This window comes from Nonomuraea indica, assembly GCF_002850745.1.
GTDB lineage: Bacteria > Actinomycetota > Actinomycetes > Streptosporangiales > Streptosporangiaceae > Nonomuraea > Nonomuraea indica.
In genome coordinates, this window is the sequence record NZ_KZ559472.1 from 1 (window position 1) to 57,671 (window position 57,671).

47 protein-coding genes, 1 tRNA gene and 2 pseudogenes (1 of these 50 running past the window's edge) are annotated in these 57,671 nt (G+C 69.9%); 35 read left to right on the forward strand and 15 right to left on the reverse strand.

Going from position 1 to position 57,671, the window contains the following annotated elements; all coding sequences use genetic code 11:
• Window positions 1-243 precede the first annotated feature (243 nt).
• The 5 genes and pseudogenes from CXR44_RS38930 (at window position 244) to CXR44_RS18715 (ending at window position 6,284) form a co-directional block, all read left to right on the forward strand.
• On the forward strand, window positions 244-2,913 hold the full coding sequence (locus CXR44_RS38930) for an NACHT domain-containing protein (RefSeq protein WP_144070003.1): 2,670 nt from the start codon (window positions 244-246) through the stop codon (window positions 2,911-2,913).
• 24 nt (window positions 2,914-2,937) lie between these two features.
• A pseudogene (locus CXR44_RS18700) lies at window positions 2,938-3,552 on the forward strand (replication initiator); the annotation flags it as partial.
• 25 nt (window positions 3,553-3,577) lie between these two features.
• Window positions 3,578-3,733, forward strand: a complete 156-nt coding sequence (locus tag CXR44_RS18705) for a helix-turn-helix transcriptional regulator (RefSeq protein ID WP_245899262.1) — start codon at window positions 3,578-3,580, stop codon at window positions 3,731-3,733.
• Window positions 3,730-5,025: a tyrosine-type recombinase/integrase gene (locus tag CXR44_RS18710; RefSeq protein WP_144070004.1), complete on the forward strand. Its 1,296-nt coding sequence runs from the start codon at window positions 3,730-3,732 to the stop codon at window positions 5,023-5,025. Before CXR44_RS18705 ends, CXR44_RS18710 begins: the two co-directional genes overlap by 4 nt.
• A gap of 62 nt (window positions 5,026-5,087) precedes the next feature.
• A complete protein-coding gene (locus CXR44_RS18715) occupies window positions 5,088-6,284 on the forward strand; it encodes an IS701 family transposase (protein WP_101787378.1) in 1,197 nt (398 codons plus the stop codon).
• A gap of 478 nt (window positions 6,285-6,762) precedes the next feature.
• Here CXR44_RS18715 and CXR44_RS38935 read toward each other — a convergent pair whose 3' ends face one another.
• Both CXR44_RS38935 and CXR44_RS18720 read right to left on the reverse strand, forming a co-directional pair.
• A complete protein-coding gene (locus tag CXR44_RS38935) occupies window positions 6,763-7,227 on the reverse strand; it encodes a hypothetical protein (protein WP_144070005.1) in 465 nt (154 codons plus the stop codon).
• Between the two features lie 24 nt (window positions 7,228-7,251).
• Window positions 7,252-13,965 (reverse strand): polymorphic toxin-type HINT domain-containing protein, encoded by a 6,714-nt coding sequence (locus tag CXR44_RS18720; RefSeq protein WP_180903545.1) that lies wholly within the window; start codon window positions 13,963-13,965, stop codon window positions 7,252-7,254.
• 589 nt (window positions 13,966-14,554) lie between these two features.
• Between CXR44_RS18720 and CXR44_RS18730 the strand changes: the two genes are divergently transcribed.
• Complete coding sequence (locus tag CXR44_RS18730) at window positions 14,555-15,010, forward strand: SbtR family transcriptional regulator (protein WP_101787381.1); 456 nt, start codon at window positions 14,555-14,557, stop codon at window positions 15,008-15,010.
• Here the strand turns inward: CXR44_RS18730 and CXR44_RS18735 are convergent.
• Window positions 14,997-16,514, reverse strand: a complete 1,518-nt coding sequence (locus tag CXR44_RS18735; protein ID WP_101787382.1) for a phosphodiester glycosidase family protein — start codon at window positions 16,512-16,514, stop codon at window positions 14,997-14,999. The genes CXR44_RS18730 and CXR44_RS18735 overlap by 14 nt on opposite strands.
• 119 nt (window positions 16,515-16,633) lie before the next feature.
• On the opposite strand from CXR44_RS18735, the gene CXR44_RS18740 reads away from it, so the two are divergent.
• From CXR44_RS18740 to CXR44_RS18765, 6 genes are read left to right on the forward strand one after another with little or no spacing between them, the layout of a single operon-like run.
• Window positions 16,634-17,899: an extracellular solute-binding protein gene (locus tag CXR44_RS18740; RefSeq protein WP_101787383.1), complete on the forward strand. Its 1,266-nt coding sequence runs from the start codon at window positions 16,634-16,636 to the stop codon at window positions 17,897-17,899.
• Between the two features lie 41 nt (window positions 17,900-17,940).
• Window positions 17,941-18,744, forward strand: a complete 804-nt coding sequence (locus CXR44_RS18745; RefSeq protein ID WP_101787384.1) for a carbohydrate ABC transporter permease — start codon at window positions 17,941-17,943, stop codon at window positions 18,742-18,744.
• Complete coding sequence (locus tag CXR44_RS18750) at window positions 18,741-19,559, forward strand: carbohydrate ABC transporter permease (protein ID WP_101787385.1); 819 nt, start codon at window positions 18,741-18,743, stop codon at window positions 19,557-19,559. Before CXR44_RS18745 ends, CXR44_RS18750 begins: the two co-directional genes overlap by 4 nt.
• A gap of 43 nt (window positions 19,560-19,602) precedes the next feature.
• On the forward strand, window positions 19,603-20,769 hold the full coding sequence (locus CXR44_RS18755; RefSeq protein ID WP_101787386.1) for an ROK family transcriptional regulator: 1,167 nt from the start codon (window positions 19,603-19,605) through the stop codon (window positions 20,767-20,769).
• Window positions 20,770-20,779: 10 nt separating this feature from the next.
• Complete coding sequence (locus CXR44_RS18760; protein WP_101787387.1) at window positions 20,780-22,033, forward strand: Gfo/Idh/MocA family protein; 1,254 nt, start codon at window positions 20,780-20,782, stop codon at window positions 22,031-22,033.
• On the forward strand, window positions 22,033-22,974 hold the full coding sequence (locus CXR44_RS18765; protein WP_101787388.1) for an endonuclease/exonuclease/phosphatase family protein: 942 nt from the start codon (window positions 22,033-22,035) through the stop codon (window positions 22,972-22,974). The genes CXR44_RS18760 and CXR44_RS18765 overlap by 1 nt, the downstream gene beginning before the upstream one ends.
• 175 nt (window positions 22,975-23,149) lie before the next feature.
• Here CXR44_RS18765 and CXR44_RS18770 read toward each other — a convergent pair whose 3' ends face one another.
• The gene (locus tag CXR44_RS18770; RefSeq protein WP_219601891.1) at window positions 23,150-23,608 is read right to left on the reverse strand and encodes an Lrp/AsnC family transcriptional regulator; all 459 of its coding nucleotides are present in this window, start codon (window positions 23,606-23,608) and stop codon (window positions 23,150-23,152) included.
• 111 nt (window positions 23,609-23,719) lie between these two features.
• On the opposite strand from CXR44_RS18770, the gene CXR44_RS18775 reads away from it, so the two are divergent.
• The 8 genes from CXR44_RS18775 to CXR44_RS18810 all read left to right on the forward strand — a co-directional run bounded on the left by CXR44_RS18775 (window position 23,720) and on the right by CXR44_RS18810 (window position 31,718).
• Window positions 23,720-24,268, forward strand: a complete 549-nt coding sequence (locus CXR44_RS18775) for an RBBP9/YdeN family alpha/beta hydrolase (protein WP_101787389.1) — start codon at window positions 23,720-23,722, stop codon at window positions 24,266-24,268.
• Between the two features lie 271 nt (window positions 24,269-24,539).
• Window positions 24,540-25,469 (forward strand): CPBP family intramembrane glutamic endopeptidase, encoded by a 930-nt coding sequence (locus CXR44_RS18780; protein ID WP_180903547.1) that lies wholly within the window; start codon window positions 24,540-24,542, stop codon window positions 25,467-25,469.
• A gap of 110 nt (window positions 25,470-25,579) precedes the next feature.
• A complete protein-coding gene (locus CXR44_RS18785; protein ID WP_101787391.1) occupies window positions 25,580-26,992 on the forward strand; it encodes a dihydrolipoyl dehydrogenase family protein in 1,413 nt (470 codons plus the stop codon).
• Between the two features lie 117 nt (window positions 26,993-27,109).
• Complete coding sequence (locus CXR44_RS18790) at window positions 27,110-27,643, forward strand: hypothetical protein (protein WP_101787392.1); 534 nt, start codon at window positions 27,110-27,112, stop codon at window positions 27,641-27,643.
• 28 nt (window positions 27,644-27,671) lie between these two features.
• Entirely contained in the window at window positions 27,672-28,688 is a 1,017-nt protein-coding gene (locus CXR44_RS18795) for a hypothetical protein (RefSeq protein ID WP_180903549.1), read from the forward strand.
• A gap of 22 nt (window positions 28,689-28,710) precedes the next feature.
• The gene (locus CXR44_RS18800; RefSeq protein WP_101787393.1) at window positions 28,711-30,045 is read left to right on the forward strand and encodes a Dyp-type peroxidase; all 1,335 of its coding nucleotides are present in this window, start codon (window positions 28,711-28,713) and stop codon (window positions 30,043-30,045) included.
• 67 nt (window positions 30,046-30,112) lie between these two features.
• Window positions 30,113-31,003 (forward strand): bile acid:sodium symporter, encoded by an 891-nt coding sequence (locus CXR44_RS18805; protein WP_101787394.1) that lies wholly within the window; start codon window positions 30,113-30,115, stop codon window positions 31,001-31,003.
• 166 nt (window positions 31,004-31,169) lie between these two features.
• A complete protein-coding gene (locus tag CXR44_RS18810) occupies window positions 31,170-31,718 on the forward strand; it encodes a Pycsar system effector family protein (RefSeq protein WP_101787395.1) in 549 nt (182 codons plus the stop codon).
• Window positions 31,719-32,038: 320 nt separating this feature from the next.
• Here CXR44_RS18810 and CXR44_RS18815 read toward each other — a convergent pair whose 3' ends face one another.
• Window positions 32,039-33,187 carry an FAD-dependent monooxygenase gene (locus tag CXR44_RS18815; RefSeq protein ID WP_101787396.1) on the reverse strand — a complete coding sequence of 383 codons (1,149 nt, stop codon included), beginning with the start codon at window positions 33,185-33,187 and terminating at the stop codon, window positions 32,039-32,041.
• 65 nt (window positions 33,188-33,252) lie between these two features.
• Here CXR44_RS18815 and CXR44_RS18820 point away from each other — a divergent pair, with 65 nt between their 5' ends.
• Complete coding sequence (locus tag CXR44_RS18820) at window positions 33,253-34,011, forward strand: TetR/AcrR family transcriptional regulator (protein ID WP_101787397.1); 759 nt, start codon at window positions 33,253-33,255, stop codon at window positions 34,009-34,011.
• Between the two features lie 55 nt (window positions 34,012-34,066).
• On the opposite strand, the gene CXR44_RS18825 is transcribed toward CXR44_RS18820, so the two are convergent.
• On the reverse strand, window positions 34,067-34,975 hold the full coding sequence (locus tag CXR44_RS18825) for a LysR family transcriptional regulator (protein ID WP_101787398.1): 909 nt from the start codon (window positions 34,973-34,975) through the stop codon (window positions 34,067-34,069).
• 71 nt (window positions 34,976-35,046) lie between these two features.
• Between CXR44_RS18825 and CXR44_RS18830 the strand changes: the two genes are divergently transcribed.
• The 6 genes from CXR44_RS18830 (at window position 35,047) to CXR44_RS18855 (ending at window position 40,387) form a co-directional block, all read left to right on the forward strand.
• A complete protein-coding gene (locus tag CXR44_RS18830; RefSeq protein WP_101787399.1) occupies window positions 35,047-35,991 on the forward strand; it encodes a Rossmann-fold NAD(P)-binding domain-containing protein in 945 nt (314 codons plus the stop codon).
• The gene (locus tag CXR44_RS18835) at window positions 35,992-36,882 is read left to right on the forward strand and encodes an aldo/keto reductase (protein ID WP_101787400.1); all 891 of its coding nucleotides are present in this window, start codon (window positions 35,992-35,994) and stop codon (window positions 36,880-36,882) included.
• A 70-nt stretch (window positions 36,883-36,952) separates the two neighbouring features.
• Window positions 36,953-37,579, forward strand: coding sequence for a hypothetical protein (locus CXR44_RS18840; RefSeq protein ID WP_101787401.1), 627 nt, complete (start codon window positions 36,953-36,955; stop codon window positions 37,577-37,579).
• A gap of 70 nt (window positions 37,580-37,649) precedes the next feature.
• Entirely contained in the window at window positions 37,650-38,330 is a 681-nt protein-coding gene (locus CXR44_RS18845) for a permease prefix domain 1-containing protein (protein WP_101787402.1), read from the forward strand.
• Between the two features lie 48 nt (window positions 38,331-38,378).
• Window positions 38,379-39,230, forward strand: coding sequence for a hypothetical protein (locus CXR44_RS18850; RefSeq protein ID WP_101787403.1), 852 nt, complete (start codon window positions 38,379-38,381; stop codon window positions 39,228-39,230).
• A 110-nt stretch (window positions 39,231-39,340) separates the two neighbouring features.
• Window positions 39,341-40,387 carry a sigma-70 family RNA polymerase sigma factor gene (locus tag CXR44_RS18855; protein WP_219601893.1) on the forward strand — a complete coding sequence of 349 codons (1,047 nt, stop codon included), beginning with the start codon at window positions 39,341-39,343 and terminating at the stop codon, window positions 40,385-40,387.
• Between the two features lie 109 nt (window positions 40,388-40,496).
• Here CXR44_RS18855 and CXR44_RS18860 read toward each other — a convergent pair whose 3' ends face one another.
• Window positions 40,497-41,930, reverse strand: a complete 1,434-nt coding sequence (locus CXR44_RS18860; RefSeq protein ID WP_101787404.1) for a glycoside hydrolase family 43 protein — start codon at window positions 41,928-41,930, stop codon at window positions 40,497-40,499.
• Window positions 41,927-42,052 carry a hypothetical protein gene (locus CXR44_RS41705; protein ID WP_281260284.1) on the reverse strand — a complete coding sequence of 42 codons (126 nt, stop codon included), beginning with the start codon at window positions 42,050-42,052 and terminating at the stop codon, window positions 41,927-41,929. The genes CXR44_RS18860 and CXR44_RS41705 overlap by 4 nt, the downstream gene beginning before the upstream one ends.
• 236 nt (window positions 42,053-42,288) lie before the next feature.
• On the opposite strand from CXR44_RS41705, the gene CXR44_RS18865 reads away from it, so the two are divergent.
• The 3 genes from CXR44_RS18865 (at window position 42,289) to CXR44_RS18875 (ending at window position 44,405) form a co-directional block, all read left to right on the forward strand.
• Complete coding sequence (locus tag CXR44_RS18865) at window positions 42,289-43,299, forward strand: zinc-dependent alcohol dehydrogenase (protein ID WP_101787405.1); 1,011 nt, start codon at window positions 42,289-42,291, stop codon at window positions 43,297-43,299.
• Between the two features lie 37 nt (window positions 43,300-43,336).
• Window positions 43,337-44,182, forward strand: a complete 846-nt coding sequence (locus tag CXR44_RS18870) for an NUDIX hydrolase (protein ID WP_101787406.1) — start codon at window positions 43,337-43,339, stop codon at window positions 44,180-44,182.
• A 136-nt stretch (window positions 44,183-44,318) separates the two neighbouring features.
• A tRNA-Ser gene (locus CXR44_RS18875) sits at window positions 44,319-44,405 on the forward strand.
• Between the two features lies 1 nt (window position 44,406).
• Here the strand turns inward: CXR44_RS18875 and CXR44_RS18880 are convergent.
• Window positions 44,407-46,626: a MinD/ParA family ATP-binding protein gene (locus CXR44_RS18880; protein ID WP_425437438.1), complete on the reverse strand. Its 2,220-nt coding sequence runs from the start codon at window positions 46,624-46,626 to the stop codon at window positions 44,407-44,409.
• A 113-nt stretch (window positions 46,627-46,739) separates the two neighbouring features.
• On the opposite strand from CXR44_RS18880, the gene CXR44_RS18890 reads away from it, so the two are divergent.
• The gene (locus CXR44_RS18890; protein ID WP_101787408.1) at window positions 46,740-47,696 is read left to right on the forward strand and encodes an NAD(P)H-quinone oxidoreductase; all 957 of its coding nucleotides are present in this window, start codon (window positions 46,740-46,742) and stop codon (window positions 47,694-47,696) included.
• Between the two features lie 5 nt (window positions 47,697-47,701).
• On the forward strand, window positions 47,702-48,217 hold the full coding sequence (locus CXR44_RS18895) for a bacterial proteasome activator family protein (RefSeq protein WP_101787409.1): 516 nt from the start codon (window positions 47,702-47,704) through the stop codon (window positions 48,215-48,217).
• Between the two features lie 6 nt (window positions 48,218-48,223).
• Here CXR44_RS18895 and CXR44_RS18900 read toward each other — a convergent pair whose 3' ends face one another.
• Window positions 48,224-49,030, reverse strand: a complete 807-nt coding sequence (locus tag CXR44_RS18900; RefSeq protein WP_101787410.1) for an HAD family hydrolase — start codon at window positions 49,028-49,030, stop codon at window positions 48,224-48,226.
• 223 nt (window positions 49,031-49,253) lie between these two features.
• Here CXR44_RS18900 and CXR44_RS18905 point away from each other — a divergent pair, with 223 nt between their 5' ends.
• The gene (locus tag CXR44_RS18905; protein WP_101787411.1) at window positions 49,254-49,457 is read left to right on the forward strand and encodes a cold-shock protein; all 204 of its coding nucleotides are present in this window, start codon (window positions 49,254-49,256) and stop codon (window positions 49,455-49,457) included.
• A gap of 166 nt (window positions 49,458-49,623) precedes the next feature.
• Window positions 49,624-51,180: a hypothetical protein gene (locus CXR44_RS18910; RefSeq protein ID WP_101787412.1), complete on the forward strand. Its 1,557-nt coding sequence runs from the start codon at window positions 49,624-49,626 to the stop codon at window positions 51,178-51,180.
• On the opposite strand, the gene serS is transcribed toward CXR44_RS18910, so the two are convergent.
• The 4 genes from serS to CXR44_RS18930 form a co-directional block, all read right to left on the reverse strand.
• Complete coding sequence (gene serS, locus CXR44_RS18915) at window positions 51,144-52,406, reverse strand: serine--tRNA ligase (RefSeq protein ID WP_101787413.1); 1,263 nt, start codon at window positions 52,404-52,406, stop codon at window positions 51,144-51,146. The two genes, CXR44_RS18910 and serS, sit on opposite strands and share 37 nt — an antisense overlap.
• A 101-nt stretch (window positions 52,407-52,507) precedes the next feature.
• Window positions 52,508-53,428, reverse strand: a complete 921-nt coding sequence (pheA, locus tag CXR44_RS18920) for a prephenate dehydratase (RefSeq protein ID WP_101787414.1) — start codon at window positions 53,426-53,428, stop codon at window positions 52,508-52,510.
• Window positions 53,429-53,430: 2 nt separating this feature from the next.
• On the reverse strand, window positions 53,431-53,856 hold the full coding sequence (locus tag CXR44_RS18925) for a DUF4446 family protein (RefSeq protein ID WP_245899263.1): 426 nt from the start codon (window positions 53,854-53,856) through the stop codon (window positions 53,431-53,433).
• A 1-nt stretch (window position 53,857) separates the two neighbouring features.
• Entirely contained in the window at window positions 53,858-55,081 is a 1,224-nt protein-coding gene (locus tag CXR44_RS18930; RefSeq protein ID WP_245899264.1) for a glycosyltransferase 87 family protein, read from the reverse strand.
• A gap of 58 nt (window positions 55,082-55,139) precedes the next feature.
• On the opposite strand from CXR44_RS18930, the gene CXR44_RS40995 reads away from it, so the two are divergent.
• Window positions 55,140-57,446: a hypothetical protein gene (locus CXR44_RS40995; RefSeq protein WP_245899265.1), complete on the forward strand. Its 2,307-nt coding sequence runs from the start codon at window positions 55,140-55,142 to the stop codon at window positions 57,444-57,446.
• Between the two features lie 193 nt (window positions 57,447-57,639).
• Here the strand turns inward: CXR44_RS40995 and mptB are convergent.
• Window positions 57,640-57,671, reverse strand: a pseudogene (gene mptB / locus CXR44_RS41000) (polyprenol phosphomannose-dependent alpha 1,6 mannosyltransferase MptB); its annotated part runs 1,003 nt beyond the window's last position; the annotation flags it as partial.

Below are 57,671 nucleotides of genomic sequence, written 5' to 3' on the forward strand. Positions count from 1 at the left end.
AGCTTGTCAAGGCGATCCTCGTCCTTCAGCTCCGCGAGGCAAGATGAAAAGCACTCACTAAGTGAGCCAGAGCTGGACTGCATCGAAGATTATTACCACCCACGCTCAGCTCGGCTGCCGATCAAAATCGATCTGCGAGAGTACGCCACCTGGCTTTCAGGAATGAATCCTTTCGCCGACGATCCTGAGGAGAAAAGGCCAACAGGCACAACAAAGTCAGTCGAGTCATTTATAGCGGCACTCGTGACCGAGAGATCAGGGGGCATGCCGTTTAGTGTTGGAGATCTGAGCGCGATAGCCCAGAAAAGCGCCCTCCTCCTTTTCCTCGATGGACTCGACGAAGTTGCGGACGTAGCACTACGAAATCGCGTTATCGAAGAGATCTGCAGGACTGTGCGACGGCTCAGCGAGTCTGCAGCTTCTCTCCAAACCATCATAACGACACGGCCGTCCGCATTGGCAGAGGTCTTAGGCTTCCCGCCAAGGCTCTTTGAATCATGGTCTCTTAGCAGTCTAACCATCCCCCTCATAAGGGCATATTCGGAAAAATGGTCCAAAGCCGAGAACCTGAAACCCAAGGAGTATTCGGAACTTCGGCGGATTCTCAACAACAAGTTGGATCAGACGCATATGCGCGAGCTTGCTCGTAACCCAATGCAGCTGACGATCCTATTGAGTGTAATTAGAACCCGAGGCGCCAGTCTGCCCGACAAGCGGACCACGCTCTATGAGCTATACGTTGACCTGTTCTTCGCGCGCGAAGCGGGGAAGAACGACGTCGTAAAGGAATTCCGCGAGGAACTAATTGATATTCATCGATATCTCGCATGGGTACTACATTCAGAGGCGGAGAAGGGGCGAGCTCTTGGAAAGATTGAGTCGGGGCGCCTGCTGGAGGTCCTGCGTAAATATCTGATCAGTGAAGACCGTGCTCCCGAATTAGCAGATAAGCTATTTCATGGCGTAACGCAAAGAGTCGTCTTTCTGGTTGGAGCGGTAGAGGGTCAGTACAAATTTGAGGTCCAGCCACTGAGAGAGTTCTTTGCCGCCAAGTTCCTATACGAGAACGCACCTCACAGTACTGCCGGAAATCCCCAACCGGGGACGATCGATGAACGTTTTGACGCAATCGCCCGGAGCACATACTGGCAAAATGTGACGCGCTTCTATGCGGGCTGCTTCAAAAAGGCTGAACTTCCTGCCCTCGTGGAAAGGTTGCAGATTCTGGCCGAAGAGGGTGATCACGCCCTAACTCACTATCCGCGCGCGCTAGCGGCCACCCTACTTGCCGACTGGGTGTTTAGTCAGAATCAGCGTAGCCTTAAAAGCATAGTCCAGCTTGTGCTAGCCCATGACGGCTACCGTTCTCTTTTTGGAAGTGTTTATCAGACCTCAAGCCGGACAGAACCCCTTGTCCTGCCAGACGGCTGTGGTCGAAATGAGCTTCTCGATAGATGTTTTGAAGTGCTGTCAGAAAACACTCACTCTGATATCCGAGTTAGCATTGCTCAGCTCGCTCAAGCCAACACTACCGTAGATGTTCTCAGAAAACGGTGGCTAGCATCTGCTAGCGTTCCCAACCAAGAGTCACTGCGCAATTTCTTGCTCGATGGCTATGCGCTGGGAGTACTCTCACGTTGCGACCTTCGGGACATCACTGCTATTGCAAGTCTGCCGCAGCTGCGGGAAGCTGGATTCGCAGGTATCGCTGCCATGGCCGGCCGTTGGGACTGGATCGACCAGGATGACGGTCTGGTCGACGACTATCTCGATGCTACTGTCTTTAGAGGTGTCGACCTCCGCTCTGCGTCGACGATCAATCACAAAATTGCTTATGCCACGATCGTAGCCCAGACATTCCTTCTTGACCCGAATAGCTACTTCTATCGCAATCGGCGCACTCCTGATGACGCCCTAGCACACGCGTACGGCTTCCGATTCGCCCCCAAGCTTCTTGAGACCGATCGACCTGCCCTCAAGGAGTTTTGGACGATATTTGAGACACTGTCCAAGACACCTGCAAATGTCCTCCAGGAAGACATAAGCATCTGGCGCACGATCACCGAGAAGGCAACGCTGGGAAGAGGCGATAATTGGCTGGCGATACGCCTGGCATACGCCGCTACGTGCTGGGTCCGGCTCACAGAAGCTGCTTTCCCTAATGGAGAGGATTTCAACCTTTCAGACGCGTCTCTCGACCTTATTGAGCGCTTGCAACGCTCTAAGAGATGGAAGGGTACAGTTAGTTGGTGGCGGGCGCAATTTGCTAAAGCATCGTCTGCAGCGGAAAGGTTGCGAGTTCTCCAGATCGCATTTATGGTCTGTGGACCTACGACTCTCTCACGGTTTATTGCCTCGATTGAGAATTTTATCGAGACCCTCAGTATCGATGAGATCTACATGCTTAGCTCGACTGAGAGGTTCGATTTCCGCACGCGCCGTGCTGGTCGCGGATATCCTCAGGACCTTGATCTCACAAGCCTGCGCCCTAGAACTTGTGCGCTGCTCATAATGCTGCCGCTCGCTTATCGACATCCGGACTGGGAGAGCGCTCGGCAGTTGCTCGCGGGGTACGATGGCAACGATCGTGTAGTTCTCGAAATATGCTTGCTAGCAGAAGTGGATCGTCATCGTCGGGGAGATATCGACGGCGACGGCTGGCGGCGAATTGCTGACTTCTCCAAGCGTTTGTACGCACAAGGTCGAGACCATGAAGGTCTCGTAATGCACATGCTGAGCCGCGGGGATACCACGATGCCTATCGATCTCGCTCGTAGCATCGCTGGAAACCGGGCAGCATATCCCCTCTTCTTAGTGTCGTTGGCAGAAGGCAGCTGCCTCCGTCACCTAGCCCAGGCCACGGTCCCCCTAGCAGACGTCGCACGTGAGGCGTGGGGGGTAGAGGTCGACTGACGCTAGCGGCGGGAGCCCGCCTGGGCCACCGCTGACGCCCTGACCCAAGCCGTCCAGCACGCGGCCAGCGCGATAGCCGTCGAGGTCGAGCCACTCGCCCGTATCTTCCGCTGGGGCACCCAGCTCGACATCCGCCCCATCACCATGAACGGCGACCTCACCGAACAAGCCGTCGCCGCCTACATCGCCAAGTACGCCACCAAGGCCGCCGAATGCGTCGGCACCCTCGACCGGCGCATCCACACCCTCGACGAACTGGCCCTGCACCGGCTGCGCGAACACGCCCGTCGCCTCATCGCCGAATGCCTCCGCCTGGGCGCCCTCGACGACCTGGCCGACCTACGCCTCACCCAGTGGGCCCACATGCTCGGCTTCCGCGGCCACTTCTCCACCAAGAGCCGTCGCTACTCCACCACCCTCGGCGCCCTCCGCACCGCCCGCGAAGAACACATGCGCGCCGAGGAGATCACCACCGGCCGCCTCCCGCTCTTCGACGAGGACACCGTCCTCGTCATCGCCCACTGGGAGTACGCCGGAAAGGGCCTGTCCCTCGGAGACCAACTCCTCGCGGCTGCGATCACAGGCACACCCACACCCGCGCCCACGTACACGCACCCCATGTCAGAGGAGGCGCTGTGACCGTGCACCAGAGTGACGAGCGGATGTGGACGATCCAGCGACTGTCCGACTTCCTCGGCATCCGGCGACCACGCTCTACCAGTGGCGCTACCTCGGCAAGGGACCGAAGGGCTGCAAGATCGGACGCCATGTCCGCTACCTGCCCGAGGACGTCTACGCCTGGGTGCGTGAGCAGTCATGACCGTCTACGACAGGTGGCACAAATCCAGACCGCGCCCTGGGGACTCCCCGTGTCCCGAGCACAACCGCGTGCCCACGTCCGGCCATGGCAAGGGTGAGCGCTGGCAGGTCCGATGGCGCGACGACCATGGTGAGCAGCGGAAGAAGAACTTCGACAAGCGCGCCGCTGCCGACGCCTTCGACGCGAAAATCAAGAACGAACTCGCCGTCGGCACGTACGTCGACCCCAGCGCCGGCAAGGTCCTCTTCCGCCAGCGTGCAGACGAATGGCTCAGGACGGCACCGTTCGACGAGGCTGTCCATGACCAGGTCGCCATGAGACTCCGCAACCACATCTATCCCGTCCTGGGCGACCGCGAGATGCGCGTGCTCGCCAACCGGCCGTCGATGATCCAAGCCTGGATCCGCGGGCTCCAGGGCCAACTGGCCCCGTCCTACATCAAGGTCCTGCTCGCACACGTGTCCGCCGTGTTCTCCACAGCTGTGGACGACGGCCTGGTGGCGAGGAACCCGTGCAAGGCCTCTGTCGTGCGAGCACCCTCGATCTCGCGCGACAAGGTGAAGCCGTGGACGTACGACATGGTGGACGGGATGCGGGCCGCCCTCGGGAAGAGGTATGCCGTAACGGTAGACGTCGGGGCCGGCCTCGGCCTGAGGCAAGGCGAGATCCTCGGCCTGTCCGTGGATGACGTCGACTTCCTACGCAGGGTCGTCCACGTGCGGCGACAGGTGAAGCTCGTCCGGGGCCGGCAAGTCTTCGCTCCGCCGAAGGGCGGGAAGACGCGTGACGTGCCGCTCCCGGACTCAGTGGCTCTCCGACTCTCTGCCCACCTCGCAACCTTCCCCGCCGTGGACGTCACGCTCCCCTGGCAGGCACTCGCCGGCAAGCCCGTGACCCACCGGCTGGTCTTCACCACACCGAACGGCAACGCGATCCACTGCACCTACTTCAACCAGAACCAGTGGCGATTGGCCCTCGTCCGCGCGGGCATCGTCCCCGCCCCGCCCAAGGGCCAGATGCCCGAGTCGCATCGCAAGCACGGCATGCACGCCCTCCGCCACTTCTACGCCTCCGTACTGCTCGACGGCGGCGAGAGCATCAAGGCCCTCAGCGAGTACCTCGGCCACCACGACCCCGGCTTCACCCTCCGCACGTACACACACCTCATGCCGTCCAGCGAGGACCGCACCCGCAAGGCCGTCGATCGCATTCTCGGGGACACCCTCCCCGGAGCGGAGTACCTCGATACGTCCAGTGCCCACCGTTACTCAGGTCAGAAGGTCCTGTGGTGACAGCCTTCTCAAGAAGGGCGACTAGTACTACAGCCAGGTTTTGTGATCTGTAGGCTGAATGCATGGTTGGTGAGTTAACGCCCGATGATCTCCAGGAGTGGGTCTCGGGGCTGGATGTGCTGTTCGGGCGGGTAGCCGGCCGGTTCGGGCGGGTGGAGCCGCGGCGTCAGGCGCGGGCGTACCTCCTGGGGTTACTGGCTCCGATCGAGCGTAAGAACGGCTGGCAGCTGGCCGAGGCGGCTGGGGATGCGGCGCCGGATCGCATGCAGCGCTTGTTGAACAGCGCCCGCTGGAACCCTCGCGAGGTGCGTGCTGACCTGCGCGATTACGTGATGGACAACCTCGGCCACCGCGACGGCGTGCTGATCGTGGATGAGACCGGGTTCCTGAAGAAGGGCGACAAGTCGGCCGGGGTGCAACGCCAGTACTCCGGCACCGCGGGCCGGGTGGAGAACTGCCAACTGGGGGTATTCCTGGCCTACGCCTCCCCGTCAGGCCGTGCGCTGATCGACGCCGAACTGTATCTGCCGAAGTCCTGGACCGACGATCGAGCTCGATGCGCCCAGGCAGGCATCGGGGAAAACGTGCAGTTCGCCACCAAGCCCGTACTGGCCCGGATGATGCTCACCCGCGCTCTGGAGGCGGGCGTTCCGGCCTCGTGGGTCACGGCCGATGAAGCCTACGGCATGGACTTCAAGTTCCGGCGCTTCCTGGAAGAACACCACCTCAGCTACGTGGTCGCGGTGCCCAAGAACCAATGGATCGGCAAGGCGTGGGGCGGGCAGATCAACGCCGACACCGCGACCGCCCAGGCCCCGCCCGAGGCATGGAAACGCCGCTCCTGCGGCAACGGCTCCAAAGGGCCGCGCCTGTATGACTGGGCCCTGGCCACCGTGCACTTCGAGACCGAGCCCGGCTACCAGCGTTGGCTGCTGGTCCGCCGCAGCCTGACCCCCAACACCAAGGGCGAACTCGAGCTGGCCTACTACCTGTGTCATGCCCCGGTCGGCACCAGCTTGGAGGACCTCATCGCCGTCGCCGGCGCCCGCTGGGCCATCGAGGAATGCTTCCAGAGCGCCAAGAACGAGACCGGCCTGGACCAGTATCAGGTCCGACGCTATGACGCCTGGCACAGGCACATCACCCTGGCGATGCTCGCCCACGCCTACCTTGCCGTTACCGCCGCACACGCCCCAAAAGCCCAAGCGGCCTGGTCCGCCTCACACCAGCCGAAATCCGCCGTCTCCTGGCACGTCTGACCGCCACGATCACCCGCCCACTCAGCCACGCCCTCGACTGGTCCCAACGTCGAGGACACCATCAGACGCGCGCACGAGCCAGCCACTACTGGAGGCGTTGGCTCAAACATCACGAAATCAGGCTGTAGTACTAGGCTTTCAGTAGCTTAGTACGCGGATCGCACAATCTTGACTCCCGCATCCCACTTGGGCGAGGGGCTGAAGGAGTTCTCACTATGTGAGACCCAGTGAGCAGGTGTAACGCGCCAATGGCGTAGCTGCGCATGGTGGCCAGGATGGACGGAGCCGAGGCAGTGCGGGTTCGGCAGCGGTCTTCAGCGAGGGTCGCGTGGCGGACGTAAATCAGGTCGCCTGGACCAGACCGAGCATCACCACCAGCGGGTGCGCCGTACCCGCCGATCACGAGGGGCGGGGATCTGTGCCACATCTGCCGCAGGTCAACTCTGCCGCCCCGTCGAGTGACACTGACGCTTTCACGTCATCTCACGGAGAACCGCTGAATTACCGGATCAGCGGCCAACCAAGGGAATTCTGTCGTAAGGCGAGAATGAACCTGGAACAGGAAGTCAGTAAGCACTACTATGAACTCTTCGCGATCAACGGAGACCTCCCAGGAATGCTTTGATGAACTTATGGCAACGAGATTACCATCACCGTGCAGTCGAATTACTTCCTCACTTTCTGTAAAGCCGATTGCTGCGTCTTCTCCTGACGATAGACGCTTCACGGCATGAGAGATGGATAGCGCAAAGTCCACGAGCGTCACAAATCTCTTTTTCGATATCACTTCAACGCCATCGATAAGCAGGTGAACATTTGCGCCAAAGTATTTGTAGCGGATGTCTATCTCGCTGAGTTCTCCCGGATCGACTTGGTTGACGCTATCCCAGGTCTTACGCCAGGGCGACCCAGCGTCCGGGACCTTGAAGGTTAGATATATCACATATTCCTCATTGTACAGGTGGATCTAGTACGGGAACGCTGTCACAACTTTACCATCGTGGACGATAACGCGGATCCGCTTCAGATTGCCACCGCCGTTCGCCGACCCCGCTCTACCCACAGGTGTCCCGAAATCCCATTCATAGATTTGCCCAGGACGCGCTTCTCCTGTGATTGGATCTGGCGTATTAGGCCTGGACGCCCCTCGATTGATAGTGTCAGCTATTCGTTGACGAACGACCTTGGCCTTGCCTGTAAGGATCCCTGCCTCATCGTCAACCAGGGCACCGCCGGGTCGGTGACGATCCACGATGTGCTGCCAGTCACCTTCCTCCACTGCCTTGGTTCCACATGGCCTGCTGGAATTGTGGACTAAGACCGGCGCTGCCCCAGCTGCCACATAGTACGTATGAAGATCGGCCACCGTCAGGTTATGAACCCGCTGCCTACTTGCGGCCCACTTCGAGACCTTCTTGATCTCAACAGGGTTCCCCGTATTACTAAGAAGCCATTTCCCGGCCCGAAGATCAATAGCAGGCACCCATCGAGACAGGTCCACCACCCAGAAGGGGTGATTATCTGTGGCCGTGATGATACCCGTCTTGCTACCCCGCGAGCCATCGATATCAACAGTAAGCTGAACGAGATTCTTCTCACCTTCGGCACTGATTAGATCAACCACAGCCTTGGGTGTCGTTTCAGCAGTACGAGGCGCCGTAGCGAGCACATGGTCGCCGACTCTAACCTTTTCGATTGGCTTGTATGAGCCGTCGGCCATGAGGACTTTGGTACCCGAGACGAAGCTATTGCAGGGCTTAGTGTTGGACCTGAACGGTCTTATGTTAGCGCTGGGTACACGAATCCCGAGGGACCTGATGTTACGAATTGGAACATTGACGCCAATATTAGCCATATTGTCGTCGCCGGCAGTAAGCCCTGATATTGCTGTCAGGTAATCTATGTCTGCTTGCTTCCGGAGGGCATCTTCGCGATAGCGCTTCCTGTTGGCGTCCTGTCTGCGCTTCTCGATTTCCTTCTTGCGTGCGCGCTCGTTCTGCCGCTCGCGCTGCTTGTGGATCTTGCGTTCGCGGGCGGTTTTCTTCTTGCCGCTGGCATGGTGGGTTTTCGCGAAGTTCTGGTTGGCGTTGGGACGCTTCTTGCTACGGCTGTAGCCGTAGCTCTTGTCGCTGCTGCCGCCGCCGGCGTCGACGCGGCGGCCGTCGGGGTCGGACAGGTCGATGGGGTTGTTGGCGGCGTAGCTGTAGGCGTTGGCCCATTCGGGGGTGCGCAGGTCGAGTTCGGGGTCGGTGGAGATGAACTTGGCGATGGCCGGGTCGTAGTACCGGGCCCCTAGGTATGTGAGGTCGGTGGAGGCGTCTTCGACCTTGCCGAGGAAACCTCGGTCGGTGAAGGGCAGGTCGTCGCCGCCGCGGCGCTTGCCGAAGGGTTGGTAGCGTTCGCGACTGACGGTGCCGGTGGAGTCGTTGATGGCGAGCTGGGTGCTGCCGTGCTGGCCGGCGAGCAGCCAGGTGACGCCGCCCCCGGTCTCGCGCAGGGCGATGAGGGTGCCGTCGGAGGCGGTGTAGTAGCGCTTGGCGGTGACCTGGCCACCGGCGAGACGGAGTTCCAGGGCGCCGAGGTAGAGAGTGGTGCTGCCGTCGGGGTCGCGGCGGATCAGGCGTTGGCCGTCGGCGTCGTAGACCATGGCGGTCTGCTTGCCGTCGACGGTGGCCTGGGTGAGTTGGCCGAGCGGGTCCCAGTCGAAGGTGGCTTGCTTGCCGGCGACGGTGCGGGCGGTGAGTTGGCCGGCGTTGTCGTAGGCGTAGGTGTCGGTGCCGTTCGGGCGGGTGATGGCGGTGACGGCGTTGGGCCGCACGGCGTTGGCGCCTGGCGTGGGGTAGGTGTAGGTAGCGCTCTGACCGTTGTCGGTCAGGGTGGTGATGTTGCCGACCTTGTCGTAGGTGTACGACTGGTCGTAGGGGTCGAGACCCTTGGCGTCACCGGAGCCAGTGCAACTGCTCGCGGTGGTGGTGTAGGCGGTCTTGAGGCGGAGCAGGCCGTCGTAGGCGAAGCATTCGGACTGACCGTCGGTGGTGCCGGGGACGGCCGAGGCGGCGTCGAGGATCCGGGTGATGTTCCCGGCGACGTTGTAGCTGTAGCGGTCGTCCTGGACGGTGTCCGGGGTTGACGTGTCGGCCTTGGTTTGGGTGAAGACGCGCGACAGCCAGTCGGTGGTGGGATCACGCTCCAGGGTGCGCTTGATCTTGCCGTTGCCGCCGAGGAAGCGGGCGTGGAGCTTTCCGGTGAGGGTGAAGCTGGTGTCGTTGACGTAGGTGAACCCGCCGAGGTCCGAGGTCAGGGCCTTGGCGAAGCCGAGGTCAGTGTAGGAGTAGGTGAGCTTCTCGGCGGGCAGGCCGCCGGCCTCGGGCAGGGTGTGTTCGCGGAGGCTTCCTGCGGCGTCGTAGCCGGTGGTGAAGGTGTAGTCGCGACCGAGGGCGCCTTCGGTGGCGGGGATGGTGACCTTGGTGGTGGTGGGCCGGTAGTCGCTGTCGTAGCCGGTCACCGTCTGGGTGTAGGGCTGTCCGCCGGTGTAGCGGGTGGCGGCGGTGGGGTGGCCCTTGGCGACGGTGTCATAGGTCCATTCGGCGAGCTTGGTGCCGGTGTTCGGTTCGCCGGACCATTGGATGGTGCGGCGGCCGAGGTCGTCGTAGGTGTTGGAGACCTTCTGGCCCTTGCCGTTGATGCTCCAGGCGAGTCGGCCGGCCAGGTCGTAGCCGTAGCTGGAGCTGCCGGCGTCGGGGTCGGTGGCGGCGGTTCGCTGGTCGAGCCAGTCGTGGGTGTAGGTGCGGACGTTGCCGTTGGCGTCCGTCATGGTGGTGAGGTTGTCGTTCAGGTCGTAGGCGTAGGTGGTGTCGGCGTGGTTGGTGGCGTCCGACCACTCCTCGACCTTGACGGTGCGGCCGTAGACGTCGGTGACGGTGGCGGTCTTGCCGCCGACCGGCGGGGTGACCTCGCTGCGGTCCTGGCCGGGGTAGCTGGTGGTGGTGCGGCGCAGCTCGGTGTCCAGGTGGTAGGCGATCTGCGCGGTCGGCCGTTCCTGGTCGTCGTAGACGGTCTTGGTCCACTGCGGCAGGCTGGTCAGCGCGGGGTTGAGCAGGCCGCTGCCCGGCTCTGCGGTGTTGTGCACCGGCTCCGACTCCGCCGTGGTAAGGCCGCGCGGGTCGTAGGTGGTGACGGTGACGATCCGCCCGCCGGCGGGTGAGGCGGTCTGGGCCTCACGGGGCCGGCCTAACCCGTCCTCGTAGCTGTGGGTGGCGGTCCACTTGGCTGAGCTGCCGCTGCCGGTCAGCAGTTCCTTGAGGGTGGTTTTGATCGGCGCGGTGGGCTGGCCGGACCAGCCGTTGAACGGGATCGTGTAGGTGGCCGTGGCCGAGGGGGTGCCGCCGCTGCGCGGCTGGCCGGGCTTCCACACGGCGGTGGTGCGGCCGAGCGCGTCGTAGTCGATCTCGGTGGTCTTGCCGTTGGCGTCGGTGACCGCGACCGGTTCGCCCAGCACGTGGGACAGCTTGGCCGTGGTGGTGTGGCCGAGCGGGTTGGTGACGGTTACGCCGGTGGTGGGCCAGCCGGCCGGCGGGGTGTAGGTGGTGGTGGTCGTCTTGTTCAGCGGGTCGGTCGAGGAAAGGGTGCGGCCGTAGTCGTCGAACGTCGCCTTGACCGTGGAGACGGTGCTGGCGTTGGCGTGGGAGCGGACCTCGGTGGCGTTGCCGTCACTCGGCTTGTTGGTGGCCGGGTCGGTGCCCAGGTCGTACAGCGTGATGGTCTTGCCGACCAGGGTGCCGGCCGTGCAGTCGTCACCGGCGCGCTTCTCCACCACGGACGGGAAGTCGACCAGCCACTGCCCGGCGTCGGCGTTGCGCGCGTAGGTGGTGGAGGTGCAGGAGTTGTCACCGGCGACACCGTCCTGGCCGTAGTCGTTGACCTTGATGGGCAGGCCGTCGGCGTTGTAGGCGGTCTTCTCGTCGCTGTAGCGCCAGGTCCCGCCGGTCACCTTCTCGCGCGAGCGCTCCCGCGTCTGCAGGACGAACGCGGGGTCCGTGGTGCCCGGGCCGTTGCCGGTGCTTTGGATCGTGTACTCATACCGGGTCGAGTCGACCTCGGTGTAGGCACGCGGATTGAGCGAGGTCATCTTCCACGCCTGCTCCTGCAGCACGTTGCCCTGCAGGATCGGCTTGTCGACGGTCGTGCTGCCGTCGAAGTCGGTGACCGTCTCCCCGGTGCCGCGCAGGAAGGTGCGGGTGGTGACGCTGTAGGCCGAGGGGTCGCTGCCGGAACCCTCGATGGTGCGGACCTGGCTGTAGCCGCGCCAGTCGGAGGTCGACGGCGCCTGGCCCGGCTCGGCGAACTCGATCGGCTTGGTCCAACGCGGGCTTCCCAGGAACTCGTACTGGGAGACCATGTCGGGCGAGCCGGCGACCATGTCGCGCTCGACCACCTTGACGGCGAGCTGCTTGTAGTAGCGGCTCCAGCTCTCATACCCCTGCTCGGGGTCACTGCCGTAGTCGACGTCGTAGCAGTCACCGGTCTTGTCGGTGAAGTAGTTCGACCCGTCACGGCCCTTGCCACCGCTACACGGATCGGCCTGACCGTAGGAGACCTCGATCCGGCCGCCCATCCCGTTGGCGATGCCGGCGATCCGCGGCACCATCCGCCACGACAGCAGGTCGGTCCAGTCCGACATGGTGTCGTGGTCCATCTTCCCGGCCAGCATCACCGCGTCGAAGTCCAGCGGCGGCAACACCACCTGCGACCCGCCAGCCAGGCCGGTCTGCTGCACGGTGTCCAGCCACAGCACCGGGTCATCGGCCGGACCGAAGTCGGTCCGCTGGTAGACCCAGGTGTGCTTGAGATCGAGCCGGTCCACATCGTCCCACTCACCCGAGGTGGGGTTGAGCGACTCGGTCAGCACGGAGGTGAGCTTGCGGGTGTTGTAGAACGCGATCGCGCTGTTCGCGCAGCCGGTGGCCTGGGTGCACTGCAGGTCCGTCGGTACGTCACCGCCGTCACGCGCGGCGGTGGTGAACGTCATCCTCGCGGTCGGCGCACTGCCGCTCACCTGCGTGTTGTGACCCCAGCTCACCGAGGCGAGGAAGCCGCCCCGGTCATACGGCAGCACCCGATACAGCTCGTGGATGCAGGAAGGCAGGCAGAAGTAGTTGCTGTCGCGCGTGTAGGAGTAGTCGACCACGTTCTCGTTGCGGTCGATCTCCTGGTCGAGGTTCCACCGCCACACCCCGGTGCAGGTCGGCGGGATCTCGTCGTTATAGTAGCGGTCGTAGCAGGGCTCACCCGACTCGTTGCCCACGAACGGCACCTGCCACTGGGCGTCCTTGGTGGAGCCGAACCGCCACACCGTCCCGTCCTGGTTGGTGATCTTCCAGTACGGCTGGCCGTCGGCGCCGCCGGCGACCTGCTCGATCTTCCACCCGAGGTCAGGGACCGTCTTCCACGCCCCCGAGGTGCGGTCCTTGACGATCTGCGCCGAACGGCCTCCCGCGCTCAGCACCAGCTCCGACTGCGACTTGTCATTGGTGGTGCTGTCGCCGTCGTTCTCATCCGGCGACTCCCAGCACAACGCCTCACCGCCGATGCCCTGCTCCTGGGCGCTCCAGACGAGGGCCGCGGTGTTGTCGTCGTACCAGTTGTCCACGTAGCAGCGGCGGTAACGCCGCTCGATGAACCCGGCGCTCAGATCCCAGCCGGCCCCCACCACGCTGGACTGGTTGTTGGTCCAGTCGCCCTGCCCGTCCACCGACGACGCCTCATACTGCAGCGACAAGCTCGGACCGTTGCCCGCCACCGAGGGCGGCTCCGGGAGCGGCACGTCATAGTCGAACCCGCCCCCCGACGTCCCCGCCTGCCACGTACCCGACGGCTTCAGATCGGTGGCGCCCCAGTTCCCGTCACGCCCCGTCATGCCACCGGACAGGATGTACACCGAACCGGCCGCCAACTGCGCAGCCTGCCGCTGCTGCGCCGCCTGCAACGCGGCCACCTTGCGGTCCTTGTCCCGCGTCGCCGGCGGCTTGACCTCGGCCGGAGCAGCGGTCGCCGGCGTGGCCTCCACCTCGGCGACCAGCGTCCCGGCCTTCACATCGTTCGACGACGGCACCACGACCGGCCTCGCCACACACGACTTCGGCCGCGGCACCTCGACCGCACAGGCCGGCACCCGCACCAGCCGGAGCCGGCTGACGAAGTTCCCACCGAACGCATCCCGGAAGCCCGCGTAGGAGAACTCGGCCCGCACCTTCCCCGGCACAGCAGCCCCATCAGCCCGCACCACCCGAGCGGCAATTCCCACTCCGCCGAGCGCGCGCACAGCCTCCGGCGACAAGGTCTCCACCTTGACCGTGCCCACGTCCGCGCCCTTGACCTGACCCACCTTGACCGGCGAACCCTCGGCCTGAGCCGCCTTGCCCGCGTCGGTCAGCTTGACCTCGGCGCTCCCCGCCTTCGGCCACACCGGCTTATGCCGTTCAACCTTCGGCACAGACTCCTCAGCGCCCTTGGCTGCCTTCTTCTCCGACACCGGGCGGCCGTCCACCGACTGCTCCGGATCCGCCGCCGCAGCGGCCCGCTGCACGAGCTGATCAGGAACCCCAATGCTGGAAACCAGGACCAGCCCCATGAGCGTCACTACGAACGCCACGAACCACACCGGCAGACGTCGATCCGACATCCCGTATCCCTTCAGGGCACGCTGACGCAGACCCCGGGAGATCGGGGCCTTACGCGTCTAAGACAGACATAAAGTGGATCAATGGGAATGTGATCGACAGATCAAGATCGGTCAACAGCGGGAGCGTCACTCACCCGACACGAGCAGTCAGACCTGGTTCGACCACAGGAGACATGCCTCCTGGTCAAAACGATCAGTTGCAGAGATCGGAGGTGGCGCAGATTTTGTATGTGATCCGCGACACACCCAGGCTGTGGCCCTGACAGAAAGGCGAATTCGGCGCGTCCATCCCAGCAAGGTCAAGGAGTTGCTCGGCGGCGGGCGAATCCCGGGTCACGCTCCGCACACACACCTCTCATGCCGTCAAGCGAGGAACCCCACTCGTTAGGCCGTCGATCGCGTCCCGGGGGCACCCGAGCCCCAGCCATGTGCCCTGGATGTGCCCTCCGCGCAGACCTGACCGACATCACCGCAGGTCAGGACGCCGAACAGTGACTACCAGCACTTCAGCAAGGGCGGCGGCTGAGGCCTGGGGTGACGTCGGCACTATGGCGCCGACCTGAGGTTTGTCCCCTCCGCAGTGACCTCAATGCACGAACGGCTGGTGAAGGCGGCAGGGACCGGGCTCAACGCCCAGGGAGCCGGAGCCTCGCTCGGCGACATCGCCGAAGCCGCGGGGGTCGGCAACGCCACCCTCTACCGCCACCTCGCGACGCGGGAACGGCGTATCGAGGCCGTCTACGACCCGCGGGTCTGCGCGAGGCGGTCGTGCGCATCACTGAGAGCGGGGTGCTCGGCGAGGCGTTCACGGCCGCCTGCCAGGGTCCGGGCGTACGCTGAGCCGCCGCAGGTCGCGGCCTGGCACCACGCCGTGCACCAGGCCGCCGCCCCTCTGGTCTCCGCCGCTCAGGTCGCGGGCGCGACCAGGCCCGACCTCGACGTGGTCGAACTGGTGCCGCTCACCACGGCGGTGGCCCGCGCCGGGAGCCCGGCGCAGGCGGACGGCTTCCTCGACCTCCTGCTGGAAGGGCTTATCCGGCGTTGATCAGGATGGCATTGCCCAGGGAACGCTGGCCCGTGGCGTCGGAGGGGCGGTTGACGATGCCGCCCTCCGCGGTCGCCACGACGCTGGAGCCACCGCCGTCGAGGTTCATCGCCTCCACGGCCCCGAGCCGCTTCATCAGTTCGGCCGTCTGCGCGATGCCGAGGCCCTCGCTGTAGCCGGCCTGCCTACCGTCCACGACCACGAGCATCAACCGGCCTTGCTCGTCCACGCCGATCATGGAGCGCGGGTTGGCGCGCAGGGTCCAGTTGTAGGTGAAGGTCTGGTCGCCGCCCTGCCTGATCAGGCCGTCGGCCTCGGCGTTGACCGAGATCTCCCCGTCACGGACGAGCGTGGGCCCGACCTGCAGGATCGTCGTGTCGGGCGTGAGCGGCACCCGGTGGCCCCTGCTGTCCTCGACCCGCTCGGAAACGCGCAGCCTGCTCCCGGGCCTGGCGTTCGCATGCAGCCACTCGGCGCTGTCGCCGATCGCCTGCACGGTCCACCCCCCAGCAGGTACGGCGGAGCCACGGCTACGGTTGACCGCGACGACGAACCCCCGAGCGTCCACGACAGCCTCCGCGCCCTCGCCCGACGGCGGCTGACCCCACTCGGGCGTGAAGCGCACGAGCTCGCTGTCGTCGGTGCACTTCAGGTCATGCTGCGGCTTCTCGGTGGGCAGGTCGCCTCCGACGCCACCGCAGTTCCAGATCTCGCCGGGCAGCCGGTTGACCCCGTCGATCTCGACCGATTCCGCGCCCCCGTGGAGGGTGACATGGGCGGTGTAGGCGTCGACGTCCACGCGCCTGCCACCATTCGTGATCTTGATGCCGCCGCGTCCCTGGGTGGCGTTGCCGAGGAGCCTGCCGTCCTTGACGTAGAGGCCGCCGGGACCACGGTTGAAGAACCACTGGGCGTTGATCCCCGCTACGGCCCCGCTGGAGGCGATCTGGTCGGTGAGGGTCTCCGGGTCGGAGAGCGTCGGGCCGAATCCGGTGGCGACGGTGCCGTGGAAGTCGCGGAAGTCGACGCGGAGCACGTGCACCTTCTGTGGCGCGTTCTCGTCGGTGCCGTCCTGCGCGGTGTAACGGGTGCCTCCCGCGAAGCCCGCAGCCCTAACCTTGGCGAGGGCCGTGGCGGCCTCGTCGCCGGTGGCGTAGCGGCCGAGCCGTACGGTCCAGCCGAGCGGCCCGGCTGGGCGGTCGGCGAAGGCCGGGGCGTCGACCCGCTCCAGGCGGGGCTCGAAGCCCTTCTCGGTCAGTGCGGCGACGACCCGGTCGGCGATCTCCTTCGACCCGATCGCCGTGCCCGCCGTCTTCAACGGGCCGTCGAGGAGTGCGGGCAGGTAGACGTGGACGGTCCAGAAGTCGTCGGCGTCCTGGGCTCCCAGCGAGAGCGTGGTGAGGGTGACGCCCGGCGGGAGCTGCGGCGTGCTCGCCACTGCCGCCGAGGCGGGAAGCGCCAGGGCCAGGGCCGCGACCAGGGATGTCAAGGCGGTGCGGTGCATGTGAGTCCTTTGGTGAGGAGCAGCTTGACGGCGCTCTGAGCGCTTCCTATTCTGCTGATGCAATTAATAAATGACTCTTATAAAAAGAGCAAGCCTCCTCCGCCTGGGAGAACCCCCTCATGAAGAAGCTGCTTCGGCTGGCCGTGGCCGCGCTCGCCGCCCTCCCCCTGGCCGCCTGCGCCTCCGAGAGCGAAGGTCCCGTCGCGCTCACCTGGTGGCAGGGACCCAACGCCGACACGCCCACCCAGGCCGCCGTGGCCGCCTGCAACCGCGAGGGCAAGTACACGATCAAGGTCGAGACCCTCCCCGAAGGCTCCGACAAGCAGCGCGAGCAGCTCGTCCGCCGTCTGTCGGCCAAGGACCGCGCGGTCAACCTCATCACCCTCGACGTCGTCTGGACGGCGGAGTTCGCCGAGGCTGGCTGGATCCTGCCGCTGCCCGAGAGCACGACGAGGACCGTCTCCGAGGGCACGCTCGGCGGAGCCATGAAGTCGGCGACGTGGAAGGGCAAGGTCTACGCCGCGCCGCTGCTGTCCGGCTCGCAGCTGCTGTGGTACCGCAAGTCGCGCGCCCAGCAGGCGGGCATCGACCCGGCCAAGGGCGAGCTGACCTGGGAGCAGCTCCTCACCGCCGCGGGAAGCCTGCCCGACGGCGAGCGCGGCGTCGCTACACCGGGCAACCGCTACGAGGGCTACACCGTCTTCATCAACGCCCTCGTCGCCTCCGCCGGCGGCCAGATCGTCGACCCCGACGGCAACCCCGGACTCGACACCGACGCGGGCAGGGCCGCCGCCACGGTCATCTCGTCGCTGGCCTCCGGCCCCTCGGCGCTGAAGGGGATGAGCACACTCGACGAGGAGACCATGCGCGCCGCCTTCGAGAACGGCGAGGCATCCTTCATGACGAACTGGGGCTACGTCTACGCCGCCGCGGCCGATCGCGCCCGGAAGGAACCCGGGTTCAAGAAGGTCTTCGACGACTACGGCTGGGCACGCTACCCCAGGGTCGTCCAGGGCTCACCCAGCGCGCCGCCGCTCGGCGGCTCCAACCTCGCCGTCGGCGCGGGCACGCCGGAGGACCAGCGCCAGAGCGCCTTCGCCGCGCTCGCCTGCCTGACCTCGACGCAGTCGCAGAAGACTTTCATGCTCCAGTCGGGCATCCCCGCCGCCCGCTCCTCGGTCTACGACGACCCCGAGGTGCGGGCGAAGTTCCCCTTCGCCGACGTCATGCGCGACTCGATCGCCGAGGCGGCCCCGCGTCCGATGGCGCGCAAGTACAACGCGCTGTCCACCGCCATCCAGACGGCCTTCCACCCGCCCGCCTCCGTCACCGCCGGGACCGCCGCCAAGGCCAACGCCGCCGTCAGCGAGGCCGTCAAGCAGTGAGCCAGATTCCTCAAGCACGTGAGCAGCGGCTCGGGTGGCTCATGGCCGCCCCTGCCCTGCTGCTCATGGTCGCGGTCACGGTCGTACCTGTCCTGCGTACGGCGGCGCTCTCCCTGGAGAACTACTCACTGAGCGCGCCGGGTGAGCGAGCCTTCGCCGGGCTGGACAACTACGGTCGCATACTCACCAGCGACACCTGGTGGCAGGACCTCGCCGCGACCGTCGTTCTGACGGTGACCAGCGTGGGATTGGAGTTCGTGCTGGGTTTCGCGCTCGCGATGGCCATGCACAAGATGCTGTGGGGGCGGCAGTTCCTGCGGACCATAGTGCTCGTGCCGTACGCGGTGCTGACGGTCGTCTCGGCGTTCGCCTTCCGCTTCGCCTTCCAGCCGTCGGTCGGCTTCGTCGGCGGCGACTTCAACTGGCTCGGCGAGACCTGGTCGGCCTACTCGGTGATCGTGCTGACCGAAGTATGGAAGACGACGCCGTTCATGGCGCTGATGCTGCTCGCCGGGCTGGTGACCGTGCCGGGCGAGGTGTACGAGGCGGCCAAGGTGGACGGGGCCGGGGCGTGGCAGCGGTTCTGGCGGGTGACCGTCCCGTGTGTGCGGCCCGCGATCGTGGTCGCGCTGCTGTTCCGCACCCTCGACGCCTTCCGCGTCTTCGACACCGTCTACATCCAGACGCAGGGCGCGGTCGGCACGGAGACGCTGTCGTTCCTGAGCTACCGCTTCCTCATCAGGGACCTGGAGGTCGGTCTCGGCTCGGCTGTTTCGGTGCTGCTGTTCGTCTGCGTCGCGATGATCGCGGCCGGGTTCGTCCGAGCGTTCAGGGGTGAGTCATGAAGCGCAGGATCGCCGACCTGCTGGTCACCACGACGGTCGCCGTCTGGACGCTCGCCCCGATCGTGTGGGTCGTCAGCCTGTCGCTCAAACCGGCCTCCCTGCAGAACGACGGCCGTTTCCTGCCCGCCTCGCCCACGCTGGAGAACTACACGGGGTTGTTCACCAACCCGATGTTCACCACCGCGCTGCGCAACTCCGTGGGCATCTCCCTGATCGCCACGACCGTCTCGGTGATCGTCGCGGTGTTCGCCGCGTACGCGATCGCGAGGCTGCGCTTCCGTGGCAACGGCGCGGTGCTGGGGCTCGCGCTCGGCCTGACCATGTTTCCCGCGATCGCCTTGGTGGGGCCGCTGTTCACACTGTGGACCGACCTCGGGCTCTTCGACACCTGGCTCGGGCTGATCATTCCTTACGTGTCGTTCTCGCTGCCGCTGGCGATCTGGCTGATGACCGCTTTCTTCCGCACGATCCCCTGGGATCTGGAGGAATCCGCCCAGATGGACGGGGCCAGCAGGCTCCAGGCGCTGCTCCGGGTGATCATCCCGGTCGCCGCGCCCGGCGTGGTCACCACGTTCCTGCTGACCTTCCTGGCCTGCTGGGGCGAGTTCCTGTTCGCGATCTCGCTCACCTCGACCGACCGGTCGCGTACGGTCCCCGCCGCGCTGGCCTTCTTCACCGGGGAGTCGGAGTTCCAGCAACCCTACGGCGCCATCGCGGCGGCGGCCTTGATGGTGACCGTTCCCGTGGTCATCCTGGTCCTCATCTCCCAGCGCCGCATCGTCGCAGGGCTCACCTCCGGCGCGGTGAAGGGATGACCTGGGTGATCCACAACGATCCAACGACCACGAGGATGTTGCCATGACCTCCGCAGCGACCGCTCCTCTGCTCCGCCGGCTCAACGCGGAGACCGTGCTGAACGTGCTGCGGGACGTCGAGGCGATCAGGCACACCGAGCTCGCCGACGCCGCCGGGCTCTCCAGGCCCACCGTCGACGCCGTGATCGAGGACCTTCGGCGCATCGGCCTCATTGCCGAGGTCGAGGACGACACGCCCGGTCGCCGTGGCAGGCCCGCCCGGCTGGTGCGCTTCAGGGCCGAGCGCGGGCATGTCGTCGGCATCGACATCGGTGTGCACAAGTGCATGGTGTCCGTGGCCGACCTGCGCGGTGTCGTACTGACGACCCAGGTGAGGTCGCTCGGGCAGGAGCTCGGCCGCAAGGAACGGCTCGACGGGGTGCGCAAGGCCGTGCGTGAGGCGCTGAAGCAGGCGCGGGTCGAAAGGTCGGCCGTGCTCGCGGCCTGCGCGGCCACGCCTGGCATCGTCGATCCGCGCACCGGAGTGGTGCTCACCTGCGACGTCCTGCCCGACTGGAAAGGGCTGAACCTGCGGGCCGTACTCGGCCGCTCCTTCGGCGCGCCCGTCCTCGCCGACAACGACGCCAACCTCGCCGTCGTCGGAGAGCGCTGGCGCGGCGTGGCCTCGACCAGCGAGGACGTCATCTACGTGCTCGCGGGTGAACGGCTCGGCGCCGGGATCGTCTCCGGCGGCCAGGTCTTCCGCGGCCACGACGGGGGCGCGGGCGAAATGTCCTTCCTCAGCCTGCTCGAACACACGCCGGGCGCCGAGGGCATAGGCGCGCTCGCCAGCCACATCGGCAAGGAGGTCGTCGCCAGGCTGCGCGAGCACACCAGCTCGCTGACCGGCGACGCCGCGCTGCTGCTCGCCGCCGCCCGCGACGGTGACACCGAGGCCCAGCAGGTGCTGGAGGAGATCCTCGCCCGCATCGCCAGAGCGATCGGCACGATGGCGCTGCTCCTGAACCCCGAACTGATCGTCATTGGAGGCGGCGTCGCGGCCGCGGGCGAGCAGATCGCTGAGCCGATCAGGCGCAGGCTGCCGCGAATGACCTCCCTGCCGCCGCGCCTGGAGGTGTCGGCCCTGGGAGACAAGGCCGTCACCGTCGGCGCGCTCAGAACCGCGCTCGACTCCGTCGAGAGTTCCCTGCTGGACAACCTGAATGCCTGAACGGAGCAGTATGACCCCGGTGTCGCTGGCCATCGTCGGAGCCGGAGACCGCGGCAGCGGATACGCCCGCTGGGCGCTCGCACACCCGCACCTGGCGCGAATCGCGGCCGTCGCCGACCCGGCCGCGGAGCGGGCACGTCCCCTGGCCGAGGCGGGCGGCGCCCGGATCTTCGCCGGCTGGCGCGACCTCGCCGCCGAAGGCAGGATCGCCGACGCCGTCGTCATCGCCACCCAGGACGGCGACCACGCCGAGCCCGCCAGGACCTTCGCGGAACTCGGCTACCACATCCTGATCGAGAAGCCGCTCGCGCCGACGGAAGCCGAGTGCCGCGAGATCGTCGCGGCGGCCGAGCGCGCGGGCGTGATCTTCGCTGTCTGCCACGTGCTGCGCTACGCGCCCTACACCGACACGGTCAGATCCGTCGTGCGCTCCGGGCAGATCGGCGAGATCGTCTCCGTCCAGCATCTCGAACCCGTGGGCTTCTGGCACCAGGCGCACTCCTACGTGCGCGGCAACTGGCGCCGCACCGACCAGTCCACGTTCATGCTGCTCGCCAAGTCCTCTCACGACCTCGACTGGCTGCAGTACGTCGTCGGCAGGCCGATCGCGCGGGTCTCCAGCTTCGGCGGGCTCAAGCACTTCACGCGCGACAACCGGCCGCCAGGATCGGCGTCGAGGTGCCTCGACTGCGCCGTCGAACCGGCATGCCCCTACTCGGCGCCCAGACTGTACGGCGGGCGCCTGCGCGAAGGGCAGCACGGCTGGCCGCTGAGCGTCGTCACCAGGGAGTTCACCGAGGACGCCCTCACCAGCGCACTGCGGCACGGGCCGTACGGCAGGTGCGTCTACGACTGCGACAACGACGTCGTCGATCACCAGGTCGTGGCCATGGAGTTCGACGGCGGCGCGAGCGGCGTCTTCACCATGACCGCCTTTAACGCTGGTGGACACCGCCGTACGAGGATCTTCGGCACCCACGGCGAACTGGAGTGCGACGGCGAGCACGTGCGCGTCCACGACTTCCGCACGGGCGACGTCTCCACCATCACGGTCGCCGCGACGGGCGACCCCACAGCCGGAGGTGGCCACGCCGGTGGCGACGAACGGCTCATGGAGGCGTTCGTGCGCGCGGTGGCGACCGGCGAGCGCGACCTGATCCGATCGGGGCCCGCCGAGTCACTCGCCTCCCACCTGGCGGTCTTCGCCGCCGAGCGGGCGAGGATCACCCAGCAGGTCATCCCCCTCACGGAAGGAGCTCGCTGATGCGGGCAGCTTTGCGCACGTTCGTGACCGCTCTGCTGTTCTCAGGTCTGGTCCTGCCTATGGGACCCGCCCAAGCCGACATGCCGGACGCCGCCAGCTGGCCCCGGCCGCGCTTCATCACCTACAACATCTGCGGCGCGGCGAAGCAGTGCCCGCCCGTGGACCGTAAGGCCTTTCAAGCGGCGATGGTGTCGGCCATCGACCACTGGGATGCCGACCTCGTGTTCCTCCAGGAGGTGTGTTACGGGCAGTGGACGCTCCTGCGTGACCACCTGAGCACCCGCACCGACGGCCCGCGCTACGACAGCGTCTGGGGAGCGACCCGCACCTCGTCCGGCTGCCTCGACTGGGGCTCCGACCAGCGCTTCGGCCTGGCCACCTTCGCGAAGGGCACCTTCGAGGAGGGCACCAGGACGGTCGTCCCCCTCCCCGAGGACGAGAGCGACGGCGCGATCGAGAACCGCATCCTGCTGTGCGGACGCGTGCCCGTCACTGGCCGCCCCGTCCGCGCCTGCAACACCCACATCGCCCCAGAAACCGGTCAGGGCGGCCCCCAGGTGGACAAGGTCGCCGAGGTCACCAGGTCCTACGCAGCCGAGGGCGACCCGGTCGTGCTGGGCGGCGACTTCAACCTTGCGCCCACCGACTCCATCCTCGACGCACTCTACGACCACAACGACGGCAAGGGGATGTTCCAGGAGGTGGACGAGAACGACACGGCGTTCTTCGGCCCCACCTGCGACCAGAGCGCCGACCGATGCAGGAGCGGAGAGCCCACGGCCGTGCCGACGTGCGCGACCGACCTGGAGACACCCGTGAAGATCGACTACATCTTCCTGAGCTCCTACTGGTTCACCAACGTACGCGGCGACGCGGCGGCCTGCGCCGACACCGTCTCCGACCACCGCCTTCTGCGAGGCGCCGCCGCCTGGGAGCACTGACCCGGCGTCACGACGTCAACGGCCACGCCTCCACCACCCCTGCACAACCGCGCAGGAGGCACCCGCGGCGGCTCGACCGCCTCTTCCCCCGTGTCCGCCTCGGTGATTGCTGGTCACGTTCGAGCGGCGCTCGGGAGGCCCGGTGCCGCAACCGGTCAAGGTCCGCAGGCTCGGATCAAGAGGTGGCGTCGGTCAGCGGCTTGTGAGGGTATGCGCGCAGCACGAGGGACGTGGTGACAGGGCCGTACCGGGCAAGTGCGTCGACGACTTCTTCGAGTCGTCCTGCCTGCGGACAGTAGACATGGAAGATGAGGCAGTCCTCCCCGGTGACCCTGAGGCTGGAGGCGATCTCGGGGGTCCGGGAGGCGAAGTCCAGGGCGCGTGAGAGGTGGGCATGTGTGGTGCGGAGCCGGATGACCGCGTGAATGTTCAGCCCGAGGGCTACCGGGTCGACCACGGCTCGGTAGCCGGTGATGACGCCGCTTTTCTCCAGTCGTTGGATGCGCGCGCTGGCCGCGGGCTGCGAGAGCCCGACCCGGCGCCCCACCTCCGCGCCGGTCAGCCGGCCGTCGGCCTGGAGCAGGGCGAGGATGTCCCGGTCTATCCGGTCGAGTGATTCCATCGTTGTCAGCACCACTTTCTTTGAGATCGCTCGCGCGACCGCCACTGACCTGATGGATTCAACAGAATCTGCACCAGGCGCTCCCAGGGTGGCAGAGAGCGGCGAGTGAAACGGTGGTGGGCAGTGGTCGCGTACGTCGTCATCCCGGGTATCGACGGTTCGGACGGACGGCACTGGCAGACCTTGTGGGAGCGGCAGTGGGGCACCTCGGCGGTGAGGATCTCCCCTGCCTCGTGGTCGGCTCCCGATCTGGATGACTGGGTCAAGGCTGTCCAGGAGGCCTATGACGAGGCTCGCCGGCAAGACAGCCGCGTGGTGCTGGTCGCCCACAGCCTGGGTTGCTGGGCGGCGTCCATCTGGCTGAGCAACAACCCCTCAAGCCCGACCGGTGGCGCATTCCTGGTCGCGCCCCCCGACCCGCACGGGCCGGCTTTCCCCCGCCAGGCAGCTGCGACGTTCATGGAGGTGTCGGCGCAACCGTTGCCGTGTCCGGCCCTGGTGGTGGGCAGCGCCGACGACCCGTACTGCACCCCGCAGGCGGGTGCCGGCTTCGCCGCGCGGTGGGATGCGCGGTGGCATCTGGCGGGCGCGTGCGGACACCTCAACTCCGCCAGCGGCCTGGGCTCGTGGCGGCATGGCCGTGAACTCCTGGACTCGCTGACCCGACAATGATCAACCACCCGCCGTGGACGTCACGCTCCCCTGGCAGGCACTCACCGGCAAGCCCGTGACCCACCGGCTGGTCTTCACCCTCCGCACGTACACGCACCTCATGCCGTCCAGCGAGGACCGCACCCGCAAGGCCGTCGATCGCGTCCCCGGGGCACACGAGCCGAGCCGTGTGCCCTCGATGTGGCCGGATGGTCTCCGGCCTGCGGGCGCCCGGACGAGTCCGGGCCTTACGGCCCTTCCACGGGGGTGCGGTGGCCGGTGTAATGAGGCCATGATCGCCAGATTCGCCGCGCTGGTGAGGCGCCGGCCGGTGGTGTCGTTCTTCGCACTCGCGTACCTGTTGTCGTGGGGCTGGTGGGTGCCGATCGGTGTGGCCGGCGGGGTGGTGCGTGGCGGTGACCCCTGGCCGACGCACATGCCCGGCCTGCTCGGTCCGTTGCTGGCGGCGGTCGCCGTCACCGCCGTCACGGGTGGGCGGGCGGCCGTAGGTGCGTACCTTCGCCGGTTGTGCCGGTGGCGGGCCGATCGGCGCGCCACGCTGATGGCCTTCAGCCCGCTGGCCATGCTGGCGGCGGGACTCGTCGCGATCCTGCTGATCGAGCAGGACGTGCCGCCCTGGCCGGAGTACTTCGTGATCAGCGGCCTGCCTTCGTCGGTGCTGCCGATGCTCGCGGGCCTGATCGTTCTCAATGGGTTCGGCGAGGAGGGCGGCTGGCGCGGGTTCGCCCAGGAACACCTGCAGCGTCGCCACGGGCCGGTACGGGCCGCGGTGATCACGGCGCTGGCCTGGGCCGGCTGGCACGCCCCGCTGTTCGTCATTCTGGCCAGTTTCCGCGGGTTCGACCCGCTCGTACTGCCAGGGTTCTTCCTCGGAATGGCCGCAGGGGCGTTCGTACTGGCGCAGGTCTACAACACCGCCGGGGGCGGTGTCGCCGCGGCGGCGTGCTGGCATGTCACCTACAACCTCGCCTCGGCGACGGCCGCCGCGTCGGGGACCCTCGCGGCCATCACCACCACGGTCGTCATGGTGTGGGCGGCGATCCTCCTCGTCATGGCCTACCGGGCGGCTCGCCGCCGAGCGCCCTCACCGCTGCTCGGCGGCCGGTCGATCCGACCGGACGACGTCGATGACGTCTTCCCCGTTCCACGCGGCCGGCCACCCGACGCCGTGCCTGGAGGCCTCGGCAAGGGCGGCGGCTGAAACCTGGGCGGCCTACAGTGGACGGAGGGAATGGTCGACGGCCTGCGGCCGCATCGGCCGATCGGGTAGCCGCTCACCACCTTCGTCACGCCTCACCCACAGGACCGGACATGATCGATGTCCTTGTCATCGGCGCCGGACCGGCAGGCGCCTTCGCGGCCCATCGCGCCGCGGGCCTCGGCGCTCGCACCGCTCTGGTGGCCCGCGAGGAGTTCGGCGGAATGGCCGCCAACGACGGCCCCGTGCCGGTCCGCACCCTCGCCCACGCGGCCCGGCTGTTGCGGGAGGCCCGCCAGCTCGACCGCTACGGCATCGCGGCGGACGGGTTCCGCCTGGACTATCCGCGGCTTCTCGACCGGGTGGACGAGGTCGTCCACGACATCCGGACGCACTCGGCTCTGCGTGACCGCATCGACGGCCTCGGCGTGCAGGTCCATGAGCATGCCGGAACGACCCGGTTCGTCGATCCGTACACGGTCGAGACCAGTCGTGGGCTGCGACTCCAGGCCACGAAGATCATCCTGTGCACGGGAGGCGTCAGCCGGCCACTCGTCGTGCCGGGGGCCGAGCTGACCCACACCCACAGCGATGCCTGGACGCTGCGCGAGGTCCCTCCGTCCATGCTGGTGATCGGCGGGGGCGCGACGGGACTGCAGGTGGCCTCCGTCTTCACCGCCTTCGGCTCACGCGTCCAGCTCTTCCAGACCGGGCCCCGCATCCTCCCGTCGGAGGACGCCGACGTCTCCGCGGCGGTGACGGCGGCGTTCCGTGAGCACGGCATGGTGGTGCGGGACGAGCTCGACGCGGTCCGGTCCTTCGAGAAAGCGCCTGACGGCGTGCGCATGCGTTTCATCCAGAACGGCACGCTTGACAGCGCCGAGGCGGCCCTGGCCATCGTGGCCATCGGCTGGTCCGCTGACACGGCGGGACTCGACCTTCCCGCGGCCGGCGTCGAGACCGACGAACGCGGATTCGTGCGCGTCGACGCCTACCAGCGGACCTCCGTCCCGCACGTCTTCGCCGCAGGCGACGTCACCGGCCGGCTCATGCTGGTTCCGCAGGCGGCCCAGTCCGGGTTCGTGGCGGCGACGAACGCGGTACGGGGCCCGGAACTTCCGCTGTGGGACCAGATCAGCCCCGTCGGCAGCTTCACCGATCCCGAGTACGCCGGGGTGGGCCTGACCGAGACGCAGGCTCGCCAGGAGCACGACGTGATCGCGGCGACCGTCCGGCTCGATGCCGCCGCGCGTCCCATCATCGACGGCCGGACCACCGGATTCTGCAAGCTCGTCGTCGACCGGGCCTCCCAGCGGATCCTCGGCTGCCACGTCGTGGGCGAGCGGGCCGTGGAGACGACCCAGCTGGCCGCCGTGGCGATGGCGGCTCGCATGCCGGTCCGGGAACTCGCCCGTATTCCCCTCTCGTTTCCCACGTACTCCGCGATCGTGGGTCGCGCCGCGTACGTCGCCCTCTGCCACCTGAGCCCGGACGCGGACGGATCTCCGTACGAGCCGCCCTGCTGACGTCCTGCGATCCGCGGCCGGGCACGGGCTGTCTCTCGGCGCCGCATCGTGGGACAATGGCCCGAGTCAGGCCGCTTCAGTCTCCCCCCTCGACCAGGACGATGGAGAGGGACGGCCATGGAGATCAAGCCGCAGGCGGTCGTCATCCCGAAGGAGACCGACCAGCTGGAGCAGGGCAAGTACGGCCCCGTCTACCCGCGAACCCCTGCGTGTTACGGCTTCACCATCATCGCGGGCGTCAAGCCCGGCCGGGCGGACGCCATGCGGGAGTACGGCTACACGCTCGCCAGGGCGCTGGAAGGCGATCCGTACCTCCTCGCGCCGCTCAAGCTGCACTACCTGCGCTGGGTGCTCTTCGACGACGACACACGCTTCATGTACCAGGGGATCTTCGACACCGATTTCGACAAGTACACCGAGGACGCCATCGCCCTGTTCAGCAAGGCGGGGGTGAGTACGGCCTTCGAGAACCTCGAAGGTTTCCCCGAGGACTGGAGGACCAACCCCGAGGCGTTCATCAGGTTCGTCCGCGAGCACCACTGCCCGAGCTTCATCGAGTACGGCGAGTACCCGTACGTCACCGCGGACGAGATCAAGAAGGCCCTCCGGATCAAGAGCTCCCTGTCGGAGATGCTCGACCAACTGCAGTGACACCCGCCGACGCCATCCGGAGGACGAGATGAGCGATTTCAGAACGGCGCGCACCTACAACCAGAACCACGTGCCGCGCCCGTACACGCCCGGCCGGCGGCGGTTGAGCATCTACGTCGCCTGGAGCTATCCCGCCGAGGCGGGCATGGACGTGGCCCAACTGGACAACCGGTTCTCCACGATGACCGAGGTGCGCCGCGTGACCTGGCCGGCGTACGAGGACCCGAAATGGTCCGATCCGCTGCGCTTCCAGCAGGGCATCGCGGGCGGGCTGGAACTGTTCTTCTGGGGCTGGCTGCCTTTCCAGCAGTTCGTCCAGGAGGCCACCGGACACCCCGTGCCGGTGTATCAGCGCGTCGACCAGGCCGGATTCCACACGCCCCTGGACGAGAGGGTGCTGGCCGACACCGACACCGTGTTCGTGTGGGGACTGGACCACATGATCACCGGTCAGGACGCCACGCCCGGCGAGATCGAGGCGGTGCGCGACTTCCTCACCCGCGAAGGCGCCTGCCTGGCCCTGGGGCCGCATCACGACGTCGGCGCATCGGACGACATGGCGGTGCGCGACATGGAGTATCGCCACCACGGTGACGCGCTGGTGCCCCGCCAGCAACGCTTCGGCAGGTACACCCGATCACTGATGGCAGGTCTGGGGGTGCCCGTGGAGAACCGCTACGGGCTCCGTCCGGCGGTGACGGACGGGAACAGGAGCGCTCCGCTGTCCATCGCCCGCGACCTGGACACCAAGGGCTGGCTGGAAGGGGTCTCCAGCTTCAACTTCCACATGCACCTGCCCCACTACGCCGTGACCACCGACGACCCGGACGTCGTCCACGTGCTGGGCAGGCAGCCGATCGACATGTCGAGGCCACACCCGTTCACCGAGGCCGGGAACACCGAGTTCAACATGTTCCTGTGGATGCCGCCCGGCGGCGACCGGGCCGGTGATGTGATCTTCGCCGACACCACGATCTTCAGCTCGCTGTTCGGCGTCGACGAGAGCCTGCGCGTCTTCTGGAACAACATCGTCTCGGCGAAGTAGCGAGCAAGGAGGCGGGACCACGGTGAGTGAGCACACCCTCGTCAAGCTTGAGCTCGACGACATCCAGCGCGGGGTCCTCAGCCCGCGGCCGACGCCGTACGCCGCGACGTACATCCTGTTCCGGATCGACGACCGCCACCACGGGCGGGAGCTGATGCGCCGCGTCAGCGCCGTGGTGACCTCGGCCGCCGACACGGTGAGCCCGCTCGGCGAGACATGGGTCAGCGTCGCGCTCACCTACCACGGGCTCAAGGCTCTGGGGGTTCCGCAGGAGTCGCTGGACACCTTCGCGTGGGAGTTCCGGCAGGGCATGGCCGCCCGGGCCAACGTGCTCGGCGACGTCGGCGAGAGCAGTCCGGCCCACTGGGAGCCCCCGCTCGGCACACCCGACGTCCATGTGGTGCTGGTGGCGCTGGCACCCGACAGCACGCGGCTGGAGGCCGCCGTCGAGCGCGCCCGACCGGCCTACGACGCCCTGCCCGGCGTGACGGCGATCTGGCGGCAGAACTGCCACGCGCTGCCCACCGAGACCGAACCGTTCGGCTTCCGCGACGGCATCAGCCACCCGGCCGTCGAGGGCAGCGGCATCGCCGGGTCCAACAAGCTGGAGACGCCGCTCAAGGCAGGCGAATTCGTGCTCGGCTACCCTGACGAGCTCGGCGGCGTCCAGACCCTGCGGCCCGAGCTGCTCGGACGCAACGGCACCTACGTGGTCTTCCGCAAGCTCCACCAGCGTGTCGCCCTGTTCCGGCGTTACCTGAGGGACAACGCCTCGGGGCCCGAAGACGAGGAACTCCTGTCAGCGAAGATCATGGGCCGCTGGCGCAGCGGCGCGCCGCTGGCGCTCTGCCCGCTGCACGACGACCCCGACCTGGGCGCCGACCCGTACCGCAACAACACCTTCCTGTTCCAGGAGGACGATCCGGCCGGCTTCGCCACTCCGGGCGGCAGCCACGTCCGCCGGGGGAACCCGCGGGACGCGGCGGTGGCGGGGGTGGCGAGACTGCACAGGATGATCAGGCGGGGCACCGCGTACGGCCCGCTGCTGCCCGAGGGCGTCATGGAGGACGACGGCGCCGACCGTGGGCTGATGTTCGCCTTCGTCGGAGCGCACCTGGGGCGGCAGTTCGAGTTCGTCCAGTCGGAATGGATGAACAGCGGCGTCTTCTTCGGCGCGGACGACGCCAGGGATCCCGTCGTCGGCTCCGCCGACGGCTCCGGCGACTTCACCATTCCCCGGCGTCCGGTACGGCGCCGCCTGCTCGCGCTGCCGCGGTTCGTCGTCACGCGCGGCGGCGAATACTGCTTCATGCCAGGACTGACCGCGCTGCGCTGGCTCGGCGACCTCGAAGGCTGAGCGCGGCCCGGCCGGACTGTGCCTGGCCGACGCTCGACACCCTCTGGCACGACGACCGGGGATTCACATGGGCACGCTGCAGTCGCTGTTCAACGCCGTCACCGTCATCTTCATCGCGGCCACCATGTTCACCGCCGGCCTCGGAGCGACGCTGCCGTCCCTGCGCGCCGTCCTCTCGAACGTCCCGCTGCTGGTCCTGGTCCTCCTGGCCAACCTGGTGGTCGTCCCGCTCCTCGCCTGGGGCATCGCCGCGCTGTTCGCCCTGCCCGAGGCGGCGTTCATCGCGCTGCTCCTGACGGCGTCCTCGCCCGGCGGGCCGTTCGGAGCGAAACTCGGCATGGTCCAGAACGGCGACGTGGTCGCGGGTGCGGCGGTCCAGGTGCTGCTGGCCGCCATCGGCAGCATCACCTTCGGTCCGACGGTGAACGTCATCCTCGAGGCGGCGGACGTGGGAGGCGAGGTCTCGCTCGACGTCGCGACGCTGGTGCTCACCGTGGCGGTCCTGCAGCTCGTACCCTTCGCCGTCGGACTGGTCGTCCGGCACTACGCGCCGTCCGCCGCTCAGTCGTGGCATCCCGTGGCCGCCGCGGTGTCGAACGTGACGTTCCTCGCCGTGCTGGCGGGCATGCTCGTCGGCAACTGGCGTGACGTCGTCGCGCTGATCGGCTCACGCAGCCTGCTCGCGGGCTTCCTGTTCGCCGTCATCGCCTTCGCTCTCGGCACGGCGCTGGCCACCGGACCGTGGGAGCGCCGCACCACCATGGGCGGGATCGCGGCCGTACGCAACGCGGGACCGGCACTCGCCGCGATCGGCCTCGCCTTCGGCAACGAACCGGCCATCCTGGGCGCGCTCGCGGCCGTCCTGCTGAGCGGTCTGGCCGCGGCCGTGTCCATCGCGGCGGTGCTGAGCCATCGCCGCCGGCAAAAACCCGCCCCGGGGAGGGTTCGTAACCGGTAACGACACCTTCCCGACACGCGTGTCCGGGCATCAACCCCCCAGTCCGCTTCGCCGACGAGCACAACCGAAGATCTTCGCCGTTCAGACCATCGGCGCTCGACCTGCCGGCCGTCTCACCTGCCGGCGTCAACCCCGTCCACGACCCCGCGGAAAGAGCCTGCCCGCCATGAACCACGATCCAGCAGCATCCGACGCCCCATCCGAAGACGACATCGGCCGGCCCCACGCGCCCATGTCCCCGTTCCTCAGGGACCGGCTCGACGCCGCCACCACCGCGGCCCGCGCGGAACTGGTCAGCGCGAGCGAGCGAAGAGCAGGACTCCTGCTGTCCTGGGCGGGTGTCGCCTATGGCGTGGTCGTCACCCTCGTCCTCACCGGCCCGGCGCGGTTCCCGGGCCTCGGGCGCTTCGGCGTCATCGCGGCGCTGATCCTGCTGTCGGCGGCGGTGACGCTCATCCTCATCACCATCCGCCCGCTCTCCGCCGACCGCGGCGGACCCAGGATTCTCGCTTATGCCAAGGCGGCCACGCCTGAGAGTCTGATCGAGCAGATGAACGCCGACACAAAGGACTACGACCTCTACCTGGCGACCAGCGCCCTGGAGATCGCCCGGGTGGCGAGCGTCAAGAACCGTAATCTCCGGTGGTCCGTCGACCTGATCGTGACGGGCATCACCGTCATGACCGTCATGGTCTTCCTGGAGCGCCTGATCTGAAACGATCGCCGGCGGTTCGGCGGGCATTCCGAACGTTGGCCTCCTCCCAGTCCCGGCCGTTTTGTCGGACCGGGCTGCCAGACGAGCCAGGGGTACAGGGGTGCGTGCATGGCGGTGACCTTAACCGCTGTGGCCGACATCCTCGCCGTGTCCATGGCGGGCCTTCTGGCAGCACGCGCTCCCTGTGCTCGGCGCAGGTGACTTCTGACCGGTGAGGCCTTTGCCGTCCGGGTCGAGGGCTTCCACGGGGCAGACGTCCGGAAGCTTCCGAAGCGCCCGCGCACGTACGGACGGAACGGGCGAGAGTCCTGGGGAGCGCGTCAGGCGTGCCACATGGCGGCGAGTTGCCGGGTGGCGAGTCGGCTGGGTATCGCGCGCAGCAGGGCGTCGCGCAGCCACGCGGCGGCGCCGGTCTTCGAAATGAGCCGCGACTGCCGGGACGAGGCCAGCATCAGGCGGCTGGTACGGGGGCGGCGCTCGGCGTCGTAGCGGCGCAGCCGCTCCACGACATCGCCCGGGGTGGCGTCGGCCAGGTGGCGGGTCAGCGCGGCCGCGTCCTCGAACGCCTGGCTGGCGCCCTGGCCGAGATCGGGGGTCATGGCGTGCGCGGCGTCGCCGAGCAGCGCGATCCGGCCGATCGCGAACGACGGCAGCGGCTCGGCCAGGCAGGCGATCGGGTCGACGTAGATGTCGGCGAGCGGGGTGGCCTCGATCAGCGTGCGGACCGCGGGGTGCCAGTCGGTCATCACGGACAGCACCTCCCGGCGCGCCTCCTCGGCCGCGGGCGGCGCGCCGTGCAGCGCGGAGTCGGTGAACCAGTACAGAACGGTCTCGTCGACGGGGAACAGGCCGAACATCGCCCCGGTGCGCCGGTCGACCATGATGCCGGCCAGCAGCTCGGTCACGTCGAGGCCCGCGGGCTTGGGCAGCATGCCGCGCAGGTCGAGGCGGCCGACCCGCCGCAACCCGGGGTGCTGGGGGAACAGCTGGGCGCGCAGCCTGCTGCCGATGCCGTCGGCCACGACCACGGCGTCGGCCCGGGTGGACGGCCCGTCGGCGCCGATCACTGTCACCCCGGTGTCGTCTGGCTCCAGCCGCTGAACGGGCGTCGCGGTGTGCACCAGCTCGGCGGGCAGCGGGGCACGCAGCGCCCGGTGCAGCTCGGCCCGGCTCACGGTCACCGCCGTGCCGATCTGCGCCTGCGCCTGGACGGCGTCGGTGACCAGCAGCGGCCGTCCGCGCCAGTCCCGGAGCCCGCCGGTGACGGCGGGCATGGCCGTGCCGCTGATGCAGTCGCCCAGCCCCAGCTCGCGCAGGGCACGTGCGCCGTTGGGCATGACGACGACGGCGGTGCCTGCCTCCCGGAGCTCGGCGCCGCGTTCGTACAGCGTCACCTCGTGACCCCGGCGGTGCAGCCCGACCGCGGCCGACACCCCGCCCAAGCCGGCACCTACCACTGCGACCCGCATGGCGCTCCTCGATCCCACGTACCACTACGATCGTTCTACTACGGAAACTGTCTTACCATGGTCGCGTGCCACCCACCAACCCAGGCCGTCGCCGGGCCCTGGCCGATGCCGCCATAGATCTGCTCGCGGCCTCCGGAGTGCACGGCGTGACCCACCGTGCGGTCGAGAAGACCGCCGGGCTCCCACAGGGGACGGCCTCCAACTACTTCCGCAGCCGGGAGGCGCTGCTGGTGGCCGCCGCGGAGCGCATCGTCGAGCTGCATCGCGCCGACACGGAACGGGCCGCCCAGGGCCACGAGCCCGCCGCGGACCGCGCCGCCGCCCCTCCGCCGCACTCCGCAGGACAGGGCGCCGGCGCTCCTGAGCACTCCACCGGGCAGATCGCCGGCGAGCCGGCGGCCTTCGGCCGGCAGCTCGTCGACCTGCTGGCCGAATCACTGTTCGGCGCGGCAACCGCTTTCCGCAACCGCTACCTGGCGATCTTCGAGCTCCAGATGGAGGCCGTACGGCGGCCGGCGCTGGCCGCCGCTCTCGCCGGCCTGCAGGACGCCTCGACGCGGTTCACCGCCGGGCAGCACGCCCAGCTCGGTTTCCCCACTCCCGCGGAGGCGATCCCCGCCCTGATCGCCCTCTACGGCGGTGCGCTGTTCACGCTGGTCACCGCCCCGCCGGGAAGCATCACCAGGGAGGTCGTCCGCGGCGTCGCCCATGCCATCGTGCACGGCGCGCTGGCCGGCCCGGACGGCGCGCCCCGGGGAGGGCCGGAACCCGCGTCCCACGGAGGGCCCGACTCCGCGCCTCGTCGAGGGCCGGACGGCCGCTGACGGCCCGGCGCTCCCGGCCGACGCCGGTCACCTGGCCGGGTTCCCTCCGTCGATGTCACCCCTCGGCGGCGGCCGTCGTCGCGAGGAGGGCGTCGACCAGGGCGTCGACGAGAGGCTGCGGGTGACGCCGGTTCGCGGTGGCGATGCCGATGTAGCGGGTGGGGCGCGGCGGGTGCAGCGGTATGACGGCGACGCCGGTGGTCGTCGGGTCCAGGGCGACCCGGGGGATCAGCGACACGCTGACGCCGGCGGCGACGAGCGCCTGGGCGAAGAAGTAGTCGCTCGTCTGGCCCGCGAACACCGGCTCGAATCCGGCGCGGGCGGCGTAGCGCCGCAGGTAGTCCTCGGTCTTCGTGCAGCCGAGCACCCAGCGCTCGCCGGCCAGGTCGGCCAGGTCGAGGGCGGGGCGGTCGGCCAGCCGGTGCCGCCTGGGCAGGACGACCGACATGGGGTCGTCCATCAACGGCGTCCACGTGATGCCGGACCTCTCGCCGGGCGGGAGAGGCAGCGGGCCGTCGAAGTGGTAGGCGATGGCCAGGTCCGCCTGACCGGTGCGGACCAGCGGGAGGCCGGCCTCCGGTTCCCGTTCGAGGACGTTGATCTCCACCTCGGGGTGTTCGGCGGCGAACGGGGCGAGCGCGCGGGGCAGGATGTGACGTCCGCCGCTGCCGAACGTGGCGATCGTCAGCCTGCTGCGACCCGCCGTGATCCGGTCGATCCGCTCCTGGGCGTGGTGGAGTTCGGCGAAGACGGCCTCGGCCGCGTCGAGGAGGAGCCGGCCGGGCTCGGTGAGCAACACCCCCCGGGTGCTCCGCTCGACGACGGGGGCGCCGATCGACCGCTCCAGGGCGGCGATCTGCTGGGAGACCGCCGACGGCGTGAACAGCAGCGCGTCGGCCGCCTTGCTGAAGCTTCCGTGCGCGGCCACCTCGCGCAGGATGCGCAGCCGCCTGACGTCGATCAACAGTTTTCCTAACATCCCGCTTAGCAAGTCAGCACTTCTGCTGATGACGGTAGCCGGGCAGGCTCGTTGCCGTGAAGGACATCTGCGTCATCGGCGGCAACCGTTACTTCGGGCTCCGCCTGGTCGAACTGCTGCGCGACTCGGGTGCCCGGGTCACGGTCGTCAACCGCGGTTCGGGACCGCCGCCTGCGGGGGTCACACGGCTCGTCGCCGACCGCGGCGACGAGGCGGCACTCGCCGCCGCGCTGGCGGGCCGCGCGTTCGACGTGGTGATCGACCAGGTCTGCTACACGCCGCACCACGCCACGATCGCCCGCCGGGTGTTCGGCGGCCGTACGGCGCGGTACGTGATGACCTCCACCATCGAGGTGTACGACCCGGCCACCTCGACGGGGATCGAGGCCGCGGGGGCGCCGGTCACCGAGGAGTCCATCGACGCGGCCTCCTGGCCGGTGCGGGCCGACCTGCCGTGGGCCGACCCGCGGCGTGTGGCGGGCGTCCTGGGCGAGGCCGCCTCCTACGCCGAGGGCAAGCGGCAGGCCGAGGCGGTGCTCGCCCGGGACAGCCCGTTCGCGTTCGCCGCCGTGCGCAGCGCGCACGTCCTCGGTGTGGCCGCCAGGGACTTCACCGGGCGGCTGGAGCACTACGTCGAACGGATTCTGGCCGGGCGGCCGGTCGCCGTCCACCGGGACCGGTTCCCGACCTCGTTCACGAACGACCTGGAGATCGCCGATCTGCTGGCCTGGGCGGCGGGCGCGGAGTTCACCGGCGCCGTGAACGCCTCCTCCCACGGCGAGCTCGACGTGACCGCGCTGTGCGACCTCGTCGCGGCGGGGACGGGGCGGACGCCCGACTACCGGGTGGTCGACGGAGGGCAGGCGTCACCGTTCTCCTTCGACCGCTACTACGCCATGGACAACGGCCGGGCCGAACGGCTCGGGTTCGGTTTCTCCACGACCGCGCACTGGCTGCCGGAGGCCATCGCCGCGGCGGTCCGCCTGCGGAAGGACATGTGAATGCGTACTCGTCGAATCGGCTCCGTCGAGGTCGGCGCGGTCGGGCTGGGCGCCATGCCGCTGTCCATCGAGGGCCGGCCCGACCGGGCGCGGGCCGTCGCCACGATCCACGCCGCCCTGGACGCCGGGGTGACCCTGATCGACACCGCAGACTCCTATCACTGGCACGCCGGCGAGCGCGGCCACAACGAGGAGCTGATCGCCCGGGCGCTGGCCGGCCGCGGCGGCGACACGGGCGACGTCCTGGTCGCCACCAAGGGCGGACGGGGCCGGCCCGGCGACGGTTCCTGGACCGTGAACGGCACGCCCGGACATCTCCGCCGCGCCTGCGAGGGCTCACTCGCCCGGCTCGGCGTGGAGTCCATCGGCCTCTACCAGCTCCACAAGCCCGATCCCGCGGTGCCGTGGGCCGAGTCCGTCGGGGCGCTGCGCACGCTCCTGGACGAAGGCAAGATCCGCATGGCCGGTCTGTCCAACGTGACCGCCGCGCAGATCAGCGAGGCGTACGAGATCCTCGGTGACGGGCTCGTCTCGGTGCAGAACCGCTACTCGCCGATGGTCCGGGACAGCGACCCGGAGATCGAGCTGTGCCGGCGGCTGGGCCTCGCGTTCCTGCCGTGGAGCCCGCTGGGCGGCATCTCGCGCAGCTCGCTCGACGGCCCGTCCGCGCCGGACCCGCCCCGGACGGCGTTCCACGCCGTCGCCGCCGAACGCGGGGTGAGCCCGCAACGCGTCTGCCTGGCCTGGCTGCTCGCCCGTTCGCCGGTGATCGTACCGATCCCGGGCGCCAGCCGGCCCGAGTCCGTCCGTGACTCGGCCGCGGCGGCCGACCTCACGCTCAGCGGGGACGAACTGGCCCGGCTGCCCGGCACGACCGACGGTACGGCCTGACGGTCGCTCACTGACGCCATCCAATAAGTAGGCTATCTACATGTAGATAGCCTACTTATTGGGCCTCCCGATGACCCCGTCCTCCCGCGATCTCGTCGTCTGGCTGCACGTCGTCTCCTCCGTGGGCTGGATGAGCCAGGCGCTGGCCCTGCTGGCCCTGACCTTCCACGGCTGGGTCGCCGGCGACCGCGGCGCCTACGAGATGGCGGAACTGCTCGACAACCACGTGCTGCTCCACCTGGCCAACACGTCGATCCTGACCGGGATCATGTTGTCGGCGATGACCAGGTGGGGCTTCTTCCGGCACTGGTGGGTGCTGATCAAGTTCGTCATCACGCTGACCCAGCTCCACGTGGCCATCCTGCTGCTCGGCCCGAGGCTGACCGACCTGGCCGAGGGCCGGCGCGAGTCCGACCCCGCCCTGCTCGTCGCCACGCTGCTGATGGCCCTCGCCATCGCCTTCCAGGCCTGGCTGTCGGTGGCGAAGCCGTGGAAGCGCACGTCGTGGGCGCGAGCACGGCTCGACGTCCCCCCGCCGCCCCGGTGGGCCGTCGCGCTCACGCTGACGGCTCCCGTGCTGGACTACCTGCTCGCCGAGGTCGTGTTCGGGCACCCGGCCCCGCTGTTCGCCGCGCTCACCGCGGTCGGGTACCCCGTCCGGCGCGGGGTCAGGCTCGCGCGGCGCGTCCCGGCATAGGGGTCGGCGGCGCCGTGGATCAGGGAACTCCCGGATCCGCGGCGGGACGCCGCTTCCTACACTGAGGGCCATGCGGATCGACGACTACGTCGGCGAGCTGGACCGCGCCCTGACCGGTCCGCGCGGCGCCAAGCGCGACCTGGTCGTCGAGGCGCGCGACGGCCTGGTGGACGCCGCCGACGCCCTGGAGGCGGGCGGGCTCGACCGTGCCGAGGCCGAACGGCTGGCGGTGGCCGAGTTCGGCTCCCTGGACCAGGTCGCCCCCGGCTACCAGGCCGAACTGGCGATCACGGCCGGGCGGCGGCTCGGCCTGCTCCTGTTTGTCGGCATACCGGTCACGGTCCTCATGTGGTCGGCGATCTGGCGCTTCTACCCGGTGGACCGGAGCGCCTGGACCGGGCAGCCGGCCTCGTCCGCGACGCTCTCCCGGGCCCTGGACGTCATCCAGCTCCTCACGGCCCTGTACGGCGGGCTGGCGGTGCTCGCGCTCGGCCGGGGCGCCCGGTGGATCCGCAGGCAGCAGGCGGTGACCAGGTCGCTGGGGGTGGTGGTGTTGATGTTGCTGCCTGCGACCGGGCTCATGTCCCTCGCCCTCTCCCGGGACACGGACGCCCTCCCGGGCTTCCCGCCCGCCACGGTGGCCGGGGTGGTCACGCTGGCCTTGTGGGCCGTACAGGTCTTCAGCGCCACCCGCTGCCTCCTGACCGCCCGGCACGTACGGTCCCGGGCCACCGGGCCCTGGACCACCTGATTCGCCGACATCGTCCCGGGATCGCCGGCTCCCTGACAAGATCGCGTCATGGTGCGCCTCATCGTGACACTTCTGGCGGTGACGCTCGTCCTCGGCGGCGACCGTTTCGTGGTCTGGCCGCTCGTGTTCGCCAGGCAGTCCGCGCAGGCCGCTCTCACCTGGCGCACCAGCGGCGCCGCGGAGATCTGGAGCAAGGGGTTCGTCCCGGTCGAGGAACTGAGCGCGATGCCGCCGGAGGTGCTCGCGCAGATCCGGCAGGATGACGAGTACGGCTGGGTCGTGGCCGGCCCGCTCCCCGCTGCGCCGGCCGAAGCGCAGGTCCGCTGGGACGACGGGTCCACGATGCGGGTCCCGGTGATCGGGGCGCGGGAGGCGCTGCGCGAACTGTCGCCCTGGCCCGAGAATTACACCTTCCCCGACGACGAGGCGTACCACCTGACCGGAGCCGCCTTCACGACGATGCGGCTCAGGACCGTGCGCGGCATGGCGGAGGTGCCGGCCTGGCGGCTGTACTTCTCGAACCTGCCCGGTCCGATCGATCACGTCGCGGTCGACCGGGAGAAGCTCGGCACCGTCGCGGACGCCGTCGGCGACCATCCCGGCTCGGGCGTCTCGGACTTCACGGTGATCGACGACCGCACGCTGCTCGTGCGCTACGGCTACGGCTCCTGCGGCGGCCGGCCGCGCGTGCTGGTGGGCGAGCATCCCGACGTGGTGGTCCTGGGGCTCCGCTTCTCCGCCGGCGGCGGCAACGGCATATGCCTGGGAGTCGGCCTGTCCGGCCACGACGTCGTCAGGCTCGACACGCCGCTGGGCGATCGCGTGGTGCTGGACGCGGCCACGAGGCTCCCCGTCCTCTGCGGCCGCATGGCGGACGCGTGCCGCTCCGGGGACGGATGAGGTCGCGGGCGTCTGCCGCTCCGGGGACGGGTGACGGCGCGGGCGTGGGCCGGTCCGCGGCGGCCCGTGGGGGCGGCTTTCTGTCGGTGGTGTGGGGCAGGATCGGGGGTGTGACTGTTTCGACGTCCGTACGGGCGGTGACCGGCCCGGGTGAGGGCAGCGACCTGGCGTTGGCCCGCGAAGGGGACGGGGCGGCGTTCGGGCGGCTGGTGGATCCGCTGCGGCGCGAGTTGCACGCGCACTGCTACCGCATGCTGGGCTCCTCCCACGACGCCGACGACGCGTTGCAGGAGGCGCTGCTGCGGGCGTGGCGCGGGCTCGGGAGGTTCGCGGAGCGCGGGTCGCTGCGGTCGTGGCTCTACACCGTGGCCACGCGCACCTGCCTCGACCTCGTCGAGGCCCGGGGCCGGCGGGCGCTGCCCGTGGATCTCGGGCCGTCGAGCGAGCGGGCCGTCGTGGGTGACGCGCCGCTCGCCGAGGTGTCGTGGCTCGGGCCGTACGACGACGCCGGGCTCGGTTCCGGCCCGGCGGCGCCGGAGGCGCGATACGAGCAGCGGGAGGCGGTCGAGCTGGCCTTCGTCGCCGCGTTGCAGCACCTGCCGGGCAACCAGCGGGCGGCCTTGCTGCTGTTCGAGGTGCTCGGGTTCGCCGCCGCCGAGATCGCCGTGATGATGGACACCTCCACCGCGTCCGTCAACTCCGCGCTGGCGCGGGCGCGGAGGCTCGTCGCCGAACGGGTGCCGTCCCGCAGTCAGCAGCGGGCGTTGCGCGAGCTGGGTGACGCCCGGCTGCGTGAGGTCGTCACGGGGTTCGCGACCGCGCTCGAGCGTGGCGACGCCGACGCGCTCGTGGCGCTGCTGACCGAGGACGTCACCTGGTCGATGCCGCCGCTGCCGCACTGGTACCACGGCATCGGGCCGGTGACGGACTTCGCCACCCGGGTGCCGCTGACGACGTGCGGCTCGTGGCGGCACCTGCCGGTGCGGGCGAACGGCCAGCCCGCCGTGGCCTGCTACCTCTGGGACGAGGCGGCCGGCGCCCACGTGAGCTGGTCGGTCAACGTGCTGACGATGCGCGGTGAGCTGGTCTGCGAGGTGACGTCCTTCGTCGGGGCGGAGCATGTGGCGCTGTTCGGGCTGCCGGCCGCGCTGCCCTGACGCCCCGGTGCCCTCGGCGGCCGTGGAAGGGGCCGCCGGCGGCACAGGTGTGCCGTGGGGCGCGCCTGGCCGCCTGGGCGTCCGTCGGATTGGGGTGGTCTTCCTGCCGTCAGCGGTCCTGGTCGGCGTCCACCGCGAAGAACTCGAAGTCCGCGTGGCCCGCCGGCGCGTCCCCGAGGGCGGCGGCGTACACGCCGAGCACCGCGCCCACCCACCGGCCGGGGGTGGCCTGGAACGGCTCGCCGATCTCACGCGGGCCGTCGCCGGTGTCGACGAGGAACGTGACGACGGCGCCCGCGCCGATCCGCGCGCCGAGGGTGACCGATGCTCCCTCGCCGACGGGCACGGGCGGCGCGTCCCCGCACACCACGACCGGCCCGTCCGGCGTGGCCTCCACGGCCACGTCGGCGCAGGTGTGCCCGAGCACGGTCAGCCCGGCCCGGCCGGTGCCGTGCAGGGTGACCCGCGTGGTGACCACGCAGGGGTCGCCGGGCAGTCGCTGGCCGAGGACCGCCGGGCGTTCGCGCAGGTCGGCGGGGCCGGGCACGCACGCGAGGCGGAGCCGGCCGCCGTCCAGCGCCCACCAGGCGGGGTCCGGACGGGCCTGCCAGCTCCACTGCGGCCCGAGCGCCGGCCCGTCGAAGTCGTCGGAGGCCGCCGGCGCGGCCGGCGCGCCGCCGGGCACCGGCACGGGCCCGCCCGGCACCGGTTCGCCCCTGTCGCCCATGACCGGCCAGCCGTCCTCCCACGTCATCGGCTGCAGGTGGACGACCCGCCCGTACGGGCCGCGGTCCTGGAAGTGCATGAACCAGTGCTCGCCGGACGGCGTGTCCACCCAGCCGCCCTGGTGCGGGCCGTTGACGTCGGTGCCGCCCTGCTCCAGCACGATGCGGTCCTCGTACGGACCGAAGATCGAGCGGGACCTGAAGACCGACTGCCAGCCGAACTCCACGCCGCCCGCCGGGGCGAAGATCCAGTAGTGGCCGTCGTGCTTGTAGAGTTTCGGCCCCTCCAGCGTGCGGTAGCCGGGCAGCAGGTCGGCGTCCACGATGAGCGTGCCGTCGTCGAGGACCTGGCGCGCGTCGGGTGACATGCGGTGCAGGGTGAGCCGGTTGTTCACCCCGGCGCGGCTTTTGGCCCAGGCGTGCACCAGGTACGCCTGACCGTCGTCGTCCCACAGCGGGCACGGGTCGATGAGGCCGCGGCCGGGCTTGACGACGTGCGGCGAGGTCCACGGGCCGCGCGGGTCGGTGGCGCTGACCACGCAGATGCCCACGTCCGGGTCGCCGTAGAAGATCCAGAACCGGCCGTCGTGGTGGCGCAGCGACGGCGCCCACACGCCGCAGCCGGGCCGCACGTCGTCGTACCCCGTGGTCACGGCATGGCCGATGATCGTCCAGTTGACGAGGTCGCGGGAGTGCAGGATCGGCAGGCCGGGGACCTTGGTGAAGGTGGACACGGTCAGGTAGAAGTCGTCCCCCACGCGGATCACGTCGGGGTCGGACCAGTCGGCGTTGAGCACCGGGTTGCGGTAGGAGGTCATCCCCGCACCGCCCCGCGGGACAGCCCTCGCACGAGATGGCGCTGGACGAAGGCGGGGCCGATCGCGGGCGGGGCGGCCGCGACGCCGTTCTCGCCGGGGTGGTAGGCAGGGCCCACGGGCACGGTGATGTCTCCTGGTCGTTGACGGACACGGATGGTTCCGGACACTGCTGCAACCGGTTGCAGGAAGCCTCGCATCAGCCCGGACGCGACGTCAATGGCCCGACCGGCCCGGTCGCCCGGGACAGCCCGACCGGCCGGCGCATGACGGACGACCGCCGCAGCCGGGACCTTCGGCCCTGCTCCGCCCGGTTCGCCGCCGCGAGACTCGGTGACGAACCCGAAGGAGAGTGGAAGACATGCGCGCAGCCGTCGTGACCGCGTTCGACAAGCCCCTCGAGATCCAGGACCTGCCCGTGCCCGAGCCGGGCCCCGACCAGGTTCTCGTCCGCATCGAAGCCAGCGGCCTGTGCCACACCGACATCCACGCCGCCCGCGGCGACTGGCCGGTCAAGCCGGCGCCGCCGTTCACGCCCGGCCATGAGGGCGTCGGCATCGTCGAGAAGGTGGGCTCCGCGGTGACCGGCCGCACGGTCGGCGAGCGGGTGGCCATCCCGTGGCTCGGCTACGCCTGCGGCACCTGCTCCTACTGCGTCAGCGGCCGCGAGACGCTCTGCGAGGCGCAGCTCAACACCGGCTACGCGCTCGACGGCGGCCACGCCGAGTACGCCGTGGCCCACGCCGCCTACGTGGTGCCCGTGCCGGAGGGCATCACGCCCGCCGAGGCCGCGCCCCTGACCTGCGCCGGGGTGACCACGTACAAGGCCGTCAAGGTCTCCGGCGTGCGGCCCGCCGAGCGCGCCGCGATCTTCGGGATCGGCGGGCTCGGGCACCTGGCCCAGCAGTACGCGCAGATCTTCGGCGCCGAGACCGTCGCCGTCGACATCACCGAGGACAAGTTGCGGCTCGCCCGCGACCTGGGCGCCGCCCACACCGTCAACGCCGCCACCGGCGACCCGGTCGCCGAGATCCAGGCCCTCGGCGGGGCCGACGTGGCGATCGTCCTCGCGGCCAGCCCGCGCGTCCTGGAACAGGCCCACGCCTCGCTGCGGCGCGGCGGCCGGCTGGTGCTGGTCTCCCTGCCCAAGGACAACGCGATGCGCCTGCCCGTCTTCGAGACCGTGCTGGGCGGCATCTCCGTCATCGGCTCCATCGTCGGCACCCGCGCCGACCTGGCCGAGGTCTTCCAGCTGCACGCCGCCGGCCGCACCAGGGTCAGCTACGAGACGCGCAAGCTGGAGGAGATCAACCAGTCGTTCGAGGAGATCCTGTCCAGCGAGGTGACGGCCCGCCTGGTCTTCGAGCTCTGACCGGCCCGCCGGCGGAAAGGCTGCGAGAATCGAAGGCATGGCTGCGAAGGACGGCGACGGCTGGGCGGAGTGCGGGCGCGGGCACCGGCACTGGGGCATCCACGGGGCCTCCGGCCTGCTGGTGGTCCACCACGACGATGCGGGCGTCCCGTACGTGCTGATGCAGAAACGCGCCGAGTGGAGCCACCACGGCGGCACGTGGGGGTTGCGCGGCGGGGCGCGCGACAGCCACGAGGACGCCGTCGCCTCCGCGCTGCGCGAGGCGCACGAGGAGGCAGCGCTGCCCGGCGACGAGCTGCGCGTCCGCGGCGTCTACGTGGACGACCACGGCGGCTGGACGTTCGAGACGGTGATCGCCGAAGCGCCCGCCCTGCTGGCCGTCGCCCCCGCCAACGGCGAGAGCGACGAGCTGCGCTGGCTGCCGCTGCCGGAGGTGACCGGGATGCTGCTGCACCCGGGGTTCGCCGAGACGTGGGGCACGATCGAGCCGCAGCTCGCCCCCGAGACGCTGGTGCTGGACGTGGCCAACATCGTCGGCGCCCGCGCCGAGCACGGCTGGTGGCACGACCGGGAGGCGGCCGCCGCCCGGCTGCTGCGCGACGTGGCGGGGCTGCGGCTGGAGCACCCGGTGCTCGCCCAGTGGTATCCGCGGATCGTCGCCGTCGTGGAGGGCGCCGCCCGGCAGGTGGCCGACGTGCCCGGCATCCAGGTGGTGGCCGCGACGGGGAGCGGCGACGACGCGATCACCGAGGTCGTCCGGCGGGCCAGGCCGTGGGAGCGGGTGCTGGTGGTCACCGCCGACCGGGGCCTCAAGCAGCGCGTCACCGAGCTGGGCGCCACCACGGCCGGGCCGCGCTGGCTGCTCGCCCAGCTCAGCGCGTGACGACCGGCGACGCCAGGGACACCGGTGCGCCGCGGAGATACGCATCCGCGCGCCGGCCGTCCTGCCCGTCATGGGCCCGGCTCACCGCTTCGGCGTACCCCCGCGCCACCGCAGCCGCTATGGTGGTGTGCGCACTGGAGGGTTCGCATAGTGGACGAGTGCAGCCGCCTTGAAAGCGGCCAGGTCAGCGATGGCCTCGTGGGTTCGAATCCCACACCCTCCGCTCACTCCCGCTCGCGGCCTCCGGCGAAGCCACCGGCCGCGCTGCCCGCGTAGCCGTCCGGGGCGCCCGCGAAACCGTCGCCGACCGAGGCGGCCAGCTGCAGATAGGCGTCCCTGGTGGCCTCCTGCAGCCGGTCGAGGTCGATCTCGGCGCCCTCCTCCAGATGCGGGTCGTACGGCACCCGCACCACCGCCCGGCACCTGGCCGCGAAGTGGGCCTCCAGCTTGCCGATGTCCACCGCCGACTTCGAGCGCGGCCGGACGCTGCACAGCACCACGGTCGCGTCCTTGACGAGGTGGCCGTAGTGGTGGGCCTCCAGCCAGTCGAGCGTCGCCGAGGCGGCCCGCGCGCCGTCCACCGACGGGGAGCTGACCAGCACGAGCTGGTCGGCCAGGCCGAGCACCCCGCCCATGGCGGAGTGGAGCAGGCCGGTGCCGCAGTCGGTGATGCAGATGGAGTAGAAGTTCTCCAGCACCTGGGACACGGCCTGGTAGTCGGCGCCGCTGAACGCCTCCGACACCGACGGGTCGCGGTCGGAGGCGAGCACCTCCAGCCGTGACGGCGCCTGCGAGGTGAACGCCCTGATGTCGACGTATCTCTTGACCTGGTCACGCTCGTTCAGCAGGTCACGGACGGTCGCCGAGGTCTCCAGGTGCAGCTTGTCGGACAGGGTGCCCCGGTCGGGGTTGGCGTCGATCGCGATGACCCGGTCACCGCGCATCTGGGCCAGGGTCGCGCCGAGGCCGACCGTGGTCGTGGTCTTGCCGACGCCGCCCTTGAGGCTGAGGACGGCCACGCGGTGGTGACCGGTCGCGACGGGGGTGCGGGCACGGGCGATCAGCTCGCGGCGGCGGCGCACCTCCGGCGGCTCGCCGGGCTTGATCCAGCCGCCGGACGCCTTGTAGACCAGCCGGCGCCAACCCTTGGAGGGGGCGTTGCGGCGGCCGCGCAGCAGCGTGTCGGGGTCGAGGCTGTCGGCGGTGGGCCCGCCGGTGGCGGGCGGGCGGGGCGAGGTGCCGAACATGGGCACCGGCGCGGGCCGCCGCGGCCGCTCGCGCGCGGGCGCCTCCGGCCGCTCGACCGGGGCCGCGGGCCGCGCGTCGGCGGCTCCCTGGGCGGCGGCCCCTGAGCCGGTCGACTCCGGGGAGGCCGGGCGCGGGCCGGCGGCTCCGGAACCGGTCGGGCCCGCGGGCAGCGTGCCGGTGGAACCGGGACCGGTCGGGCCCGCGGGCAGCGTGTCTCCGAACCCCGGACCGGTCGAACCGGCGGGCAGCGTCTCACCGAACCCGGGACCGGTCGAACCGGCGGGCACCGTGTCACCGAACCCCGGACCGGTCGTGCCGTCACCGACGGGCTGCGACACGTCGGCCGCACGGCCCCGCGGCTCCTCGTCCAGCCGCCGCGCACCGGCGCCCCACGCCGGCTCGTCGTTCAGGCGCAGCGCGAAGGGGTCGTGCGCAGGCTCGTCCCCGGCACGCCCCTCGAACGCGGTGCGCCCCGGCTCGTCATCGCCGCCCCTGCCGAACGCCGTACGCTCCGGCTCGTCACCGTGGCGCCCGCCGAATGCCGTACGCCCGGCCTCGTCATCGCCGCGCTCCCCGAACGCTGTGCGCCCCGGCTCGTCGGCGGGGCGCTCGTCGGGGCGGCCGGGCAGCGGCTCGCCGGCGGGGCGTGGGTCGTCGAGGGCCGACGGGGACGCCGGCCATCCCGGCGGCTCGGGCCAGGCCGCGTCCTCTCCCGGCCGGTCGAGCCGCGGCATCGTCTCGTCGCCGGAGAGCGTCTCGGCCCCGGAGAAGGACGACAGCGCGTACGGGTCGGTGTCGCCGGGCCGGGGCAGCGGCTTGAGCGGCGTGAGGAACGGGTCGCCGGCCTCTCGCGCCTCGTCCGGGCCAGGACCGGCGGGCGCCGCCAGGGCCGGGTCCTCCTTGGTGGCCGTCCCCAGCCACTCGGCGGCCTCGCTCTCCCCGGGGGGCAGTTCCTCGGCGGCGTGCGGGCCGTACACGGAGTCGACGGCGGCGCGGAACAGCGGCGGGGTCGGCGTGTCACCCTGCAGGGCCGCGACCGACGCCCAGGGGTCCTCGGGGTACGGCGAGGAGACCGGCTCGTCCGCGGTCGCGGCCGCCGGTGAGCCGACCTTCAGCGGAGCGCCTTCGGTCTCCTTGATCGCGTCAAGCCAGGCCAGCTGCTCCTCGAGCGATTCTTCGCGATCCTGTCGTGCCACCGTGTTCCCCCTCGGGTGGGTCTAAAGGGGCAGCAAATATCTTGCAGGGTAACGGCATGTGTTCTCTTGAACGCAGTCAACCCACAACTTCTTTGCCCAGCTACCGTGGTTGCATGCGAGCGATCGACATCACCTCCCCCGGCGGCCCCGAGGCGCTGGAGTGGCGTGAGGTGCCGGATCCGCGTCCCGAGCAGGGCGAGGTCGTCGTCGAGGTGGCCGCGGCCGGGGTGAACCGGGCAGACGTCCACCAGCGGCGCGGCCGGTACGACCCACCGCCCGGCGCGCCGGCGTACCCCGGCCTGGAGGTCTCCGGCGTGGTGGCGGAGGTCGGCGACGGCGTCGAGGGGTTCGAGCCGGGCGACCGGGTGTGCGCCCTGCTGGCGGGCGGCGGCTACGCCGAGCGGGTGGCCGTGCCGTGGCAGCAGCTGATGCCGGTGCCCGACGGCGTCTCCCTGGTGCGGGCGGCGGCGCTGCCCGAGGTGGCGTGCACGGTGTGGTCCAACGTGTTCATGCTGGCGCGGCTGCGCCGGGGCGAGACGCTGCTGGTGCACGGCGGGGCGAGCGGCATCGGCACGTTCGCGGTCCAGCTCGCCAAGGCGCTCGGCTCGCGGGTGGTGACGACCGTCGGGTTGGCGGAGAAGGCCCGACGGCTGATCGAGTTGGGCGCGGACGAGGTCGTCAACTACCGTGAGGAGGACTTCGCGGACCGGCTTCGGGCCGACGTCATCCTCGACATCATCGGTGCCGGATACCTCGCGGCGAACATCCGCGCGCTCAACACCGGTGGCCGGCTGGTGATCATCGGCCTGCAGGGCGGCGCGAAGGCGGAGCTCGACCTGGGGGCGTTGCTGGCCAAGCGCGCGTCCGTCCACGGCACCACGCTGCGCGCGCGTCCGGCCGACGAGAAGGGCGCGATCGTGCGCAGCGTCGTGGACAACGTGTGGCCCCTGGTCAGCGCGGGCGCGATCCGTCCGGTGGTGTACGCGGAGGTGCCGATGGCCGAGGCCGCGGACGCGCACCGGATGCTGGATTCCGGCGACCACATCGGCAAGATCCTGCTAGTACGGTGAGACATATGAATGCTGAGGACAACAACACCTCCCACATCGTGGTGGTGGGCCCTGACTTCCAGGGCAAGGGCGACAGCGGCGACGATGAGCGGTCGGTCACCAACCTGGTCGAGCAGCCCGCCAAGGTGATGCGCATCGGCAGCATGATCAGGCAGCTTCTGGAGGAGGTCCGTGCGGCTCCCCTCGACGAGGCCAGCCGCAAGCGGCTGAAGGAGATCCACGAGTCCTCCATCAAGGAGCTTGAGGACGGCCTGGCGCCCGAGTTGGTCGACGAGCTTGAGCGGCTGTCGCTGCCGTTCACCGACGACAACGGCGCGCCGCCGAGCGACGCCGAGCTCCGCATTGCCCACGCCCAGCTCGTCGGCTGGCTCGAAGGGCTGTTCCACGGCATCCAGACCACGTTGTTCGCGCAGCAGATGGCGGCCCGGGCCCAGCTGGAACAGATGCGCAGGGCGCTTCCCGGCGTGCCGCACGGTGACGACCAGCACCGCCCGCCGGGCGGCTCGGGCCCCTACCTGTAGGGCGGGTCAGCCGAAGAGCTCCTCCAGCACCCGGGCGACCCCGTCGTCGTTGTTGGCCGCAGTCACGTGATCGACGGCGGCCAGCACGTCGGGGTGGGCGTTCGCGACCGCGTACGACGTTCCAGCCCAACTCAGCATGGGCAGGTCGTTGGGCATGTCCCCGAACGCCACCACGTGTGAGGGCTTGATCTGGTTCCGCTCGGCCAGCACGGCGAGGGCCGTGGCCTTGGTGACGCCGTGCGCGCTCATCTCGATCAGCCCTCTGCCGCTGGAGTGGGTGGCGGTCACGAGATGGCCGACGAGGTCGTGCACGGTGGCGTGCAGGCTGTCGGGGTCCATCTCGGGGTGCAGGGCGAGCAGCTTGGCGCAGGGCCGCGAGGTCAGCGTGCCCGCGCCGACGCGCAGCCCGCCCACGGCCCTGCTGTCCCAGCCCCCGAGGGGGAAATCGGACTCATGCGCAAATCCCCCCTCATACTCGACCGAAAAAGCGAGGTCGGGGACGTTCGCTCTTAGCTGAGCGACGACTTCTGACAGGACGTCAGGGGCGATAAGCCGCGATTCGACTATCCTTTCGGTATGTAGATCGTAGATCAACGCTCCGTTAGCACAGATGGCCAAACCCCTGTGCCGGGTGGCGTCGGCCACACCGCTCATCCAGCGCGGCGGGCGGCCGGTCACGAAGACGAGCATGGATCCCGCCTCCTCGACCTTGGCGAACGCCGCGGCCGTGCGGGGAGAGACGGTTCCGTCGGTGCGCAGGGCGGTTCCGTCGAGGTCAGTGGCCACCAGGCGGGGCGGGCGAAGGCTCTGCATAACACGTTCCAGTTTGCCTGGTCATGCGGCCGGCCAGAAATCTTCCCGCCGACGGGAACACCAACGCGCCAGAATGGTGTTAGATGTGATGGCGTTGTATTAGCTGATCCCGTAGTGAAAACCAGCATGACATTGTCTGAGCCACCCCGGGTGCTTGCTGTACGACACACCGGGACTCGCGAGGTGCGGGTCCCATAGATTCACATCCTGAGGGAGAGCTTTTATGGCTCAGGGAACCGTCAAGTGGTTCAACGCCGAGAAGGGCTTCGGCTTCATCGCCCCGGACGGCGGTGCGCCGGACGTGTTCGTGCACTTCTCCGAGATCGTCGGCAACGGCTACCGCAGCCTTGAAGACGGCCAGCGGGTCGAGTTCGAGATCACGCAGGGCCAGAAGGGGCCGCAGGCCTCTCAGGTCCGTTCCATCTGACCTGTAGCAGCGAGACAGGCCGGGGTTCGCTTCCAGCGGACCCCGGCCTTTCGCGTGCCGGGGCTCGGTCCGGTCACGGATGTGACTCAGGTCATGTCGCGGCCCGAACCACGGCCCCTCCCCGGCCATCCGTCCAGGTATGAGGCTCGCGTGGTCATCTCACCCCGTGACCGTGGTCGCGACGGTCGTCCTGCTGCTCAACGACCACCTGCTCAAACACACGCATCCCGGTGTTGTCACCGGCAAGCTGAGTGACGTCGCCGGGCTCGTCGTCGCCCCGCCGCTCGTGGCCCTGCTCCTCGCCGGACGGGCCGACCTGGTCGCCACCCTGGCGACCGGCGCCCTCTTCACGCTCGTCAAAACGACGGAGACGGGCGCGCAGACGGCCTCCCACCTCTGGACCCTGGTGGCCGGCCCGTCGCGCGTCCTGGCCGATCCCACGGACCTCCTGGCCCTTCCCGCGCTCGTCCTCGCCTGGTGGATCCGCCACCGGACCCTCGGCCGCGGCCCACGGCCGCACCTCACGACAGGACGGCGGCGTACCGCAACGGCGCGGTGGCGGCCCGCAACGCTGTGGCGGCCCGCAACGGCGCTGTTGCGGACAGCGGCGGAACGACCACGTGCCACGGCGGAACGGTGGCGGGTGGTGGCGGGCGTGCCGCTGGCCGTGGTCGCCGTGACGGCCACAGCCGCCCAGTCGGCTCCCTCAGCGGCCGTCGCCGTGCGCGTCGAGGGCGAGCGCGTCGTGGTGCTCACCGACCTCGTCCTGGCCGACGGCGAGGTTCAGGGCCTGGTGTCCGCGGACGGCGGGCGCACCTGGCGGCCGGAGGCCGTGGCCGCCCCGGGAGGCGGCCCGGCCGTCCAACCCTGGCGGACACGCCCCGCCGAGGCCCTGAGCGCCGCATGCGTGCCGTACCAGGCGCGGCGGTGCTATCGCGTCGTGCCGGGGCGGCCGGCCGTCGAGCAGTCGGACGACGGCGGCGTGACCTGGCACCCTTCGTGGACACTCCCGCAAGGACGGGTGGACGTCCTGGTGAGGACGTATCCGGCCGCGGACCGGGCGTCGGTGCGGGCACGAGGGCTCGTCGTGCAGCCCCGGCCGGGCGGGCACGTGGTGGTGGCGGCGGGCGGCGCGGCCGGGATCGCGGTACGCGAGGTGTCGGGGACCTGGCGGCTGACCGGCTGGCCGGTGGAGCAGGCCGCACCCCTGCGCGCCGATCCCGTGGAGGGCGAGCGGGAGGTGGCGTACGTCTTCGCCCTCGCCGTGCTGCTGGGCGCCCTGGGATCGGGCATGCGGCGGCTGACGACGCCGTACGCGGTCTTCGCGATGCTGGGCTGCGCCGGGGTGTACGTCACCGCCCTGCACGGCTTCACCGACCGGTCGTTGCTCGGCGTCGGCAACCCGGTCGCGCTGGTGCTCGGTGGCGCCGCGACGCTCCTCGGCGTCACCGCCTGCCTCTCCCTGGCCGCCGCCGCCCGCGCACCAGGCCGGACGCTGCTCGTCGGCGTGGCGGGCGCGCCCGCGGCCTTCGCCGCCGCGTACGCGCCCTTCCACGGCTGGGTGCTGGGCGCGCCCGACTCCTACGGCGGCGCCGTGGCGCTGGCGGTCTGCCTGTCCGTGGCCGTGCTGGCGGCGGTCGTCGCGCTCGTCCGCCGCCAAGCCGCCCACGAGGAGCACCCCACTGACTACTTCGGGGGCTCCAGGACGTCGAGGCCCACGTAGGGGCGCAGCGCCGCGGGCACCACGACCGAGCCGTCGGCCTGCTGGTGGTTCTCCAGGATGGCGACGATCCAGCGGGTGGTGGCCAGAGTGCCGTTGAGCGTGGCCAGGTGCTGCGGCTTGCCGTCCTTGTCGCGGTAGCGGACGCCGAGCCGGCGCGCCTGGAACTCCGTGCAGTTGGAGGTCGAGGTCAGCTCGCGGTAGCGGCCCTGGGTGGGGATCCACGCCTCGCAGTCGAACTTGCGGGCGGCCGACATGCCGAGGTCGCCCGCGGCCGTGTCGATGACGCGGTAGGGCACCTCGATGGCGGCCAGCATCTCCTTCTCCCAGCCGAGCAGCCGCTGGTGCTCCTCGCGGGCCTCCTCGGGGCGGCAGTAGGAGAACATCTCCACCTTGTCGAACTGGTGGACGCGGATGATGCCCCGGGTGTCCTTGCCGTAGGAGCCGGCCTCGCGGCGGAAGCAGGACGACCAGCCGGCGTAGCGCAGCGGGAGCTGGTCGGCGGCCAGGATCTCCTGGGCGTGGTAGCCGGCCAGCGACACCTCGGAGGTGCCGACCAGGTAGAGGTCGTCCTCGGGCAGGCGGTAGATCTCCTTGTCGTGGGCCACGTGGAAGCCCGTGCCCTGCATGGTCTCGGGCTTGACCAGCACCGGCGTGATCATCGGGACGAAGCCGTGCGCGATCGCGTGCTGCATGGCCATGTTGAGCAGGCCGAGCTGCAGGCGGGCGCCGACGCCCTTGAGGAAGAAGAACCGCGAGCCAGACACCTTGGCGCCGCGCTCCATGTCGATGGCGTCGAGCAGCTCGCCCAGCTCCAGGTGGTCCTTGGGCTCGAAGTCGAACGTGCGCGGCTCGCCGTGCGTCTCCAGCACGACGTAGTCGTCCTCGCCGCCGGGAGGCGCCTCCGCCTCGACGATGTTGGGCACCGTCTGCAGGACCTCGTCGAGCTCGGCGGCCAGCCGCTCGGCCTCCGCCTCGGCGGCCTTGACCCCGGCCGCCAGCTCCTTGGCCCGGGCCAGCAGCGCGGCCTTGTCGTCGCCCTGCGCCTTGGAGACCGACTTGCCGAGGCTCTTCTGCTCCGCACGCAGCGACTCGAAGCCGGTCAGCGCCGAGCGGCGGCGCTCGTCCAGGTCGAGCAGCTTGTCGACGACGGAGTCGTCCTCGCCGCGGGCACGCTGCGATGCCCGGAGCCGGTCGGGATCCTCACGAAGGGTGCGCAGGTCAATCACAAGAAAAGGCTACCGGTGCCGGACAGCGCTTGGCCTCCCCAATACGGCACCTGCCCGGCCTGGCCGGCACCGCGTCGGACGGAGGGTCCGCCCGTCGGCTCTCAGACGCGGCCGGCGCGTACGCGGGCCAGCCAGTGGGCCGCCTCGGCGAACTCGGTGTCGGAGGTGCCGCGCTTGATCTGCGGCGAGACGCCGTCGGCGCGCGGATAGCTGCCGAGGAAGCGGACCTCGCCGCAGACGCGGTGCAGCCCCGCGATGGCCTCGCCGACGCGGGCGTCGGCGACGTGCCCCTCGAAGTCGAAGTGGAAGAAGTAGCGGCCGATGCCGTCGCCGGTGGGCCGCGACTCGATGCGGCTCAGGTTGACGCCGCGCACGGAGAACTCCGTCAGCATCTCCAGGAGCGCGCCCGGGTGGTCGTCGGCGAGGAAGACGACGAGGGTGGTGCGGTCGGAGCCGGTGGGCTCGGGCAGCGGTCCGGGCCGGTTGACCTTGACGAACCTGGTCACGGTGTCGGTCCGGTCGCCGATGTCGCCGGCCAGCTCGACGAGCCCGTAGTGCTCGCCCGCGATGGGGGCGGCGATGGCCGCGTCGTACGGCGAGCCGGGCAGCGAGACCTCCTGGGCCGCGGCGGCCGTCGAGGGTGCGGCGACCACGACGGCGTCGGGCAGCTCGCGGGCGACGAAGGCGCGGCTCTGGGTGATGGCCGCGGGGTGGGTGTAGACCCGCTTGATGTGCGGGATCTCGGTGCCGGGCCGGGCCAGGAGCGAGAAGCGCACCGGCAGCAGCAGCTCGGCCGTGATGAGCAGCGGCTCACCCCAGGCGAACTCGTCGAGGGTCGTGGTGATGGCGCCCTCGACGGAGTTCTCGAGCGGGACCACGGCGCCGTCGGCCTCGCCGTTGCGAGCGGCGGCGAGCGCGGCGGGCACGTTGGCGCAGGGCAGGCGCTCGGCGTCGGGCTCCAGGAGCCGCAGGGCCTCCTCGGTGAAGGTGCCCTCGGGTCCCAGGTAGGCGAGTCTGGGCATGGCTACAGAGTATCCGCAGGTTGTCGCGATGCGCGCGGCTTTGCGACGATGGGTCCGAGCCCGAGCCGGGCGGCCCGCACCGCCTCCTCCTCTTCGGGCGCCAGCGGCTGCTCCCCTCGGCCACCGGTTATGGCGCGTACGTAGGTGCGGGTTTCGGACCTGCCGTTGATGGAGGTCAGTACGATGCCGTCGCCGAGCCCGTTGATCATGGCGACGGAGAACGACAACCGGCCGGTCATCTCGTCCAGCGCGTCGTAGCGGCAGACGGCCACGTCGCGGATGGCCCGCAGGTTGCCACCGCCGCTCGCCGCGCGTACGAGCTGCCTGCGGCAGTCGTCGATCTCGGCCCTGGCCCGCCTGAGCGCGAGGCACCCCACGACCGCGCCGCCGACCCCCGCGACCACGCCCATCCATACGGCAATCAACACACTACAGAGAGTAATGCTCCGCCAAAGGAGCCGGGACGCTCGCGGCCCGCCGTTTCGGCAGCCAGTACGCCAGCAACCAGACCAGGGCCAGCGCGCCCAGCCCGTAGCCGTTCTGCACGAGCTTGCCGAGGACCGGGCTCAGCACGGGGATCTCGGCGGCCCTCAGCGAGACCCCCCACCAGGGCACCGGCACCACGTAGAAGAGCCACACCCCCGCGGCGACCCGCAGCCGCACCGGGTCGCGCCCGTCGCCCACGATCGCGCCCAGCACCACGACGACCCAGGCCAGGTGGTGGATCCAGGCGACCGGCGACAGCAGCACGGCCATCAGCCCCACCAGCGCCACGGCCGTCATCGTGTCGTGCGCCCGGTGGGCGTCGCGGGCCGCGCGGAAGCCGTACCAGGCGACCACGGCGACCACCGCCGCCCAGATCAGGGTGGTCAGCGTGTCGGGCAGGTACAGCCGGATGAGCATGCCGCGGATCGACTGGTTGGTGGTGGCGGCGTTGGAGCCGACCCGGTTCGGGTCGAGCAGCGCCGAGAACCAGAACTCCACCGCGTCGCGCGGCAGCACCGCGAACGGCAGCAGCGACAGCAGGGCCGCCGTGAACGTCGCCATGGACAGCGTCCGCCACTGCCGCGTCACCAGGAGGTGGACGAGGAAGACGCCCGGCGTCAGCTTGATCGCGACCGCCAGCCCGATCCAGAACCCGCGCGGCCACCACGGCCGCCTGGCCACGCAGTCGGCCAGGCACAGGGCCACGAGCAGGATGTCCACCTGCCCGAACCGCACCTGGTCGCGGATCGGCATCAGGTAGGCGCAGGCCACCATGGCGAAGGCGAACACCCACGGCGCGTGCCTGCCCAGCGTCTCGCGGAAGGCGTAGCCCACGGTGACGGCGAGGGCCGCGTAGATCCCGGCCGTCCAGACCCACTGGGCCGCCTCCCACGACATGAGCGCGAGCAGGGTGGCCAGCATCGCCGCGATCGGCGGGTAGGTGAACGGCAGGAGCTGCGGCGCCGGCGTGACGAAGTCGTAGACGGGCCGGCCCTCCAGCACCATCTGCCCGCCGGTGCGGTAGACGTCGAGGTCCACGAGGCGCTGGTCGTCGGGGTTCGTCAGCCAGTGCTCGACCAGCGGCGCCACGGCCGCGGCGACCACGATCACCGCGAGGGCCCACTGCCACCACTGCCGCCGGAACGACGGCGCCACGCCACCTGTCACGGTGTGGCACGTTACCGTGGCTCTGATTCGTCCAGGCGCACACACCGGGGGTCCGCACATGCCGCACGCCGCCTTCAGGGCGCTCATCCTGGGCGTGGTCCTGGCGTGCCTGGCCCTGCCGGTCCTGGCCCTGCCGGTCCTGGCGCTGCCCTCCGCGGCCGTGTCCACCGCGCCCCTGCCCACCGCGGCCCTGCCCGGCCCGGGGCCCGACGCGCGGGTCGCCCTGATCGGGGTGCCCGGGCTGGAGTGGAGCGACGTCGACGCCTCTCGCACCCCCCACCTGTGGGAGCTCGTCACCAGGGGCTCCTCCGCGTCCCTCTCGACGCGGGCCGTGCCTCCCCCGGACCGCGGCATCACCTGCCCCGTCGCCGGGTGGCTGACCGTCTCGGCGGGACAGCGGGCGGGCACGGCCGGCCGGGGCTGCCCGCCCGCGCCCACGCCCCGCCCCGACGGCGCCGGCGCGACCGTGCCCGGCTGGGCGGAGCTGGCCGCGCACCAGGAGACGACCGGCTACGCCGCCCGGATCGGCACCCTCGGCCGGCTGGTCACCGCCGCCGGGGGCCGGGTGGCCGCCATCGGACCGGGCGCCGCGCTGGCCGCCGCCGACGGGTCCGGCCGCGTCGCCGGGTACGCCGGCTCCGTGGAGGCCCTCGCCGACCTCGCGCCGTACACGCTGATCGTCATGGAGGCGCCCGACCTCGCCGCCGCGTGGGCCGCCCGGCCGCTGGACGAGTTCGGCGTGCCCGCCACGATGCCCCCGCCCGTCCGGCGAGCGGCCGCCGAAGCGGCGGACCGCCGCGTCGGCGCCCTGCTCGGCCGGCTTCCCGCCGGCACGACCGTCCTGGTGGCCGGCGTCTCCGACGTCACGCCGAGCCCCCACCTGCACCTCGCCCTGGCGACCGGCCCGTCGCCCACCGGCGAGCCCTACCGGCGCGGGCACCTGACCGCGAGCTCCACCCGGCAGGACGCCCTGGTCACCATCTCCGACGTGACGGCCACGGCCATCACGGCCCTCGGTCTGGAGCAGCCGCGCGAGGTGGTCGGGCGGGCCTGGCAGGACGGCGGACCCGCCCCCGTCACCCCCGCCGCGACGGTCGCCGAGCTGGTGGACGCCGACCTGGCCAGCCAGGTGCTGCGGGAGGTGCGCGGGCCGTTCTTCGCGGTGTTCGTGACCGTTCAGCTCGCCTTCTACGTCTTCGCCGCGCTGACGCTGCGCCGCCGGCGGGAGGCCGGATCCTCGGGCGGGGAGGCGCCCCGCGACGACGCCGCCACCTCGCGGGTGCTGGCCACCGTGCAGGTGGTGGCCGTGGTGAGCGGCGCCATCGCGGTGTCCACGTTCCTGGCGCAGCTCGTGCCGTGGTGGACGCTGCCGGCGCCGATGCTCTCCCTGATCGTGACGATCGTCGCCATCGCGGGCCTGATCGCCGGGGCGGCCTTCGCCGGGCCGTGGCGCCGCCACGTGCTGGGGCCGCTGACGGTGGTCGCGGCCGTGACGTCGGTGGCGATGCTGCTGGACGTGATGACCGGCTCCACCCTCCAGGTGAACGCGGTCAGCGGCTACGAGCCGGTCACCGGCGGCAGGTTCTACGGCTTCAGCAACATCGCCTTCGCCATCTACGCGACGGGCACCATCCTCGCCCTGGCCGGGGTGTCGCAGTGGCTGACCCGCCGGGGCGCGCCCAGGTTCGTGCCCCTGCTGGTGTGCGCGGGCTACGGCGGGCTCGCGGTGTTCGCCGACGGGTGGCCGGCGTGGGGGGCCGACTTCGGCGGCGTGCCCGCGTTCGTGACCGGTCTGGCGGTGTTCGTGATCCTGCTGTCGGGCAGCCGGGTCTCGGTGCTGAAGCTGCTGCTCGTGGGGGCCGCGGGGGCCGTGCTGATCGGCGCCATCGCGGTGTTCGACTGGCTGCGGCCCGCGTCCGCGCGCACCCACCTCGGCACGTTCGTCCAGCAGGTCATCGACGGCGAGGCGCTGACCGTGGTCGGCCGCAAGTTCGGCGCCATGGTCGGCGTGACCGTGGGCAACTGGTCGCTGACCCTGCTGTCGCTGGTGGCGCTGGCGTTCCTGTTCCTGGTGCTCGACCGGCCGTCGCGCTGGGGGGCCTCCGCCCTAGGCCAGGCCTACGCTCTCGCCCCGCCGCTGCGCGCGGGGCTGATCGGCGCGCTGACCTGCGCCTTCATCGGGTTCCTGATCAACGACTCGGGCATCGCCATCCCGGCCATGGCACTCACCGTGGCGGTGCCGCTGGCGCTGGCGGCGTCCGTACGGGCCCTGCGGCTCGCGCCCGCAGGAGCGCCCAGCCCGCCAGCGCCGCCGTCAGCGCCAGCAGCGCCGGCGGAACGACCTGAGGCCGGACCACGGTCATGAGCCAGCCGAGGTCGGGCGGCAGCACGTCCACCCGCGCAGGCAGGTAGGCCAGCGACAACACGAGCAGGTGCGCCGTCAGGAACCGGTCCAGCGCCGCGCCGAACGCGTACGGCCCGGCCAGCGCCACCAGCCCGAACGCCATCCCGTCGTACCAGGGCAGCACGTACGGCGTGGCGAACACGTACGCGGTGACCAGCGCCGCCGCCACCACCTCGGCCGGGAGCT

Excerpts from the sequence above, each read along its gene's own strand:
- CXR44_RS18750 (WP_101787385.1), top strand. The coding sequence starts at position 18,741 with ATGAAGCGCAGGATCGCCGACCTGCTGGTCACCACGACGGTCGCCGTC.
- CXR44_RS18805 (WP_101787394.1), top strand. The coding sequence starts at position 30,113 with ATGGGCACGCTGCAGTCGCTGTTCAACGCCGTCACCGTCATCTTCATC.
- CXR44_RS18720 (WP_180903545.1), bottom strand. The coding sequence starts at position 13,965 with ATGTCGGATCGACGTCTGCCGGTGTGGTTCGTGGCGTTCGTAGTGACG.
- CXR44_RS40995 (WP_245899265.1), top strand. The coding sequence starts at position 55,140 with ATGCCGCACGCCGCCTTCAGGGCGCTCATCCTGGGCGTGGTCCTGGCG.
- CXR44_RS18905 (WP_101787411.1), top strand. The coding sequence starts at position 49,254 with ATGGCTCAGGGAACCGTCAAGTGGTTCAACGCCGAGAAGGGCTTCGGC.
- pheA (WP_101787414.1), bottom strand. The coding sequence starts at position 53,428 with ATGCCCAGACTCGCCTACCTGGGACCCGAGGGCACCTTCACCGAGGAG.
- CXR44_RS18860 (WP_101787404.1), bottom strand. The coding sequence starts at position 41,930 with ATGACCTCCTACCGCAACCCGGTGCTCAACGCCGACTGGTCCGACCCC.
- CXR44_RS18890 (WP_101787408.1), top strand. The coding sequence starts at position 46,740 with ATGCGAGCGATCGACATCACCTCCCCCGGCGGCCCCGAGGCGCTGGAG.
- CXR44_RS18840 (WP_101787401.1), top strand. The coding sequence starts at position 36,953 with ATGACCCCGTCCTCCCGCGATCTCGTCGTCTGGCTGCACGTCGTCTCC.
- CXR44_RS18845 (WP_101787402.1), top strand. The coding sequence starts at position 37,650 with ATGCGGATCGACGACTACGTCGGCGAGCTGGACCGCGCCCTGACCGGT.
- CXR44_RS18745 (WP_101787384.1), top strand. The coding sequence starts at position 17,941 with ATGGCCGCCCCTGCCCTGCTGCTCATGGTCGCGGTCACGGTCGTACCT.
- CXR44_RS18870 (WP_101787406.1), top strand. The coding sequence starts at position 43,337 with ATGGCTGCGAAGGACGGCGACGGCTGGGCGGAGTGCGGGCGCGGGCAC.
- CXR44_RS18755 (WP_101787386.1), top strand. The coding sequence starts at position 19,603 with ATGACCTCCGCAGCGACCGCTCCTCTGCTCCGCCGGCTCAACGCGGAG.
- CXR44_RS18710 (WP_144070004.1), top strand. The coding sequence starts at position 3,730 with ATGACCGTCTACGACAGGTGGCACAAATCCAGACCGCGCCCTGGGGAC.
- CXR44_RS18735 (WP_101787382.1), bottom strand. The coding sequence starts at position 16,514 with ATGCACCGCACCGCCTTGACATCCCTGGTCGCGGCCCTGGCCCTGGCG.
- CXR44_RS18810 (WP_101787395.1), top strand. The coding sequence starts at position 31,170 with ATGAACCACGATCCAGCAGCATCCGACGCCCCATCCGAAGACGACATC.
- CXR44_RS18865 (WP_101787405.1), top strand. The coding sequence starts at position 42,289 with ATGCGCGCAGCCGTCGTGACCGCGTTCGACAAGCCCCTCGAGATCCAG.
- CXR44_RS18850 (WP_101787403.1), top strand. The coding sequence starts at position 38,379 with ATGGTGCGCCTCATCGTGACACTTCTGGCGGTGACGCTCGTCCTCGGC.
- CXR44_RS18895 (WP_101787409.1), top strand. The coding sequence starts at position 47,702 with ATGAATGCTGAGGACAACAACACCTCCCACATCGTGGTGGTGGGCCCT.
- CXR44_RS18765 (WP_101787388.1), top strand. The coding sequence starts at position 22,033 with ATGCGGGCAGCTTTGCGCACGTTCGTGACCGCTCTGCTGTTCTCAGGT.
- CXR44_RS18790 (WP_101787392.1), top strand. The coding sequence starts at position 27,110 with ATGGAGATCAAGCCGCAGGCGGTCGTCATCCCGAAGGAGACCGACCAG.
- CXR44_RS18835 (WP_101787400.1), top strand. The coding sequence starts at position 35,992 with ATGCGTACTCGTCGAATCGGCTCCGTCGAGGTCGGCGCGGTCGGGCTG.
- CXR44_RS18715 (WP_101787378.1), top strand. The coding sequence starts at position 5,088 with ATGGTTGGTGAGTTAACGCCCGATGATCTCCAGGAGTGGGTCTCGGGG.
- CXR44_RS18815 (WP_101787396.1), bottom strand. The coding sequence starts at position 33,187 with ATGCGGGTCGCAGTGGTAGGTGCCGGCTTGGGCGGGGTGTCGGCCGCG.
- CXR44_RS18760 (WP_101787387.1), top strand. The coding sequence starts at position 20,780 with ATGACCCCGGTGTCGCTGGCCATCGTCGGAGCCGGAGACCGCGGCAGC.
- CXR44_RS18785 (WP_101787391.1), top strand. The coding sequence starts at position 25,580 with ATGATCGATGTCCTTGTCATCGGCGCCGGACCGGCAGGCGCCTTCGCG.
- CXR44_RS18730 (WP_101787381.1), top strand. The coding sequence starts at position 14,555 with ATGCACGAACGGCTGGTGAAGGCGGCAGGGACCGGGCTCAACGCCCAG.
- CXR44_RS18780 (WP_180903547.1), top strand. The coding sequence starts at position 24,540 with ATGATCGCCAGATTCGCCGCGCTGGTGAGGCGCCGGCCGGTGGTGTCG.
- CXR44_RS18795 (WP_180903549.1), top strand. The coding sequence starts at position 27,672 with ATGAGCGATTTCAGAACGGCGCGCACCTACAACCAGAACCACGTGCCG.
- CXR44_RS18900 (WP_101787410.1), bottom strand. The coding sequence starts at position 49,030 with ATGCAGAGCCTTCGCCCGCCCCGCCTGGTGGCCACTGACCTCGACGGA.
- CXR44_RS18740 (WP_101787383.1), top strand. The coding sequence starts at position 16,634 with ATGAAGAAGCTGCTTCGGCTGGCCGTGGCCGCGCTCGCCGCCCTCCCC.